At 69.5% G+C, this 56,883-nt stretch carries 51 protein-coding genes and 1 pseudogene (1 of these 52 only partly in view); 30 read left to right on the top strand and 22 right to left on the bottom strand.

The features are described from left to right. Positions 1-68: 68 nt before the first annotated feature. The 3 genes from ACLQ2Q_RS08530 to ACLQ2Q_RS08540 form a co-directional block, all read right to left on the bottom strand. Positions 69-890, bottom strand: coding sequence for an alpha/beta fold hydrolase (locus ACLQ2Q_RS08530; RefSeq protein WP_425819994.1), 822 nt, complete (start codon positions 888-890; stop codon positions 69-71). Between the two features lie 107 nt (positions 891-997). Next, positions 998-1,372, bottom strand: a complete 375-nt coding sequence (locus tag ACLQ2Q_RS08535; protein ID WP_425819996.1) for a GNAT family N-acetyltransferase — start codon at positions 1,370-1,372, stop codon at positions 998-1,000. 94 nt (positions 1,373-1,466) lie between these two features. Further along, positions 1,467-2,219: an EI24 domain-containing protein gene (locus ACLQ2Q_RS08540; RefSeq protein WP_425819998.1), complete on the bottom strand. Its 753-nt coding sequence runs from the start codon at positions 2,217-2,219 to the stop codon at positions 1,467-1,469. Between the two features lie 237 nt (positions 2,220-2,456). Between ACLQ2Q_RS08540 and ACLQ2Q_RS08545 the strand changes: the two genes are divergently transcribed. Continuing rightward, positions 2,457-5,051 carry an ATP-dependent Clp protease ATP-binding subunit gene (locus ACLQ2Q_RS08545; protein WP_425820000.1) on the top strand — a complete coding sequence of 865 codons (2,595 nt, stop codon included), beginning with the start codon at positions 2,457-2,459 and terminating at the stop codon, positions 5,049-5,051. A 63-nt stretch (positions 5,052-5,114) separates the two neighbouring features. Here the strand turns inward: ACLQ2Q_RS08545 and ACLQ2Q_RS08550 are convergent, their stop codons facing one another. The 3 genes from ACLQ2Q_RS08550 to ACLQ2Q_RS08560 are packed head-to-tail and all read right to left on the bottom strand — an operon-like array spanning position 5,115 to position 6,708. Next, positions 5,115-5,378 carry a DUF6510 family protein gene (locus ACLQ2Q_RS08550; RefSeq protein WP_425820002.1) on the bottom strand — a complete coding sequence of 88 codons (264 nt, stop codon included), beginning with the start codon at positions 5,376-5,378 and terminating at the stop codon, positions 5,115-5,117. After that, positions 5,378-6,121, bottom strand: coding sequence for an FAD-binding oxidoreductase (locus tag ACLQ2Q_RS08555; RefSeq protein ID WP_425820004.1), 744 nt, complete (start codon positions 6,119-6,121; stop codon positions 5,378-5,380). Before ACLQ2Q_RS08555 ends, ACLQ2Q_RS08550 begins: the two co-directional genes overlap by 1 nt. Beyond that, on the bottom strand, positions 6,118-6,708 hold the full coding sequence (locus ACLQ2Q_RS08560; RefSeq protein ID WP_425820006.1) for a molybdopterin-dependent oxidoreductase: 591 nt from the start codon (positions 6,706-6,708) through the stop codon (positions 6,118-6,120). The genes ACLQ2Q_RS08555 and ACLQ2Q_RS08560 overlap by 4 nt, the downstream gene beginning before the upstream one ends. Before the next feature lie 138 nt (positions 6,709-6,846). Here ACLQ2Q_RS08560 and ACLQ2Q_RS08565 point away from each other — a divergent pair, with 138 nt between their 5' ends. Beyond that, a complete protein-coding gene (locus ACLQ2Q_RS08565; RefSeq protein ID WP_425820008.1) occupies positions 6,847-7,707 on the top strand; it encodes a hypothetical protein in 861 nt (286 codons plus the stop codon). A 17-nt stretch (positions 7,708-7,724) separates the two neighbouring features. On the opposite strand, the gene ACLQ2Q_RS08570 is transcribed toward ACLQ2Q_RS08565, so the two are convergent. Next, positions 7,725-8,207, bottom strand: coding sequence for a heme-binding protein (locus ACLQ2Q_RS08570; protein WP_425820010.1), 483 nt, complete (start codon positions 8,205-8,207; stop codon positions 7,725-7,727). Between the two features lie 46 nt (positions 8,208-8,253). On the opposite strand from ACLQ2Q_RS08570, the gene ACLQ2Q_RS08575 reads away from it, so the two are divergent. From ACLQ2Q_RS08575 to ACLQ2Q_RS08590, 4 genes are all read left to right on the top strand, one after another. Beyond that, positions 8,254-8,691, top strand: a complete 438-nt coding sequence (locus ACLQ2Q_RS08575; RefSeq protein ID WP_425820012.1) for a DoxX family protein — start codon at positions 8,254-8,256, stop codon at positions 8,689-8,691. Next, entirely contained in the window at positions 8,681-9,286 is a 606-nt protein-coding gene (locus ACLQ2Q_RS08580; RefSeq protein WP_425820014.1) for an alpha/beta fold hydrolase, read from the top strand. Before ACLQ2Q_RS08575 ends, ACLQ2Q_RS08580 begins: the two co-directional genes overlap by 11 nt. A gap of 641 nt (positions 9,287-9,927) precedes the next feature. After that, entirely contained in the window at positions 9,928-10,473 is a 546-nt protein-coding gene (locus ACLQ2Q_RS08585) for a DUF2510 domain-containing protein (protein WP_425820016.1), read from the top strand. 156 nt (positions 10,474-10,629) lie between these two features. After that, positions 10,630-11,991, top strand: a complete 1,362-nt coding sequence (locus ACLQ2Q_RS08590; protein ID WP_425820018.1) for a threonine/serine exporter family protein — start codon at positions 10,630-10,632, stop codon at positions 11,989-11,991. Between the two features lie 177 nt (positions 11,992-12,168). On the opposite strand, the gene ACLQ2Q_RS08595 is transcribed toward ACLQ2Q_RS08590, so the two are convergent. Further along, positions 12,169-12,759, bottom strand: coding sequence for a fasciclin domain-containing protein (locus ACLQ2Q_RS08595; protein WP_425820020.1), 591 nt, complete (start codon positions 12,757-12,759; stop codon positions 12,169-12,171). Positions 12,760-12,905: 146 nt separating this feature from the next. On the opposite strand from ACLQ2Q_RS08595, the gene ACLQ2Q_RS08600 reads away from it, so the two are divergent. Continuing rightward, positions 12,906-13,598: an NAD-dependent deacylase gene (locus tag ACLQ2Q_RS08600; protein WP_425820022.1), complete on the top strand. Its 693-nt coding sequence runs from the start codon at positions 12,906-12,908 to the stop codon at positions 13,596-13,598. Positions 13,599-13,613: 15 nt separating this feature from the next. On the opposite strand, the gene ACLQ2Q_RS08605 is transcribed toward ACLQ2Q_RS08600, so the two are convergent. From ACLQ2Q_RS08605 to ACLQ2Q_RS08630, 6 genes and pseudogenes are all read right to left on the bottom strand, one after another. Beyond that, entirely contained in the window at positions 13,614-14,777 is a 1,164-nt protein-coding gene (locus ACLQ2Q_RS08605; protein ID WP_425820024.1) for a class I SAM-dependent methyltransferase, read from the bottom strand. A gap of 96 nt (positions 14,778-14,873) precedes the next feature. Next, positions 14,874-16,271, bottom strand: coding sequence for an MFS transporter (locus tag ACLQ2Q_RS08610; protein WP_425820026.1), 1,398 nt, complete (start codon positions 16,269-16,271; stop codon positions 14,874-14,876). 113 nt (positions 16,272-16,384) lie between these two features. After that, a complete protein-coding gene (locus tag ACLQ2Q_RS08615) occupies positions 16,385-17,146 on the bottom strand; it encodes an OST-HTH/LOTUS domain-containing protein (RefSeq protein ID WP_425820557.1) in 762 nt (253 codons plus the stop codon). Further along, positions 17,143-17,713 (bottom strand): annotated as a pseudogene (locus ACLQ2Q_RS08620) (NYN domain-containing protein); the annotation flags it as partial. The gene ACLQ2Q_RS08615 and the pseudogene ACLQ2Q_RS08620, both read right to left, overlap by 4 nt. 51 nt (positions 17,714-17,764) lie before the next feature. Further along, a complete protein-coding gene (locus tag ACLQ2Q_RS08625) occupies positions 17,765-18,748 on the bottom strand; it encodes a Gfo/Idh/MocA family protein (protein WP_425820028.1) in 984 nt (327 codons plus the stop codon). An 18-nt stretch (positions 18,749-18,766) separates the two neighbouring features. Then, a complete protein-coding gene (locus ACLQ2Q_RS08630; protein WP_425820030.1) occupies positions 18,767-19,279 on the bottom strand; it encodes a hypothetical protein in 513 nt (170 codons plus the stop codon). Positions 19,280-19,451: 172 nt separating this feature from the next. On the opposite strand from ACLQ2Q_RS08630, the gene ACLQ2Q_RS08635 reads away from it, so the two are divergent. From ACLQ2Q_RS08635 to mmsB, 7 genes are all read left to right on the top strand, one after another. Beyond that, positions 19,452-20,468 carry a LacI family DNA-binding transcriptional regulator gene (locus ACLQ2Q_RS08635; protein ID WP_425820558.1) on the top strand — a complete coding sequence of 339 codons (1,017 nt, stop codon included), beginning with the start codon at positions 19,452-19,454 and terminating at the stop codon, positions 20,466-20,468. A 236-nt stretch (positions 20,469-20,704) separates the two neighbouring features. Beyond that, positions 20,705-21,412, top strand: a complete 708-nt coding sequence (locus tag ACLQ2Q_RS08640; RefSeq protein WP_425820032.1) for an L-ribulose-5-phosphate 4-epimerase — start codon at positions 20,705-20,707, stop codon at positions 21,410-21,412. Next, positions 21,409-23,052, top strand: coding sequence for a xylulokinase (locus tag ACLQ2Q_RS08645; RefSeq protein WP_425820034.1), 1,644 nt, complete (start codon positions 21,409-21,411; stop codon positions 23,050-23,052). The genes ACLQ2Q_RS08640 and ACLQ2Q_RS08645 overlap by 4 nt, the downstream gene beginning before the upstream one ends. Before the next feature lie 34 nt (positions 23,053-23,086). After that, complete coding sequence (gene araA, locus ACLQ2Q_RS08650; RefSeq protein WP_425820036.1) at positions 23,087-24,598, top strand: L-arabinose isomerase; 1,512 nt, start codon at positions 23,087-23,089, stop codon at positions 24,596-24,598. Positions 24,599-24,664: 66 nt separating this feature from the next. Further along, complete coding sequence (chvE, locus tag ACLQ2Q_RS08655; protein WP_425820038.1) at positions 24,665-25,795, top strand: multiple monosaccharide ABC transporter substrate-binding protein; 1,131 nt, start codon at positions 24,665-24,667, stop codon at positions 25,793-25,795. 136 nt (positions 25,796-25,931) lie between these two features. Continuing rightward, complete coding sequence (gene mmsA / locus ACLQ2Q_RS08660) at positions 25,932-27,461, top strand: multiple monosaccharide ABC transporter ATP-binding protein (RefSeq protein ID WP_425820040.1); 1,530 nt, start codon at positions 25,932-25,934, stop codon at positions 27,459-27,461. 20 nt (positions 27,462-27,481) lie between these two features. Then, positions 27,482-28,711 carry a multiple monosaccharide ABC transporter permease gene (gene mmsB, locus ACLQ2Q_RS08665; protein WP_425820042.1) on the top strand — a complete coding sequence of 410 codons (1,230 nt, stop codon included), beginning with the start codon at positions 27,482-27,484 and terminating at the stop codon, positions 28,709-28,711. Between the two features lie 254 nt (positions 28,712-28,965). On the opposite strand, the gene ACLQ2Q_RS08670 is transcribed toward mmsB, so the two are convergent. From ACLQ2Q_RS08670 to hrpA, 3 genes are all read right to left on the bottom strand, one after another. After that, complete coding sequence (locus ACLQ2Q_RS08670; protein ID WP_425820044.1) at positions 28,966-30,285, bottom strand: O-acetylhomoserine aminocarboxypropyltransferase/cysteine synthase family protein; 1,320 nt, start codon at positions 30,283-30,285, stop codon at positions 28,966-28,968. 123 nt (positions 30,286-30,408) lie between these two features. After that, a complete protein-coding gene (locus ACLQ2Q_RS08675; protein ID WP_425820046.1) occupies positions 30,409-31,350 on the bottom strand; it encodes a quinone oxidoreductase family protein in 942 nt (313 codons plus the stop codon). Positions 31,351-31,454: 104 nt separating this feature from the next. Then, a complete protein-coding gene (hrpA, locus tag ACLQ2Q_RS08680) occupies positions 31,455-35,366 on the bottom strand; it encodes an ATP-dependent RNA helicase HrpA (RefSeq protein WP_425820048.1) in 3,912 nt (1,303 codons plus the stop codon). 54 nt (positions 35,367-35,420) lie between these two features. Here hrpA and ACLQ2Q_RS08685 point away from each other — a divergent pair, with 54 nt between their 5' ends. The 4 genes from ACLQ2Q_RS08685 to ACLQ2Q_RS08700 all read left to right on the top strand — a co-directional run bounded on the left by ACLQ2Q_RS08685 (position 35,421) and on the right by ACLQ2Q_RS08700 (position 39,339). After that, positions 35,421-36,257 (top strand): aldo/keto reductase, encoded by an 837-nt coding sequence (locus ACLQ2Q_RS08685; RefSeq protein ID WP_425820050.1) that lies wholly within the window; start codon positions 35,421-35,423, stop codon positions 36,255-36,257. A 314-nt stretch (positions 36,258-36,571) separates the two neighbouring features. After that, on the top strand, positions 36,572-36,796 hold the full coding sequence (locus tag ACLQ2Q_RS08690; RefSeq protein WP_425820052.1) for a hypothetical protein: 225 nt from the start codon (positions 36,572-36,574) through the stop codon (positions 36,794-36,796). 9 nt (positions 36,797-36,805) lie between these two features. Next, positions 36,806-38,674, top strand: coding sequence for a thioredoxin domain-containing protein (locus ACLQ2Q_RS08695; RefSeq protein ID WP_425820054.1), 1,869 nt, complete (start codon positions 36,806-36,808; stop codon positions 38,672-38,674). A gap of 50 nt (positions 38,675-38,724) precedes the next feature. Next, positions 38,725-39,339 carry a MarR family transcriptional regulator gene (locus ACLQ2Q_RS08700; RefSeq protein ID WP_425820056.1) on the top strand — a complete coding sequence of 205 codons (615 nt, stop codon included), beginning with the start codon at positions 38,725-38,727 and terminating at the stop codon, positions 39,337-39,339. On the opposite strand, the gene ACLQ2Q_RS08705 is transcribed toward ACLQ2Q_RS08700, so the two are convergent. Both ACLQ2Q_RS08705 and ACLQ2Q_RS08710 read right to left on the bottom strand, forming a co-directional pair. After that, positions 39,336-39,671, bottom strand: a complete 336-nt coding sequence (locus tag ACLQ2Q_RS08705) for a hypothetical protein (protein ID WP_425820058.1) — start codon at positions 39,669-39,671, stop codon at positions 39,336-39,338. The genes ACLQ2Q_RS08700 and ACLQ2Q_RS08705 overlap by 4 nt on opposite strands. Before the next feature lie 114 nt (positions 39,672-39,785). Continuing rightward, positions 39,786-41,360 carry a dolichyl-phosphate-mannose--protein mannosyltransferase gene (locus tag ACLQ2Q_RS08710; protein ID WP_425820060.1) on the bottom strand — a complete coding sequence of 525 codons (1,575 nt, stop codon included), beginning with the start codon at positions 41,358-41,360 and terminating at the stop codon, positions 39,786-39,788. 23 nt (positions 41,361-41,383) lie between these two features. On the opposite strand from ACLQ2Q_RS08710, the gene rsmI reads away from it, so the two are divergent. From rsmI to ACLQ2Q_RS08725, 3 genes are all read left to right on the top strand, one after another. Beyond that, on the top strand, positions 41,384-42,226 hold the full coding sequence (gene rsmI, locus ACLQ2Q_RS08715; protein ID WP_425820061.1) for a 16S rRNA (cytidine(1402)-2'-O)-methyltransferase: 843 nt from the start codon (positions 41,384-41,386) through the stop codon (positions 42,224-42,226). An 81-nt stretch (positions 42,227-42,307) separates the two neighbouring features. After that, on the top strand, positions 42,308-43,885 hold the full coding sequence (gene metG, locus ACLQ2Q_RS08720) for a methionine--tRNA ligase (protein WP_425820062.1): 1,578 nt from the start codon (positions 42,308-42,310) through the stop codon (positions 43,883-43,885). 90 nt (positions 43,886-43,975) lie between these two features. Then, positions 43,976-44,860 (top strand): TatD family hydrolase, encoded by an 885-nt coding sequence (locus ACLQ2Q_RS08725; protein ID WP_425820063.1) that lies wholly within the window; start codon positions 43,976-43,978, stop codon positions 44,858-44,860. Positions 44,861-44,864: 4 nt separating this feature from the next. On the opposite strand, the gene ACLQ2Q_RS08730 is transcribed toward ACLQ2Q_RS08725, so the two are convergent. Then, complete coding sequence (locus ACLQ2Q_RS08730) at positions 44,865-46,310, bottom strand: sugar porter family MFS transporter (RefSeq protein WP_425820064.1); 1,446 nt, start codon at positions 46,308-46,310, stop codon at positions 44,865-44,867. 208 nt (positions 46,311-46,518) lie between these two features. Between ACLQ2Q_RS08730 and rsmA the strand changes: the two genes are divergently transcribed. Both rsmA and ACLQ2Q_RS08740 read left to right on the top strand, forming a co-directional pair. Further along, positions 46,519-47,394: a 16S rRNA (adenine(1518)-N(6)/adenine(1519)-N(6))-dimethyltransferase RsmA gene (gene rsmA, locus ACLQ2Q_RS08735; RefSeq protein WP_425820065.1), complete on the top strand. Its 876-nt coding sequence runs from the start codon at positions 46,519-46,521 to the stop codon at positions 47,392-47,394. 68 nt (positions 47,395-47,462) lie between these two features. Then, positions 47,463-48,407: a phosphodiesterase gene (locus ACLQ2Q_RS08740; RefSeq protein ID WP_425820066.1), complete on the top strand. Its 945-nt coding sequence runs from the start codon at positions 47,463-47,465 to the stop codon at positions 48,405-48,407. On the opposite strand, the gene ACLQ2Q_RS08745 is transcribed toward ACLQ2Q_RS08740, so the two are convergent. Then, positions 48,352-49,983 (bottom strand): stealth conserved region 3 domain-containing protein, encoded by a 1,632-nt coding sequence (locus ACLQ2Q_RS08745; RefSeq protein ID WP_425820559.1) that lies wholly within the window; start codon positions 49,981-49,983, stop codon positions 48,352-48,354. The genes ACLQ2Q_RS08740 and ACLQ2Q_RS08745 overlap by 56 nt on opposite strands. A 159-nt stretch (positions 49,984-50,142) precedes the next feature. Here ACLQ2Q_RS08745 and mgrA point away from each other — a divergent pair, with 159 nt between their 5' ends. The 7 genes from mgrA (at position 50,143) to ACLQ2Q_RS08780 (ending at position 56,274) form a co-directional block, all read left to right on the top strand. Then, positions 50,143-51,210: an L-glyceraldehyde 3-phosphate reductase gene (gene mgrA, locus ACLQ2Q_RS08750; protein WP_425820067.1), complete on the top strand. Its 1,068-nt coding sequence runs from the start codon at positions 50,143-50,145 to the stop codon at positions 51,208-51,210. A 31-nt stretch (positions 51,211-51,241) separates the two neighbouring features. Then, the gene (locus tag ACLQ2Q_RS08755) at positions 51,242-52,156 is read left to right on the top strand and encodes a 4-(cytidine 5'-diphospho)-2-C-methyl-D-erythritol kinase (RefSeq protein WP_425820560.1); all 915 of its coding nucleotides are present in this window, start codon (positions 51,242-51,244) and stop codon (positions 52,154-52,156) included. Between the two features lie 569 nt (positions 52,157-52,725). After that, the gene (locus ACLQ2Q_RS08760) at positions 52,726-53,028 is read left to right on the top strand and encodes a DUF427 domain-containing protein (RefSeq protein WP_425820068.1); all 303 of its coding nucleotides are present in this window, start codon (positions 52,726-52,728) and stop codon (positions 53,026-53,028) included. Between the two features lie 31 nt (positions 53,029-53,059). After that, entirely contained in the window at positions 53,060-53,881 is an 822-nt protein-coding gene (locus ACLQ2Q_RS08765; protein ID WP_425820069.1) for an ABC transporter ATP-binding protein, read from the top strand. After that, the gene (locus ACLQ2Q_RS08770; protein ID WP_425820070.1) at positions 53,878-54,594 is read left to right on the top strand and encodes an ABC transporter permease; all 717 of its coding nucleotides are present in this window, start codon (positions 53,878-53,880) and stop codon (positions 54,592-54,594) included. The genes ACLQ2Q_RS08765 and ACLQ2Q_RS08770 overlap by 4 nt, the downstream gene beginning before the upstream one ends. Next, positions 54,591-55,328 carry an ABC transporter permease gene (locus ACLQ2Q_RS08775; protein WP_425820071.1) on the top strand — a complete coding sequence of 246 codons (738 nt, stop codon included), beginning with the start codon at positions 54,591-54,593 and terminating at the stop codon, positions 55,326-55,328. The genes ACLQ2Q_RS08770 and ACLQ2Q_RS08775 overlap by 4 nt, the downstream gene beginning before the upstream one ends. A gap of 31 nt (positions 55,329-55,359) precedes the next feature. After that, positions 55,360-56,274 carry an ABC transporter substrate-binding protein gene (locus ACLQ2Q_RS08780; protein ID WP_425820072.1) on the top strand — a complete coding sequence of 305 codons (915 nt, stop codon included), beginning with the start codon at positions 55,360-55,362 and terminating at the stop codon, positions 56,272-56,274. A gap of 102 nt (positions 56,275-56,376) precedes the next feature. Here ACLQ2Q_RS08780 and ACLQ2Q_RS08785 read toward each other — a convergent pair whose 3' ends face one another. Next, a protein-coding gene (locus tag ACLQ2Q_RS08785) for an ABC-F family ATP-binding cassette domain-containing protein (RefSeq protein ID WP_425820073.1) crosses the window boundary here: on the bottom strand, positions 56,377-56,883 show its 3' portion. The gene runs 1,374 nt beyond the window's last position; only the last 507 of its 1,881 coding nucleotides appear in the window; its start codon lies off the right edge, out of view; it ends in the stop codon at positions 56,377-56,379.

Here is a 56,883-nt window from a genome sequence, read left to right on the forward strand (position 1 = left end):
CCCGGGGCGCCCGGTGCACCCGCCGGGGGGGGGGGCCGGGGGGGGGCCCCCCGACCCGACATCGATCGCTACTCGGCGATGAACGCGAGGATGTCCTTGTCGAGCTCGGCCTGGTAGTCGCCGTAGATCCCGTGCGGAGCACCCGTGTACACCTTGAGCGTTCCGTGCTTCACGAGCTCCGCCGACTTCAACGAGGCGGCGGCGATCGGAACGATCTGGTCGTCGTCGCCGTGCGCGAGGAAGATCGGGACGTCGAGGGCTTTGAGGTCCTCGGTGAAGTCCGTCTCGGAGAACGCCTTCACGCAGTCGTACGCCGCGGCCAGGTTCACGAGCATCCCCTGGCGCCAGAAGTCGTCGCGCGCCCCCTCGGAGACGTTCGCACCATCGCGGTTCGCGCCGAAGAACGGCACCGAGAGGTCCTGGTAGAACTGCGACCGATCCTTCAGGACGCCGTCTCGGATGCCGTCGAACGCCTCGATCGGGGTGCCTTCGGGGTTGCCGTCCGACTTGACCATGATCGGCGGCACCGCGCCGGCCGTGATGACCTTCGCAACGCGGCCCGCCCCGTGCTGCGCGGCGTAGCGGACCACCTCGCCGCCCCCGGTGGAGTGGCCGATCAGCACGAGGTCGTGCAGGTCCAGCGCCTCGACCAGTTCTGCGAGGTCACGCGCGTAGGTGTCCATGTCGTTGCCGGTGTAGGTCTTCGACGAGCGACCATGGCCGCGCCGATCGTGGGCGATGGCGCGATATCCGGCGTCGGCGAGGAGCTTCAGCTCCACCTGCCACGCATCGGAGGAAAGGGGCCAGCCGTGGCTCAGCAGTACGGGCTGGCCGCTTCCCTGCTCGGTGTAGTAGATCTCGGTTCCGTCGGCGGTCGTGATGAAAGGCATTCGCTACTCTCTGTCAGCGGTCTGGATGAGTGGTTCCTCCACGCTACTGGCGGGCGCGCCGGTGTGGGCCGACCGCGGGCAGCCGGTCCACTCTCTTCACGGCTACGTCAGACGCCGTACTTCGGGAGTTCCTGCAGGGTCCACGTGTTGCCGTCCGGGTCGTCGAAGCTGACGAAGCGGCCCCATGCCTGCTCGTCGACCCCCTGGGCCTCTACACCCAGCGAGCGCAGGTGCTCCAGGGCCTCGTCGGCGTCGGGCACGACGACCTGGATGGTGTTCTGTCGCCCCGGTTCGAGGTCGTTTCCCATGCCGTAGCCGAACGCGATGGAGCACGCGGAGCCGGGGGGCGTCATCTGCACGAAGCGGAGGCCCTCGAAGGGCACCTGATCGTGGTCGGCGTGGAAGCCGATCTTCTCGTAGAAGTCCTTCGCGCGGTCGACATCGGTCACCGGCACGAAGATGAGCTCGATCTTCCAGTCCATGAGAGTTCCTTCCCGATTGAGCACCCGGGGTGGGCTGCCGTGCAGTCCACGTTACGGACGGGCGCCGACATCCGCAGCCCTCGCGAAGGGGCCCTCAGGCGGCAGGGGGAGTGATGGCGGGACGGCGTTCGATCAGCTCCCTGGCGAGCCCGGTCGACCCCGCGACCGCCGCAGGCATCGTCGCGACGGCGCCCAGCGGGACGAGGAAGCACAGCTGCGTCGCAACGCCGAACCCCAGCACACGGGCGCGGTTGCCGCGGCGCAGCGCGGCGCGTGCCCCGCGGTCGAGTCCGCGCGCCGCCAGCGCCCGCGACGACAGCTCGTCGGCCAGCAGCCAGCCGGTGAAGGCGACGCCGAAGACCGTGCCGAGCACGCCGCCGACGACAGGCACGAGCCCCAGCAGGCCCGCCACGACGGCGATTCCGGCGCCGCGCGCGACCAGTGAGAGCCCATCGCCGACGGAGCGCCAGAAGCCGTAGTCCGCGTCGGGGACCGTCTGGCCGAGATCCCGTTCCACTGCGCGCCAGATGCGCTCGTAGAAGGGCTCCCCGACGAGAAGGGTCAGAGCGGTGAACGTCACGGCCACCATCACGAGCGCGGCACCGAACATCGCGGTGCCGATCGCCGTCCGGATGACATCACGCCAGAGCCCGGGCCACCCGTTCGCGAACGGGGTGATCGACTCGGTCACTCCGGGGAGGGCGAAGCCCCACGAAACCAGCCCGGCCACCAGCACGATCGCCACGATCGCTGCCGGGATGAGCCCGAGCGCCATCAGCCCTGGTCGCCGTCGCCAGTAGGCGAACCCTCGCAGCAGCGCTGCCACACCGCCGATGAACTCCCGCACGGATCCAGACTAGATCGGAGGCGCAGAATCACCGGCGCTCTGCCGCGACGGCCGTGGGTGGTGCCCGTCCTCATCGCGGTGGCGGTGGCCGCGATCTTCGTCGTGCTGCTGACCGTCGGGCCGCCGGGCGGAGGCGAATATCGTCCGGCAACCCGATTCCCGTGTACCGGGAATACCGCTCCCTCTCTGGCGTTAAAACTTGAGCAAGCAGCACTCAAGTTTGATCCAGGAGGCTTTGTGCCCGACAACTTCACGCCCAACAACGGCGAAAACAACGACGGCTCGAGCGCGTTCGACGAGTTCCTCGCGCGCTATCTGCAGGGCGAGCAGGCGCGCGCGTCACGCTCGATCGACCTCAGCCGCTTCCTCAGCGCGCGCACGCAGGGCATCCTGCAGAATGCCGGGCGCTTCGCGCTGGAGCGCGGCCAGCGCGAGCTCGACGCGCTGCACGTTCTGCGCGTCATGGTCGAGGAAGAGCCGGCCAGGGATGCCGTGACCAGGGTCGGGGCGGACCCCGAGGCGATTGCTCGCGCCGCCGAGGACCGGCTGCCCGCTCGCACCGCGCCTGCATCCGTCGACGCCGCGATGATCGCTCCGTCCGTCCAGCGCGCGCTGTTCCACGCCTACCAGGTCGCTCGTGCCGCGGGCTCGACCTACGTCGACCCGGAGCACCTCTTCTTCGCGCTGGTGATAGGACAGGACGCCCCGGCGGGGCAGGTGCTCGCTCGGGCCGGAGTCACCGCAGAGTCGCTCACGCAGGGGATGCGCGAGTCCGTGATGCCGGATGCCGGCTCGGCCGGCGCGCCCGCCCCCGCGCAGCAGGGTGCCGCGGCATCCGACACTCCGATGCTCGACCAGTTCGGCACCGACCTCACCGCGCTCGCCCGTGAGGGCCGGCTCGACCCGGTGATCGGGCGCGCCGACGAGATCGAGCAGACGATCGAGATCCTCAGCCGTCGCACCAAGAACAACCCGGTGCTCGTCGGCGAGGCAGGCGTCGGCAAGACGGCGATCGTGGAGGGCCTCGCCCGCGCGATCGTCGACGGCTCGGTTCCCGAGCAGCTGCGCGACAAGCGCGTCGTCTCGCTCAACCTGCCGGGCATGCTGGCAGGCACGCGCTACCGCGGCGACTTCGAGGAGCGCCTGACGAAGACCATGGACGAGATCGCCGCCCACCGCGGTGAGCTGATCGTGTTCATCGACGAGGTGCACACGGTCGTGGGCGCCGGTGGCGCGGGTGATGGCGGCATGGACGCCGGCAACATCCTCAAGCCCCGCCTCGCTCGCGGCGAGCTGCACCTGGTCGGCGCGACGACGCTCAAGGAGTACCGCGTCGTGGAGAAGGACCCCGCCTTGGAGCGCCGCTTCCAGCCCGTCCGGGTGGGGGAGCCCTCGATCGAGGACGCCGTGCGCATCCTGCACGGCCTGCGCTCCGCGTACGAGGAGCACCACGGCGTCGGGTACACCGACGACGCTCTCCGCGCCGCGGTCGAGCTCTCCGATCGCTACCTCCCCGACCGCGTGCTGCCCGACAAGGCCATCGACCTGATCGACCAGGCCGGTGCGCGGCTGCGGCTGCGGCTCGGCGTGCGAGTGGATGTCGACGACCTCCTGCAGCAGCTCGCGAGCCTCGAGGCCGACAAGAACGCCGCCGTCTCCGCCGAGCACTACGAGGAGGCTTCGCGCATCCGCGATGACATCGCGGCGGTTCAGCGCAAGCTCGAGGAGGCCACGGCCACCAGGAGCGCCGTGGCCGACGCCCTGATCGACGAGGCGCAGATCGCCGCGGTCATCTCGCGTGCCACTGGCATCCCCGTGAACCGGCTCACCGAGGGTGAGCGGGAGCGTCTCGCGGTGCTCGAGCAGGAGCTGCACGACCGCGTCATCGGTCAGGACGACGCCGTGACGGCCGTTGCGAAGGCCGTGCGCCGCAACCGCACGGGCATGAGCGAAGCCAACCGCCCGGTCGGCAGCTTCCTCTTCCTGGGGCCTACCGGTGTCGGCAAGACGGAGCTCGCCAAGGCGCTCGCAAGCTCGCTGTTCGCCGATGACCCTTCGACAGGCTCAGGGACCGCCGTGCTGCGCTTCGACATGAGCGAGTACGGCGAGCGGCACACCGTGTCGCGGCTGGTCGGTGCGCCTCCGGGATACGTCGGCTACGACGAGGCCGGGCAGCTCACCGAGCGCGTGCGCCGCAACCCGTACTCGATCGTGCTGTTCGACGAGATCGAGAAGGCGCACCCCGATGTGTTCAACCTGCTGCTGCAGGTGCTGGATGACGGACGCCTGACCGACGGCCAGGGTCGCACCGTCGACTTCCGCAACACGGTCGTCATCATGACCTCGAACATCGGCAGCGAGTTCCTGGCGTCGCGCGCGGGCGCGATCGGCTTCCTCGCCGACGGCGGGGGGTCGACCGGCTTCGGCTCCGAGAAGGACCTGCGCGACCGGGTGATGGGCAAGCTGCGCGAGGCCATGCGGCCCGAGTTCCTGAACCGCATCGACGAGATCGTGCTGTTCCGCAAGCTCGACAAGCCGCAGCTGCGAGAGATCGTCCGGCTGCTGCTCGGCGCGACATCGGCCCGGCTTGCCGGCCGGGAGGTCGACCTCGAGGTCACCGAGGCGGCGGTGGACTGGCTCGCCGAGCACGGCTACGAGCCCGAGTACGGTGCCCGTCCGCTGCGTCGCCTCATCCAGCGCGAGGTCGATGACCGCATCGCCGAGGCGTTCGTCGACGGGTCGCTCGTCGACGGGGGAGCGGTGAGCGTGGATGCCGCCGGCGACGGGATCGTCGTGCGCGCCTCCCGGCCGCAGCTCGCGCAGGCGGCGTAGCCGGCATCACGCGAGGTTCCGGATCCGAGAATCGGACCGATTCTCGGTGCGCGGCGCGGGGGCTCAGCGCGGAGGCGGAAGCTCCAGCGCTGTGACCCCCGTCATCCCGAACCAGACGCGGCCGCCGTCGCCCTCGACGAAGACCGCGAGGACGCTGTCACAGGAGCTGCAGCGGGCCACCATGCCCATCCCGGTCGTGTAGACATCGCAGCGGCCGATCGCACCGTTCGCACCGCAGCCGTTGCAGCGCGCGTCGGCGGCCGTGGCATCCCACCCGAGCACATCGGCGAGGCGGCCGGCCAGTACGTTGCCGTCGAGCTTGGTCATCACGAACCTCCGAACCGCTCGGTGCGCACGTCGGCCGGCGCATGCCCGGCCTCGATCAACCACGATGCCACCGCTTCGACGAACGCGGTAGGGCCGCACACGTAGACACGCGGGCGGGATGCCGCGGGCACCGTCGCGGCATCCAGGGTGCTTCGCGTGACCCGGCCCGCGGGTGCCGCCCAGCCGTCCGGCGTGCGGCGCGTGTACACGAAGTCGAGTTGCAGCGTCCCCTGCGCGAGCCCTGCAAGCTCGTCCCGGAAGAACACGTCGTCCGGCGTTCGCACCGAGTACAGCAGGCGGAACTCCGTCGCATCCCCGGCGGCGGCATGCGCCGCGGCCATGGCGTACAGCGGCACGACGCCCGATCCGCCGGCGATGAGCTGCACCGGTCGGGGAGCGCCCCCGTCGAGGGGCGGTCGCCACACGAAGAATGCCCCCAGCGGTCCGTGCAGCTCGAGCTGGTCGCCCGCACGCAGGTCATGCACGAGGAACGGCGACACCTCGCCGTGGGGCAGTTCGTCGACCGCCAGCACGACGCGCGTGCCCTCGCCCGCCGAGGCGATCGAGTACGAGCGCGTCGCCTGGTAGCCGTCCGGCGCGGTGAGGCGGACGTCGAGGTGCGAGCCGGCATCGTTGCCTGGCCACGTCGGCACGTCGAGCACGATGCGGCGCGCGCTCGCGGTCTCCGGCCGCGATTCGACGACCACTGCGGTGTGCCAGGATGCGGGGCGCTTGCCTCTCACCAATACCGCTCCTCCTGCCACGGATCGCCGTGCAGGTGGTAGCCGTTCTGCTCCCAGAATCCGGGGTCGTCGCTCGGCATCGTCACGAGCCCGCGGATCCACTTGGCGCTCTTCCAGAAGTAGAGGTGCGGCACGAGCAGCCGCGCGGGGCCGCCGTGCTCGGGGTCGAGCGGCTCGCCGTCCGCCTCGAACGCGATCCAGCTCTTCCCGTCGAGCAGATCGTCGAGCGGAACGTTGGTCGTGTAGCCGCCGTAGGAATGCGCCATCACATAGTCGTGGCTTGTCTCCACGTCCTCGAAGATCTTGTCGAGCGGCACGCCCCGCCAGGGCATCTCCAGCTTCGACCAGTGCGTGACGCAGTGGATGTCGGTGGTGATGTCCTCGATGCCGAGGGCACGCAGTTCATCCCAGGTCCAGCGGTGCGCGCCGTTCTCGGTCTGCACCGTGAACTCCCAGTCCTCGGTCTCGACCTGCGGTGTCGGACCCGCCGAGAGCACCGGCCAGTCCGAGACGAGCGTCTGACCCGGTGGCAGTCGCGGATCGCGGTCGCCCCGCCGGCCGGAGAATCCTCGAGTGATGAATGACATGGCACCCCTTTCTCTGACGCTCACACTAGTGACCCGGCGCGCCGGGCGGCGCGCTCGCGGCAAGCCGGTCGCCGTCGGCATCCACTCATAAGGTGAAAGCAGGGCACAGAAGGCCCGACAGCGCCGGAAGGGCCGCGGATGCAGATAGCCAGCACGTCGACGCAGCGCACCTATCGCTATCTCAGACTGTCGATCGTGGGTGCGGTGGTGCTGCTGTTCGTCGCGCTCGCCATCACGATCGTCCACTTCGGCCCCATGCTCTCCGTCAGCGCTGCGATCTACACACCGGCACGCAACATCTTCGTCGGTTCCAACTTCGCCGTCGCACTCGCGCTCCTCGCACTGTCCGGACGCAGCCTCTCTCAGGCTCTGCTGGATTACGCCGCCATCGCAGGCGCGCTGATCGCGACCGTTCCGGCTCCTCTCGAGCCGGGTCAGCTTCCGCCGTCGGAGGCCGACCTCGCGGGGGTGCAGGTGGGCCTTCTCTCCTTGCTCATCGTGGGCGTCGCTGCGCTTGTCGCCATCGTCGCCGTGGCGGTGGTGCAGCACACCCTGACGCCGGCCATCGGATTGGGCATCGCCGTTGCCGCGGTGATCATCGTGGCGGTGGCCGTCTGGTGGCTGGTGTCGCCGATCTCGTTCCTCGCCTGGGCGCACATCGTGGCGGCGTTCACCTTCTTCGTGCTGATCGCGGCGGTGTCGGGGCTCGCCGCGTGGACGGTCGACGAGACGAGCAATGACGCCGCCGCGGCGACCCGGGCGATGTACCGCGTGCTGTACTCCGCGATCGCGATCGGCATCCTCGTCGCACTGGCGTTCCTGGTGGTCGTCATCGTGCTCGAGACGCAGGGGATCGATCTGGTCGAGGCGACCGGGCTGCCGCTGATCTTCATCGGCGAGGCGGCGGCTCTGCTTCTGTTCGCCGCGTTCTGGCTCATCCAGACCGTCGAGCTGTGGGACGAGCCGGATCCCCGGCTGCGGGTGGCGCCGGGGGAGTGAGGCCCGTCATCCGTCGGTCAGTGGCGATCGGCTGCTCGCTCGAGGAAGCGGCGCACCGTTTCGGCGGATGCCGCATGGTCCGCGACATCCGGTTCGCCGGACATCGTGATCGTTCCGACGAGCCGGCCGCCTTCGAAGATCGGGATGGCGCCACCGTGCGCCCGCAGCAGGTCGTGGTCGACATCCGTGCGGTCCTCGAACGGGGTGCCGTCGGCCTCGTGGCGTCGGCGGACGAGCAGCGAGGGCTCACCGAAGCGCTCCGCGACCGCGGCCTTTCCCCCGAGCCAGGGGTCGTTGCCGGAGTCCGTCGTCCCGAGCTTCGCGACGAACACCTCCGCGCCGTGCAGCACGACGCGGACCGCGAGGTTCGCGCCGAGCTCACGGATCACCTCGACACCGATGAGCCCGAGGTCGACGGCGTCTTCGCGACCGAACACGTCGACGTCGAATCGCGGCTCCGCCTCGAGATCGGCGATCGTGAACACGGGAAGCTGTGTCATGCGGGTTCTCCTCGAAGCTCGGGTCGAGCCTAGTAGCGTCGAACGCATGACACGGCGCCCACCGACGACCACAGTCACTGCGGCGCGGCCGTGGGCGGTGGCGCGCGGGATCGCGCTGTGGGCGCTCGGCGGGTTGCTCGGCGTCGCGGGCGCATCTCACCTGACGTGGGGGCGGCGCGGGTATCGCATCGTGGTTCCGGACTGGGCGACCGCGCTCACGAGGCTGGACAAGGACGCGATCGTGGTCGGCTCCGGAGTGGTCGAGCTGATGCTGGCCGGCGCGCTGGTGGCGCTGCCGCGGGAGCGGACGCGGATCGGGTGGCTCGTCGCCGCGTTCTTCGTCGCGGTGTTCCCGGGCAACTTCCACCAGTGGCAGACGGGCCGCTCGGCGCCGCTGCTGCGCACCGACAGGGCGCGCTTCGTTCGCCTGCTGCTGCAGCCGGTGCTCGTCGCGTGGGCGATCTGGGGCACCCGTGGCCGCTGAATCGAACCTGACATGTCGATCGTTCGGTGCGCCGGGTGCGCCCCGACTCGTCGTGCTCGTCGGGGTCGGCATCTCGATGGCCGTCGACCCTCTGCCGGCGGTGACGGCCGGCCGCGACATCCGCGTGCTCGCTGTTGGGGTCGACGGGGCGGCCATCGATGAGCCGGGCGCGCACGGCGGCGAGACACCGGCGGAGTCGACAGCGGCCACGCTCGCCGATCGGATCCGTGAAGAGCTGGACGACGCCGTCGCCACCGCGGGACTCGTGGCGTACCGAGCGGCCGGAGATGTGGCGCTGCGAGTCACCGCGCTGCTCGGCGACTCGATCGATCGGCTCGTGCTCGTCGCGGTGCCTGCCCCGGCTGCGCCGCTCGACCAGCAGGAGCTCGGGCGGACGATCGAGCCGATCATCGCAAAGACCCTCATCATGAACGGCCAGCGCGATCCGGATGCCGCCGCGGCGGACGCGCGTTGGTACAAGGAGCACATCCGGTCGGCGCGCGTCGAGATGATCCCGGGCCACGGGCAGCTCGCTCTTCCGGATGCCTGGGACCGCGCGCTCTCCCACGCGGCTCCCGGGACGAAGGGCCGGTAGCCGGTGCGGGAGCTCGATGTGCGTCTCGCGGACGGTTCGGTGCTGCACGCGTTTGACGTGCCGGTCGCTCACCCGCCGCGCTGGGCGCTCGCGTGGCACCACGGCTCGCGCAGACCGGTGCGCCGCTCGCCCCGTGATCGAGGCGGCCGCCGAACGACTGCGCGGGATCGAACTCCGCCGTCTCCTCGAAGGCGGCCCGCGCCGCTCTTCCATTGAAGGCCGAGCGGATGGCGCCGGGTGAAGCCATCCCGGCGAACCAGTCGAACTCGGTGGACTACGCGGTGCCCGACGTTCTGGACTGGCTGCTGCGGCGGGCCTGAGCGCGGTCGGAACCGCTCCGCTGTGCAGCGCGCCCGGCACTTTCCCAGGCTGACCTGGCTCTTCTCACAGCCTCACCAACATCTCCTCCCAGCGAACGAACGCTGCCGTCCGGTAACTTCGGAGTTGCATGCAGGCCCGCCTGGGCCGGCCGATGAGGGCAAGGCGATAGGACCGCCCCATTCCAGGAGGGCACTCAGACGAGGGGCTCGCGTCGGGCACGACTCCGACCTGGAGCACGCTTCACACCGCCGATCAGAGGCCCTATTCGTCGCGCTCATGCCACGGCGGGCACCGAGCCGACACATCCATCAAGGAGAGCCATGGGCAGTACTCAGGACCGCCACCCGATCGGCCACCACCCGCCCGCAGCAGGGTGGTATCCGGATGCGCAGGTCGCCGGCCAGATCCGCTACTTCGACGGCCGGTCGTGGACCCAGCACACGGCCCCGGCGATCCGCAGTCTGGATGTCGCGAACGCCGCAGCCGCGCCCAAGACGAAGCGCCAGACCGGCCTCTGGATCATGGTCGGCGTCACCGCCGCTCTCGTCGCGCTGGTCTTCGCGCTGAGGGTTGCGAACCTCGGATCCGACGATGGCGCGGCCGGCGACACGGCCGCCCAAGCGCCGGCCGCCGAGGCGCCGGCTGTCGTTGAGGAACAGGCTGCAGAGTCCGCCGACGAGTCCCCTGCCGAACCGGAAGCGCCTGCCGCATCCGGCCTCACCCTCGCGCAGCAGAACGCCGTCGAGCGCGCGCGGGGTTACCTCGACGTTTCCTCGTTCACCCGCGACACCCTGCTCGACGCGCTGCTGTACAAGGGGTTCAGCCAATCCGAGGCCGAGGCCGCACTCGCAGCCGTCGGCTACTAGGCACTGGCCCGGTATTCGCACCAGATTGATCGTGGGAGCGCGGGCATGGTTCAGCCGGGTGGCGGATCACGAGCGCCCACGAGCACGGAGGTCGGAATCCCCACTCCGCACGTGTGAGAATTCAGTCGGCCCTCGACAGACAGGCAAGTCCCCCCAATGATCTCGACCTTCATCGCGATCGCCGTGCTGCTCGCGAGCGCGGTGCTCCTGATCGCCCTCCGGCCCCGCGCGGAGCGCGACATCGCGATCAGCGCTCGCGCGGCCCGGATCACGGGTTCCATGCCGGTCGCCTCGACCGATGCGCCCGACGCGGCGGCCGCCCTTGCCGCAGCCGAGGCGGTGGGGGGCTCGATGATCCAGGCGGGGTATTCGGTCGAGACGGTGCAGGACGTGCTCCGCGACATCGCCCACGTCAACAACCTCCCCGAGAGCGAGGTGCTCGTGTTCCCGAACGCGCTCCTCGTCTCCGCGCGGGGGCAGGGACAGCACCGCACGGGCGCGGTCGCCGGCGCCGACGGGCAGTTGCTGCTCTCGCAGATCGACGAGGTGCAGCGAACCGTGGATGCCGCCCGGACGGGCGTGCTCGACCCTGCTTCGACGGTGAAGCGCATCGAGCGCATCCGTGACATGCCGCCCACCTATGGACGTGTCGTCCGCGTGATCGGCTACGCGTTCCTGAGCGGCGCGCTCTCCGTGCTGCTGGGTGCATCGTGGACCGGCGTGTCCCTCTCCGCCGCTCTCGGGCTGATCACCGGAGCCGCGCTCCTCCTCAGCGAGCGCGTTCCGCGGCGCTACGGCGCACTGATCACCGTCGGGATCGCCTTCGTCGTGGCCGTGGTCGTGTTCTCTCTTCTGCGGGCGGGATGGGGCTCCGGCATCCTCGCCGCACTGCTGGCTCCACTCGTGGTCCTGCTGCCCGGCGCGCTGCTCACCACCGCCGTGCTCGAATTGTCGATGGGGCACATGATCTCCGGAGCGGGCAGAGCGGCCGCCGGGGCCATGCAGCTGGTGCTGCTCAGCGCAGGCATCGTGACGGCGGGTGCGCTGGTCGGCGTGCCGGACTTCGACTTCGCCCGGCACCCGGATCTGCTGGGACCGGTGGCGCCGTGGATCGCCGTCGCCGTCTTCGGCATCTCGATCTCGGTGCACCGGTGCGCGCCGCGGCGAGCCATTCCCTGGATCCTGCTGGTGCTCTACATCGCGTACGCGGCCCAGGTGCTCGGAGACGTCTTCCTGGGCGGCGTTGTCTCAGCCTTCGTGGGCGCTCTGTGCGTGACGCCGGTGACCGCCCTCGTAGCGCGGCAGCCAACCGGGCCTGCGGCCCTCGTCAGCTTCACCCCCGCCTTCTCGCTGCTCGTGCCGGGTGCGATCGGGCTTGTGGGGGTGGCCGACGTGCTGGGAGGCGACCGGGCGGCGGCCGCATCCCTCGTCGCGACCCTCTCGACGATGGTCGCCATCGCCCTCGGCGTTCTGGCCGGCTCGAGCCTGTCGAATCGGATGCGCCGGCCGGCGCTCTGACCCGCCATCGCCGGATCGCACGCGCCGCGCCCGCCCAGCAGAACCGTCACCGCGCTTTGGTGTGGTGCCATGACCGCGACGCAGGATGGGAGGCGATGATTCGACGTGCGACGTCCAGACGTCCGGGCACGAAAAAGGGTGCGACGGCCGGTCGGCCGCCGCACCCTCGGCGAGGGGTTACGGAGCGACCGGAACGAGCACCCGGTCGATCGTGTGGATGACGCCGTTCGACGCCTGGATGTTGATCGCGCGCAGTACGAGCACAGGATTGCGCAGGTCGGCGTTCTGATCGCGCAGGACGGGGCCGAGCGGCCTGATCACGAGACCGTTCGCCATGACGATCGTCCGCGACGTCAGCACGTCGAGCGGCCCGAGCTTCTTGTCCGCCACCACGTGGTACAGCAGGATATTGCTGATCTGCGGGATGCTGAAAGTTCCGACGATGGCGGCGAGCGCATCCGCTTCGCTTGCCGGCACCGTGCCGGTCAGATCGCCTACAAGCCGCAGGAACGCCCGGTCGTTGGGGGCGAAGACGGTGAACTGGCGGCTGGCATCGGCGAGCACGGTCGCGAGATCGGTCGCGATCAGAGCCTGCACCAGGATGTCGTAGTCGCCCAGGTTGTTGTCAGGCGTTCCACCACCCGATGCCGCGACGGCGACCTCGACGATGTTCTGTGGAGGCGCTGCGGCGCCCGTCGCGTTCGCGGGAACGGCAGATCCCAGCACGAGCGCCGCAGCGGCGACCGCAGCGGCAATGGTCTTCTTCATGGTCGTAACTCCCTTGTTTCGTACGGATACGCGGGACGGGTCCGGGGATGAAGGTCTCCGGCAGGTCCCAGTGAGTTCTTCCGTGCCGGGGCGGCATTCGGATGCACCAAGACGGAAATGATTCGCGAGGAGGGCAGAATTGCTCCATGCGCATCGTGGTGCTCACCGGCGCCGGCATCTCCGCGGAGAGCGGGGTGCCCACCTTCCGCGGACCGGACGGGCTGTGGGAGGGCCACCGCGTCGAGGATGTGGCGACCCCGGAGGCGTTCGAGCGCGATCCCGAGACGGTGCACGCCTTCTACGACGCCCGGCGGGCTGCCCTGGCATCCGTCTCGCCGAACGCGGCCCATCGCGCGCTCGCCCGCCTCGAGGGTGGAATCGGCGACGAGCTGCTCGTCGTCACGCAGAACGTCGACGATCTGCACGAACGCGCCGGCACCCGCAGCCTCGTGCACATGCACGGCGAGCTGCGCAAGGCGCTGTGCGGCGCGTGCGGCGCGCGGGTGCCCTGGAACGGCACGCTGGCCGACGAGCCGCCGTGCCCGTCCTGCGGGGCGCGGATGCTGCGACCGGATGTCGTCTGGTTCGGCGAGATGCCGTACGAGCTCGAGCGCATCGAGCAGGCCGTCATCTCGTGCGACATGTTCGTCGCCATCGGGACATCCGGCGAGGTTTACCCCGCCGCCGGTTACGTCGCCCTCGCGGCGGCGTTCGGGGCCCATACGGTCGAGCTCAACCTCGCGCCGTCCGAGGGGGTCGTGCCGTTCGACGAGGTCCGGGCGGGACTTGCCACCGAGGTCGTCCCCGCCTGGGTGGACGAGGTGCTCGCGCACCGCTGAGCGCGGCTCCCACCGTCAGCGGCGAGTGGACACCGTCACGGTGAACTTCGCGTTGCGGGCCACCTGTCGCGTCGGCCCGACCAGGCGCTCGAGCGCCGGTCGATAGCGCTGCGGCGAGTTCCACACGGCCCACAGCTGGCCGCCCGGTGCCAGAGCGCGCCCGGCCTCCGCGAAGAGGGGCTCGGCCACGCCGCCCGGCACAGCGGCGCCCGCGTGGAACGGCGGGTTCAGCGCCACGAACGATGCGGTCGCGTCCGGACGCGCCTCCAGACCGAGGTCGCGCACGACATGCACCCGGTCCCCGACGCCGTTCGCCTTCGCGGTCGCTTCGGCGGACGCGACGGCGGAGGCCGACTGGTCGCTCGCCACGATGCGGCGTTCCGGATGTCGCAGCGCGAGCCACGTCGCGATCACTCCGGTGCCGCACGCGAAGTCGATGATGTCGCCGCTCGGCGGCGGCGCGACGTCGAGAAGCTGCTCGAGCAGGAACCGGGTGCCGATGTCCACCCCGGCGCCGGCGAACGCTCCACCGAACGCGCACACCAGGAGTTCGTCATCCAGTCCCGGCACGGCATGCGACAGCACTCGCGGCCTCAGCGCCGGCGCGGGTCGTCGGGTACCGGGCTCCCGCCCATCGAGCGGCTCTCGTGCGGTCAGCACGCGAGCCTTCTGCCGCGCGTGGGACACGTCGAGCCGGGCGAAGGAGCGCAGCAGAACCTCGTTCATCGCCGTGCTCATGTGCTTGAGCATCCCGCCGGCGTAGACGATCACGTCGCGGTCGGCGTGCACGGCGACGAGCGCCGAGACGTCGTCGAGCGCGTCGAGGGCGCGGGGGAGTCGGAGCAGTACCACCCGCGCTCCGGTCAGGACTTCCGGCCCGAGCGGCAGCGAGCGGAACACGTTCTCGACGCCGAACTGGGAGGCGTTGGCCGCGAGCGCGCGCTCGCCCGAGAGCGGATCCTGATGCACCCGGATGCCGGTGGCCCCGTCATCCGCCGCCCCCAGAGTCAGCGCGCCATAGCCGTCGCCGATGACCACGACCGTGCCTGCCGGTGCCGCACGCCTTGCCTCCGAGGATTCGTCGAGCACCAGTCGGTCGGCCGCATCCGAGGCCCGCAGTTCCCGTGCATCGACGTCCGGCCAGCGGCGGAGGGCGTCGAGCGAGAACGGGCGGGGCACCTGCTCATTCTCGCGCAGGGTGCCGGCGGGGTCCGCACGCACGAAAGCCCGCGCCGACCGAGGTCGACGCGGGCTCCCGTGTGCCGTGATGCGCGACTAAGAGCTGACGGACTGGCGGGCGGCCGCTGCCCGGTCGTCGCTGAGGCGCTCCTCGTCGATGCGATCGAGGTCGTGCAAGGACGAGCCCTTCGTCTCACGCAGCGACAGCACCGCAACGAGGCTGACCGCCGCCGCGAGCGCCAGGTAGATCGCCACCGGCACCCAGGTGCCGTACTCGCGCAGCAGCCAGGTGGCGATGATGGGCGCGAGCGAGCCCGCGATGATCGAGGTGACCTGGTAGCCCAGCGAGACGCCCGAGTACCGCATCCGCGTCGGGAACATCTCGCTCATGATCGCCGGCTGCGGCGCGTACATGAAGGCGTGGATGAAGAGGCCGAGGCAGATCGCGAGCAGGATGACGACGGGGCTCTTGGTGTCGAACATCGGGAACGCGAAGAACCCCCACGTGGCGGCCAGGAGCACGCCGATCAGGTAGACCGGCTTGCGGCCGACGCGGTCGGTGAGCCCGCCGATCAGCGGGATCACGATCATGTGCACGATGTGCGCGATGACCATGTAGCCCAGGATCTCAGAGGTGTTCACTTCGTTGAAGACGAGATACGTGATCGAGAAGGTCACCACGAGGTAGTACATGATGTTCTCCGCGAACCGGAGCCCCATCGCCGTGAACACACCACGCGGGTAGCGCCGGAGCACCTCCCAGACGCCGTATCGCACGTGCTTCTGCTCCTCGACCTGCTTCTGCACCTCGAGGAAGATCGGGGCGTCCGTCACACGCGTGCGGATGTAGTATCCGACGGCGACGATCACGGCGGACAGCCAGAAGCCGATGCGCCATCCCCACGAGAGGAACTGCTCCTCGGTGAGGGTGCGGCTGAGGACCAGCAGCACGACGGTCGCCAGGAGGTTGCCGATCGGCACCGCGGCTTGTGGGAACGACGACCAGAAGCCGCGCGACTTGTCGGGGGAGTGCTCCGCGACGAGCAGCACCGCCCCGCCCCACTCCCCGCCGACGGCGAAGCCCTGCGCGAAGCGGAGCGTCACCAGGAGGGCCGGTGCCAGGTATCCGACCTGGGCGTAGGTCGGCAGGCATCCCATCAGGAAGGTCGCCACGCCCACCAGGATGATCGCGATTTGGAGCAGCTTCTTGCGCCCGTACTTGTCGCCGAAGTGTCCGAAGACGATGCCGCCGAGCGGCCGCGCGACGAAGCCGACGGCATACGTCACGAAGGCGGCGATGATCGGCGTCAGTGGGTCTTCCGACGGCGGGAACATGATCTTGTTGAAGACCAGCGTCGCGGCGGTGGCGTAGAGGAAGAACTCGTACCACTCGACGACGGTGCCGGCCATCGACGCCGTGACGACGCGCCGAAGACTCGATTGCTTCACATCGGGCGTGGTGCTGCTGCCTCGGGGCGATGTGGCTGAAGCCATGCGCTTGTTACCTCCTTGTAGGGCGCGAGACGGCACAGAGGTGCCGGACTCCACGTTACCTGAGAGAGGATTCAGGTCTCAAGGCGGTTATCGAATCGAAATGCTCGGCGGCGCTACTCGCGGAGCCGGACGAGCAGCACGTGACCGGTCTCCTCGAGCTCGGCGATCGCCTCGCGTTCCTTGAGGAAGTCGGAGAACGACCGGAAGCCCAGCGCCTTCTCGCTGAAGGAGGGGTCCATGCGCCGCATGTGGGTCTTGACCGCCGAGCTGTGCAGCCACTCGGTGTCGTCCTTGTCATGGCCGAGCCGCAGGGCGCGCTCGAGCAGGCGGGTGGCGACCTCCTGCGGATCCTCGACAGGCTCCTCCGGCGCTGCCTCGACCTGCGGGGCGAGCGCCGCGACGGTCTGCGAGGAAGCGCGACGGTTGGTGCGCTTGGGCGGCGACGCCGGACCGAGCGCCTCGATGAGCGAGGCCTCGATGTCGGCGGGTGCCGGCGCGAGCGGCGGCGCTTCAGGGTCGAGCTTGGGGGCGGAGTCGACGGCCGCGGGCTCCGAAGCGCCGGCGGGCGCGGCGTCCGCCGTCGGCGTCTTCGTGGAGACCCGGCGACCGCCCGCGCGACGCTTCGCGGGCGCCGCCTCCACGGGCTCGGCCGCCGCGTTCTCCGCCGCGGCCGGGAGCGCGGCATCACCGTCGGCAACACCGGCATCGGATGCCGGGGCCTCCGCAGCCGCGGCCTCGGCGGCCGTCGCAGCCGCGGCACCCTTCGACCTCGATGATCTCGCCTTCGCGGCGGGCTCCTTCGCTCCGGATTCCTTGGGCGCCGACTCCTTCGGCGTTGCACGGGCGGCCGGCTCCTTGACGGGCGGACGCTGCACGCGAGGAACGCCGGGCAGTGAGTCGTAGGCCTCGAACTCGTCGCACGCCGCGGCGAGGGACTTGGCGGTGGATCCCGCCACCCCGATGCCGACGACGTACCGCCCGAGGCGCTTGCAGCGCTGGGCAAGGGGCACATAGTCCGAATCGCCGGCGACGATGACGACGTGCGTGAGGTCGGGTAGGCGGAACATGTCCTCGACGGCGTCCACGGCGAGACGGATGTCGGCGCCGTTCTTCGCGTACGCGGCAGCCGGAAAGAGCTGCACGAGGTCGACGGCGCGGGCGACGAGCTGGCTGCGGTAGACGGCGTTGACGGGGGAGGACCAGTCCGCGTAGGCGCGCGTCAGCACGAGCGTGCCGAAGGACGCCGCGTAGTCGATGATCGCGCCGACGTCGATGGTCGCACGAGAGAGGCGGTCGGCGATCTCCGGGTCGTTCGGCGTCTCGAGGATCCGCTGGCGGTCACGCCCATAGGAGTTGCGGCCGTGGACACGGTCGTACCAGGAAATGACGATGTTGTCGAAGTCGAGGTAGACGGCCACGCGGGCGTTCTGCGAGTCGGGCATTACTCCAGTGTGACAGGCGGTGCTGCCGGGGGAGGCGCTGACGGGCCGCGGTCAGCGACCGCCCGGGTACACCAGACCGATCTGCCGGCGGATCTCGTCGAGGGTGCCCATGATGGCGACGGTCTCATCGATCGGCAGGATGTCGCCCGCGAAGTTCCCCTCGGCCACCAGTCGCTCGGCGGCCAAGGCCTGGTACTGCATCCCTCGGCTCTCGACATCCGATTCATACGACTCGAGCACCGTGCCGTCGGGTGCCACGACGCGGAAGGACGTCGGGCTGTACCAGACGGAGTCGATGTCGATGCGTGCATCGGTGCCGAGCACCGTGGCCGTGTTCGGACCGCGTGTCACCGATGAGGAGAGCGTGGTCGCCAGAGCGCCGCGGTCGTACGTGAAGATCGTCGCGACCTCGTAGTCCACTCCCGTCGGCCTGAGCCGCGCCGACGCCTGCACGGTGGTCGGGGCGCCGAGCACGTCCCAGGTGAAGGAGATCGGGTAGATGCCGAGGTCGAGCAGAGCGCCGCCACCGAGCTCGATGGCGTTGAGGCGATGCGAGGGATCATCGGTGACCTTCTGGGTGTGATCGGCGATCACGGCGCGCACCTCGCCCAGCACGCCGGAGGCGAGGATCTCGCGGATGCGCACCATGTGCGGCAGGTACCGGGTCCACATCGCCTCCGTGGCGAGCAGCCCCTTGGCGGCGGCGAGGTCGCGGATCTGCGCGGCCTCGGCGGCATTGAGCGTGAACGGCTTCTCGACCAGCACGTGCGTGTCGTTCTCGAGCGCGAGCATCGCGTTCTCGGCGTGCATCGGGTGCGGCGTGGAGACGTACACGATGTCGACGTCGGGGTCGGCCACCAGAGCCTCGTACGAGGGGTAGGCGCGCGGGATGTCGAATTCGGCCGCGAACGCGTCGGCCCCCTCCTGCGAGCGGGAGCCGACGGCGATCAGGTCGATGCCGGCGGCTCGCAGGTCGCGCGCGAAAGCATGGGCGATGCCGCCCGTGGCCAGGATGCCCCAGCGAAGTCCACTCATCGTCGAAGCGTAGCGGGGTCAGGCGACCGGTCGTGGCGCCTCGTCCGAGACGCCGCAGATGAACGCGAGGATGCGCAGCGCCGTGTCCTGCAGCACGGGCCCGTGACCGAAGGACCAGTCCGCGTCGACCGCACGCAGAGTGTGCCCGGAGAGGACGGCTCGGATCTCCAGGGGCGCGGCGCCCGTCCGGTAGAGCACCACCGCGCCGATGGTCCTGGGGTCCACCTTCGCGGCGACGCCGATGTCCCTCGCCAGCTCGAGCTGTGCGGTGACGGCACGGGAGAGGGCGCGCACCGGGCGCCGCTTTCCCTCCCGCACGCGGTGCGCGAGTTCCCGGAGATCGCCGGTAGGGGCTTCGGCCGCAAGGCCGGCGCGCTCGGCGAAGTCGCGCCCCAGGTCCCGGTCGCCGAGGAGCATGGTCTCGGTCGCCTCGATCACGTCCGCCAGTGCCGCCCGCCGGTCCGATGTGACGCCTGATTCGTCGCCGATGGCGCGTTGCGACAGCGGGAAGAAGCGACCGAGGTCGGACATGTCCTGAGTTTATGCCGAGGCGGCCATGTGACGCGATGTGACAGCCGCATCCGCGCCCCACGCGAGCTTCGGAACGATGTGACGTCACATTGCCGGATGGCCGACATGCGGCGTTTGTGACCATAATGGGCTCGAACGGGATGTGACCGTGCACACGGACGTGGAGGCCGACATGAGCGACGCCGGGCGCGGGCGACCCCCCAGCATCCGGGACGTGGCGCGCCTCGCGGGCGTCTCGCACCAGACGGTGTCCCGCGTGCTGAACGACCACCCCAGCATCCGCGCCGCGACGCGGGAGCGCGTGCTCGAGGTCATGCAGGATCTGCAGTACACGCCGAATCGCGCCGCGCGGGCCCTCGTGACCAGCCGGTCCCAGACGATCGGGGTGCTGTCTGCCTCGTCGGCCCAGTACGGGCCCGCATCCAGCATCGCGGCCATCGAATCGGCCGCCCGGGACCAGGGCTACTGGGTCACCGCCGCCAACATCGACGCATCCGACCCTGGTTCGATCGGCGCGGCGCTCGCGCACCTGACCGCCCAGTCGATCGACGGGCTCGTGATCATCGCGCCGCAGGTGCGCGTGTTCCGCGCGATCGCCGCCATGCACATCGACGTTCCCTACGTGACCCTGCAATCGACGGAGCTCGACGAATCACGCGCGCTCTCGGTGGACCAGATCGCAGGCGCCCGCGCGGCCACGCGTCACCTGATCTCGCTCGGGCACCGCTCGATCTACCACCTCGCCGGACCTCAGGACTGGATCGAGGCCGAGGCGCGGATGCGCGGATTCCTCGAGGAGATGAGTGCCAACGACGTCCCCACGACGGCGCCGATCCTGGGCGACTGGACGGCGGAGTTCGGCTACTACGCCGGTCGCGAGCTGCTCAGCGTGCGCGACTTCACGGCGATCTTCTCATCGAACGATCAGATGGCCCTGGGGCTGATCCATGCCATCCGCGAGGAGGGGCTCGACGTGCCGCGCGACATCAGCATCGTCGGATTCGATGACATCCCGGAGGCGGCCCACTACTGGCCGCCGCTGACGACGGTCCGCCAGGACTGGACCGAGCTCGGGCGCCGGTGCGTCGCGCTGCTGCTCGGCGGCGCCGCGGGGGCGTCGGTGGGTGCGCGGCAGACGATCGTGCCGGAGCTGATCGTGCGCCGGTCGACCGCCCGCGTCGGCCTCTGAAACGGGGCCGTTACGAATCCGAGACACGCGCCGCTTGACACCCGGCCCTGCAGTCCGAGTACCATGACCCAATGTGAACGGTCACATGGGCGGCGTTCCGCCCGACCGATGCACAGCAGGAGCCACCGGCCCATGAAGGAGTGATCCGTGCCCGTTCGCAACGACGCGCAGCAAGCTTGTCCCGCACCCGGGTGCGGGCATCCGCTCGCCACGGCCCTGGTCATCGGGCGCGCCTCGTGAGCTCGTACGGACCGAAGATCGAGGTCGCCATCGCGCGCGTCCGCGCCGACGTCGCCGCGCTGCACTCCGAACTAGTGCGCTACGGGCTGATCGTCTGGACCGGCGGCAACGTCTCCGGCCGCATCCCGGGAGCCGACCTGTTCGTCATCAAGCCCTCAGGCGTGTCGTACGACGATCTGGCCCCCGAGAACATGATCCTGTGCGACCTCGACGGCAACGTCGTGCCCGGTACGCCCGGGAGCGAGCGATCGCCGTCGAGCGATACGGCTGCGCACGCCTACGTGTACCGGAACATGCCCGACGTCGGGGGAGTGGTGCACACCCACTCGACCTTCGCGGTGGCCTGGGCGGCTCGGGGCGAGGAGATCCCGTGCGTGATCACGGCGATGGCCGACGAGTTCGGCGGCCCGATCCCGGTGGGCCCCTTCGCGATCATCGGCGACGACTCGATCGGGCGCGGCATCGTCGAGACCCTCACGGGGCATCGCTCGCGGGCGGTGCTGATGCAGAATCACGGCCCCTTCACGATCGGCACATCGCCGAAGGATGCGGTCAAGGCGGCGGTCATGGTCGAAGACGTGGCACGAACCGTCCACTACGCCCGTGAGGCGGGGCCTCTGATCTCGATTCCGCAGGACGCGATCGACAGCCTGTACGACCGCTACCAGAACGTCTACGGACAGAGCGCGGACGAGCGCCGATGAGCGCCACGATCAGTCCGGACGCGACTCCTCCCGACGCGGCCGCCGAGCGCGAAGCGGTGCGCGATGCCATCCTCGCGGGGCGCACGTCGCTCGGCATCGAGTTCGGCTCGACCCGTATCAAGGCGTGCCTGATCCTCGAGGACCGACCCACCGGCGTGCTCGCCGTTGGAAGCCACGAGTGGGAGAACGAGTTCGTCGACCGGATCTGGACGTATTCGCTCGATGCCGTGTGGACCGGCCTGCAACGCGCGTACGCCGATCTCGTCGCCGACGTGGCGGAGCGCTACGGCGTGCGTCCCGACACGTTCGGCGCCATCGGGGTGTCGGCGATGATGCACGGCTACCTCGCCTTCGACGCCGACGGGGAGGCCCTTGTGCCGTTCCGCACGTGGCGCAACACGACCACCGCGACGGCGGCGACCGAGCTGACCGACCTGTTCGGCGCCAACATCCCGCTCCGCTGGTCGATCGCGCACCTGCACCAGGCGATCCTCGACGAGGAGCCGCACGTCCCGCGGGTGCGGTTCTTCACCACGCTCGCCGGCTACGTGCACTGGCGCCTCACGGGACGCAGGGTGATCGGCGTCGGCGACGCGTCGGGGATGTTCCCGATCGACGCCGCGACGAACGACTACGACGCCGGGCTGCTCGGCCGGTTCGACGACCTCGTCGGGGAACGACTGCCCGTGGACGGCGTGCGCGAGCTGCTGCCCGAGGTGCTCGTCGCGGGGCAGCGCGCCGGAGAGCTGACGCCGGAGGGGGCCGCCCTGCTCGACGCCTCCGCAACCATCCGCCCCGGCATCCCGCTCTGCCCACCGGAGGGCGACGCCGGCACGGGAATGGTGGCGACCAACTCGGTCGCACCGCGCACGGGCAACGTCAGCGCGGGCACCAGCATCTTCGCCATGGTGGTGCTCGAGCGACCCCTGCAGCGCGTGCATCACGAGCTCGACGTGGTCACGACTCCCGCCGGCGATCCTGTCGCGATGGTGCACTGCAACAACGGTGCCAGCGAGCTGGCGGCCTGGACCGGCCTGTTCGGACGGTTCGCCGCGGCCGCAGGAACCCCCGTCGAAGCGGACGACGTCTTCGAGGTGCTGTTCCGCGAGGCGCTCGACGGCGAGGCGGATGCCGGCGGCCTGCTCGCCTACAACCACCTCTCCGGTGAGCCGATCGCTGCGTTGGCCGAAGGACGGCCTCTGTTCGTCCGCACGCCGGAGAGCCGCCTGACCCTCGCCAATTTCATGCGCGCGCAGCTCTACGGCGTCTTCGGCACTCTGAGCCTCGGCATGAGAGTGCTCGACGAGGAGGGGGTGGCCATCGACCGGATGTTCGCCCACGGAGGCATGTTCCGCACCGCGGGCGTCGCCCAGCGATTCCTGGCCGGTGCACTCGACGCGCCCGTCGCCGTCGCCGAGACGGCGTCGGAAGGCGGCGCGTGGGGCATCGCCGTGCTGGCCTCGTACCTGTCGTCTTCTGCCGACCTCGACCTCGGCGCCTACCTCGATACGCGCGTCTTCGGCGAGGCGGAGTTCGAGACCGTCCGGCCGAGCGCCGAAGACGTCGCGGGGTTCGCCGCCTATCTCACCCGTTACCGCGCCGGACTCGCGGTGGAAGCCGCTGCCGTCCAGGCGCTGTGAAGCACCCGTCCGTGACACCACGAAGGAATCTCTGATGACCCGCACTCCGCTGAACACGACCCTCGACCCGTACGAGGTCTGGTTCGTAACCGGCAGCCAGAACCTCTATGGCGAAGAGACCCTGCGCCAGGTGGCGGAGCAGTCCAAGGCGGTCGCAGACGGACTGGCCGGCCTGCCGGTCAAGGTGATCTGGAAGCCCGTCCTCAAGGACTCCGACAGCATCCGCAGGCTCGCGCTCGAGGTGAACGCACGCGACGACGTTCTCGGCGTGATCGCATGGATGCACACCTTCAGCCCCGCGAAGATGTGGATCGCGGGACTGGATGCGCTGCAGAAGCCGCTCCTGCACCTGCACACGCAGGCGAATGTCGAGCTGCCGTGGGCCGAGATCGACTTCGACTTCATGAACCTCAACCAGGCGGCGCACGGCGACCGCGAGTTCGGCTACATCCAGACCCGGCTCGGCGTCGCGCGCAAGACGGTCGTCGGGCACGTGTCGAATCCGGATGTCGTGGCTCAGGTCGAGACCTGGCAGCGCGCCGCGGCCGGCTGGGCCGCGTCGCGGTCGCTCAAGCTCGCCCGCTTCGGCGACAACATGCGCTATGTCGCCGTCACGGAGGGCGACAAGACCGAGGCCGAGCTGCGGTTCGGGGTGCAGGTAAACACGTGGGGCGTCAATGAGCTCGCCGACGCGGTGGCCGCGGCATCCGATGCCGAGGTGGACGCGCTGATCGATGAGTATCTCGTGGCCTACGACGTGGTTGCGGACCTGCGACCGGGCGGAGCACGCCACCAGTCGCTGCGCGACGGCGCCGCCATCGAAGTCGGCCTGCGCTCGTTCCTCGAGGAGGGCGGCTTCGGTGCCTTCACCACGAGCTTCGAAGACCTCGGTGCGCTCAAGCAGCTCCCCGGTCTGGCCGTGCAGCGCCTCATGGCCGAGGGCTACGGCTTCGGTGCGGAGGGCGACTGGAAGACCGCGATCCTGGTGCGCGTCGCCAACGTCATGGGCGCCGGCCTACCCGGCGGCGCGAGCCTGATGGAGGACTACACCTACGACCTCGTGCCGGGCAACGAGCGCATCCTCGGCGCGCACATGCTGGAGGTCTCGCCATCGCTCACGACGGCCAAGCCGACGCTCGAGATCCACGCCCTCGGCATCGGCGGCAAGGAGGACCCCGTGCGACTGGTGTTCACCGCCGACCCCGGCCCGGCCGTCGTCGTGGCGATGAGCGACATGCGCGACCGCTTCCGGCTCGTCGCGAACGTCGTCGAGAACGTCGAGGCTCCCGACCTGCCCAAGCTTCCCGTCGGACGCGCCGTCTGGAAGCCGCAGCCGGACTTCGCCACCAGCGCCGCCGCATGGCTCACCGCGGGAGCCGCACACCACACGGTTATGACCACGTCCGTCGGCATCGACGTCTTCCGGGACTACGCCGAGATCGCCAAGACCGAGCTCGTCGTCATCGACGACAGCACCACCCTCAGAGACTTCCAGCGGGAACTCCGCTGGAACCAGGCCTACTACCGGCTCGCCCAAGGGCTCTAGCCGACCAGGCCGAAACCCGAACATCGCTACCAAGACGACGATGTCCGTTACACGAAAGGAAACACAGTGAAAGCCAAGAAGACACTGCTCGCGGTGGTTGCCGCGGGTGCGCTGTTCCTGTCCGCCTGCTCCGGCGGCGGAGCTTCCGGCGGCGACGCCGGTGGCGATGGTGGCGGAGACGGCGGCCTGATCGGCGTCGCGATGCCCACCAAGAGCTCCGAGCGCTGGATCCAGGACGGCAACGCCGTCAAGGAGCAGCTGGAGGAGCAGGGCTACACCGTCGACCTGCAGTACGCAGAGGACGACATCCCCACCCAGGTCTCGCAGGTCGAGAACATGATCACCAAGGGCGCCGAGGCGCTGATCATCGCGGCGATCGACGGAACCACGCTCTCCCAGGTGCTCGACGACGCGGCTGCCGCCGACATCCCCGTCATCGCCTACGACCGACTGATCCGCGACTCGGAGAACGTCAACTACTACGCCTCGTTCGACAACTTCCTGGTCGGCCAGCAGCAGGCGTGGTCGGTGCTGAACGGCCTCGGCCTCGCCGAACTCGACGGAACGGCCATCGAGGGCGCGCCTGCGGGCCCGTTCAACATCGAGCTCTTCGCGGGTTCGCTGGATGACAACAACGCGTTCTTCTTCTTCAACGGCGCGATGGACGTGCTCCAGCCGCTGATCGATGACGGAACGCTCGTCGTCAAGTCGGATCAGACCGACATCGAGCAGGTCGCCACACTCCGCTGGGACGGTGAGACCGCACAGAGCCGCATGGAGGACATCCTGACGGCGAACTACTCCGACGGCACCACCGTCAACGCGGTTCTCTCGCCCTACGACGGCATCTCGCGCGGCATCATCTCCGCGCTCACCGACGCCGGCTACAGCGTCGGCGAGGGGTGGCCGGTCATCTCCGGTCAGGACGCCGAGATCGACTCGGTCAAGGCCATCAACTCCGGCGAGCAGTTCGCCACCATCTTCAAGGACACGCGCGAGCTCGCCGCGGTGGCCGTGGACATGGCGGTTGCGCTGCTGAACGGCGAGGAGCCCGAGGTCAACAACACCGAGGACTACGACAACGGCGTGAAGGTCGTGCCGTCGTTCCTGCTCGACCCGGTGATCGTGGTCAAGGACAACATCACATCGGTCCTGGTCGACAGCGGCTACTGGACGCAGGAAGAGATCGACGGCTAAACACCGTTCGTCACCGACAGGGTCGGGCAGCGGGAAGGCCGCGTGTCGCGGCCGTGCAGGGAGTACGCTCCCCACACGACGCGACACGTGGCACCCGCCGCCCGACCCCGTCACCCGCACTGAAGCAGGAGGCACCATGACCGAGCACATCCTCGAGATGCGCGGCATCACCAAGACGTTCCCCGGCGTCAAGGCACTCTCCAACGTGAGTCTGGGAGTGGAGCGGGGCGAGGTCCACGCGATCTGCGGCGAGAACGGCGCAGGAAAGTCGACGCTCATGAAGGTCCTGTCGGGCGTGTACCCGCACGGCACGTACGAGGGTGACATCGTCTTCGAGGACGAGGTCGTCGAGTTCAAGAACCTCACCGACAGCGAGGCGAAGGGCATCGTCATCATCCATCAGGAGCTGGCGCTCAGCCCGCACCTGTCCATCGCCGAGAACATCTTCCTCAACAACGAGCAGAAGGGGCGAGGCGGCCTGATCGACTGGAACAAGACCAACTTCGAAGCCGGCAAGCTGCTTGCGCGCGTCGGTCTGCGGGAGAACCCCACGACGAAGATCCAGAACATCGGAGTGGGGAAGCAGCAGCTCGTCGAGATCGCCAAGGCACTCTCGAAGCGCGTCAAGCTTCTGATCCTCGATGAGCCCACCGCCGCGCTGAACGACGAGGACTCCGATCATCTGCTCGATCTGATCCTGCACCTCAAGGGCCAGGGGATCACGTCGATCATCATCAGCCACAAGCTCAACGAGATCAAGAAGGTCGCCGACTCCGTCACGGTCATCCGCGACGGCAAGACGATCGAGACGATCCCGAAGTCCGAGGTCACCGAGGACCGGATCATCCGCGACATGGTGGGGCGCGACCTCGAGCACCGGTACCCCGACCACACGCCCGACATCGGCGAGGAGCTGCTTCGTGTCGAGGACTGGACGGCGTACCACCCGCAGGATTCGACGCGGGTCATGGTCGACAACGTCTCGATCCATGTGCGGGCGGGTGAGATCGTCGGCATCGCCGGGCTGATGGGGGCCGGCCGCACGGAGTTCGCCATGAGCCTGTTCGGGCGCAGCTACGGATCCAAGATCTCGGGAAAGGTCTTCCTCCGCGGCAAGGAGATCAAGACGCGCACGGTCTCGGAGGCTATCGACAACGGCCTCGCCTACGCGACGGAGGATCGCAAGACCTTCGGACTGAACCTCATCGAGGACATCAAGCGCAACATCTCGATGGCTTCGCTGAAGAAGCTCGAATCCGGCGGGCTCGTCAACGACAACGAAGAGTTCAAGGTCGCCAACGAGTACCGCAAGGAGCTGAACATCAAGGCACCGAGCGTGCTCGTGAAGACTGGGAAACTCTCGGGCGGCAACCAGCAGAAGGTCGTGCTGTCGAAGTGGATCTACTCGGACCCCGAGGTGCTCATCCTGGATGAGCCCACGCGCGGCATCGACGTCGGTGCCAAGTACGAGATCTACGGGATCATCAACCGGCTGGCGGCCTCCGGCAAGGGGATCATCGTGATCTCCTCCGAGCTGCCCGAGCTGCTCGGCATATCGGACCGCGTCTACGCGATCTCCGAGGGGCGCATCACGGGCGAGCTTCCCGTGGAGGAGGCCACACCCGAGGCCGTTCTCAAGCTGATGACAATGGAGAAGCCCCGCTGAGCGGCGGCACGAGGAGCAACATGACCAATACAACCGAATCCACCGCCGTCGGATCCAACATCAATCCGACCGAGAACAAGTTCACGAACTGGCTCAGCCATGTGCTGGCCGACCTCGGCAAGAACGGCATCTTCATCGCCCTGATCGTGGTGGTGCTGCTGTTCTCCGTGCTGACCAACGGCATCCTGCTGCGCCCGCAGAACATCTCGAACCTGGTCGTGCAGAACGGCTACATCCTGGTGCTCGCGATCGGCATGGTGATGGTCATCATCGCCGGCCACATCGACCTCTCGGTCGGCTCCGTCGCCGCCTTCGTCGGAGCGTGCTCCGGCGTCTTCGCGGTCAACTGGGGACTGCCGTGGTGGCTCGCGGTGGTGCTCTCGCTCGCAATCGGTGCGCTGGTCGGCGCGTGGCAGGGCTTCTGGGTCGCCTATGTCGGCATCCCGGCCTTCATCGTGACCCTCGCGGGCATGCTCATCTTCCGAGGGCTCGCCCTCGTGGTGCTGGGCAATGCGAACATCGGCTCTTTCCCGACGGAGTACCGTGGACTGGGGAACGGGTTCATCACGGGCTGGTTCGGCGAGACGGATCCCGATCTGTTCACGCTGGCTGTCGGGGCCGCGGCGATCATCCTGCTGGTCGTGCAGCAGCTGAGGACTCGCGCCGGCCGAGCCAAGTACGGCCAGGAGGTCGAGCCGCTCACCTGGTTCGTCATCAAGCTCGTGCTCGTCGCGGTGGCCATCGGGTTCCTCACGTTCGCGCTCGCGAGCTACAAGGGCATTCCCGTCACGCTGATCATCCTGGCGGTGCTCGTGCTCGTCTACGGCATCGTGATGAACCGCACAGTCTTCGGGCGCCACATCTACGCCATCGGCGGCAACCGGCACGCGGCCGAGCTGTCCGGCGTGAAGACGCGTCGCGTGGACTTCTGGCTGTTCGTGAACATGGGCTTCCTGGCGGCCCTCGCCGGCCTCATGTTCACCGCGCGGCTGAACCTCGCCGGCCCCAAGGCCGGAACCGGCTTCGAGCTGGAGGCCATCTCGGCGGCCTTCATCGGTGGAGCGGCGGTGCAGGGCGGCGTCGGCACCATCGGCGGCGCGATCATCGGTGGTCTGATCATCGGTGTGCTGAACAACGGAATGTCGATCATGGGCATCGGCATCGAGTGGCAGCAGGCCGTCAAGGGTCTGGTGCTGCTGCTCGCGGTCGCGTTCGACGTCTACAACAAGCGCCGCTCGGGCGGTCGCTGACCGTTCAGGCCGGCGCGGCGACGTCGCAGGCGGAAAGAAGGGCCGAGGGGGTTTCCCTCGGCCCTTCTTGCTGTGCGGATCCCGCTGGCTAGGTTCGCGCTCCTCCGCCGGAGCGCAGTCGCGAGAGCGCGTCGACGGTCGCGGCGAGGATGAGGACGGCACCGGTGACGAGCAGGTTGACGCCGGCCGGCAGGTTGAGCAGCGTCATAACAATCCGGTAACCACTTACAGTGCTGTAAGTGTTCGGACGAGCCTCATGTCATCGCGGTAAGCGCTCGCCCCAGATCTGCCACGATGTCGTCCGCATCCTCCAGCCCGACGGAGAGCCGGACGGTGGTGGAGGTGATCCCCGCATCCGCCAGCTGCGACTCGGTCATATGGCTGTGCGTCATGGACGAGGGGTGCGCGACGAGGCTGCGGGCATCGCCGATGTTCGCCACCAGGCGCACGATCCGCAGCTGCGCGATGAAGGCCTCGACACGGGTGAAGTCTTCGTCGGCGTCGCCGGTCGCATGCAGATCGAAGGCGAAGACGGATGACGCGCCACGGGGCAGGTAGGCCTGGCCGAGGTTGTGCCAGGGGCTCGCCGGAAGTCCCGGGTGATGCACGCGCGCGACGCCCGGATGCTCGTCCAGGAAGCGGGCGACGGTGAGCGCCGTCGCGCTGTGGCGCGACATCCGCAGATCGAGGGTCTCTATCCCCTGCAGCAGCTGGAAGGCGTTGAAGGCGGATAGCGAAGGACCCAGGTCGTGGACGTACTTGGTCTTGACGAGGGCGATGTAGGGCGAGCCGGTGGCGCCGAAGCGATCGACGAGACTGCCGCCGGGTACCCGCGCGTACTCGGCGGTCAGTTGAGGCCACCGTTCGCGATCGGCGGAGAAGTCGAAGGTGCCCAGGTCGACGACGGCCCCGCCGAGCGAGGTTCCGTGGCCTCCGAGGAACTTGGTCGCCGAATGCACGGAGATGTCGGCGCCGAACTCCTTCGGCCTCTGCAGGTAGGGTGTCGCCACGGTGTTGTCGATGACGAGGGGGACCCCCGCGGCGTGCGCGATGTCGGCGACCGCGCGAACGTCGAGCACCTGGGCGAGCGGATTCGTCACGGATTCGGCGAAGAGGGCACGCGTCTCCGGGCGGATGGCGTCCCGCCACGCCCGCTCGTCATCCTGGTCGACGAAGGTGACGGCGATTCCCCAGTCGACGAAGGTGTCCTGCAGCAGGTCGATCGTGCCGCCGTAGAGCTGCTTGGCGGCGACGATGTGCTGACCCTGCTTGGCCAGTGCCAGCAGCGCGAGGGCGACGGCGGCCTGACCCGATGCGACGCCCGCCGCGGCGATGCCGTCCTCGAGCGCCGCGACGCGCTCCTCGAACACGAGCACCGTCGGATTCGCGGCGCGGCTGTAGATGTTCCCGTCCCGTCGGAGGGCGAAGAGGTCTCGAGCGTCGCGCAGCGACGCGAACTCGAAGGCGTTCGACTGGTAGATCGGCGGCACGGCGGTGTTCTGCGCGATCCCGGGGGTGAAACCCGCCTGGACCTGCGCCGTGGCGAACGCGCGGACGGCGGGGTTCTCGGGCATTCGTCCATTGTCCGGGCCGCGCGCCCCCGCGCCGTGTCCGTGTTTCGAACTGTTGCGGGCCGCCCCTTGGCGCCGGCGCGCCGGACGGGGGCACGATGGGCGGCGAGGGTGAGGGCGTGAGGGTCAGGGAGTGAGGGTGACCTTGCCGTCGGCACCCGCCTCCACGGCGCGGTGCGCCTCGGCGGCGTCGGTAAGGGCGAAGCTCGGCCCCAGTTCGACGGAGAAGGCGCCCGCGGCCATCAGCGCGAGGGACACCGGCATCGCCTCGGCTCGCCATGCGAGCTGCTGAGGGGTGAGGGGGGTCGGGTTGCCGCCGGAGAAGGCCCGGATGCCCCAGCCGGCGGCATCCCGCCCGCGCACCACCGTCGCGATGCGGGCGCGGTCATGCAGCAGCTCGAGCGAGGCCTCGATGGCCTCGTCGGTGCCGGCCGCGTCGAGGATCACCGTGACCCCTTGCGGCGCCGCTTCGCGGACGCGGTCGGCGAGGCCGTCGCCGTACGGCACCGGGGTGGCGCCGACGGAGCGGACCCGGTCGGCTCGGCGGTCGCTCGTCGTCGCGATCACCGTCGCACCCCACAGCACCGCGTACTGGATCGCCGCCTGGCCGACCGAACCCGATCCGGCGTGCAGAAGCAGCGTGTCACCTGCGCCGACTCCGAGCGATCGCAAGGTCTGGTAGGCGGTGCCGACGGGGATGCCGAGCGCGGCGCCCTCCGCGGCCGACACGGTCTCCGGCCGGGGGTAGGTCTTCGACGCGTCGACGACGACATCCGTGGCGTAGGCGCCGTTCGCGCCGAAGAACGCCACGGCATCGCCCGGACGGAAGCCGTCGACGCCATCGCCGACCGCCGTCACGATCCCCGCGCCGTCGGCCCCGACCCGCCGGGGTTCTTCGATCGGGCCCGATGCCCGCAGCCCCTGGCGGATCTTCCACTCGATCGGGTTGACGCCGGCGGCCTCGACCCGCACAGCCAGCTGCCCAGCCGCCGGTCGGGGATCGGGCACCTCGGTGAAGGACAGGACCTCCGGTCCGCCGAACTCGGTGTACGTGATCGCGTGTGCCATGTCTCAAGGCTAACCGCGGAGCGCCCCGGCGCTGACCCCGCGGAGCGCCCCGGCGCTACTCCCACAGAGCGCCCCGGCGCTACTCTCGACAGAGCGCCCCGGCGCTACTCCCCGCGGAGCGCCTTCGTGATGCGCTGCACAGACACGGCCTCGGCGGTGCCGAGTCGTTGCGCGAAGAGGCTCACGCGGTATTCCTCGAGCAGCCAGCGGGTACGGAGGAGAGCCGGCGCCGCGTCGACGGGCAGCGGGATCACACCGCCGGCTTCGGCAAAGGCGGCGGCAGCCCGCTCGAACTCCGTCATCCATGCACGGTCGCGACCCGGATTGTCCGAGAGACCCTGCAGGCGCACGAGGGCACCCTCCAGGTAGCGGGGCAGCTGCGCGAGCCGCGCGACGCCGGTCTCGGACACGAAGCCCGGGAAGATCAGCCCCGACAGCTGCCCTCGCACGTCGCCCAGGGCACTGAGCAGAGCCATCGAGGTGCCGGCCTTCAGCGCCCTCTCGACATCCCGGGCCTTCGTCAGCACCTTCGCGACGAGCGACACGCAGGCGAAGAGCTCGTCGACGATCCCGACCGAAACGGCGTCGCGCACCCGTGCGAAGTCGTCCGGGTTCCTCACGATGCCCGTGGGAGCCACCCGGGCGATGATGGCATCCGCGACGGCAACCCGGCAGTCCTCGATCAGGACGCGGCCGGAGGGGTACGGGGACGTCGCCAGTGCGAGCTTCTCGGCCGAGGTCAGGTGCTCCTGCACGTACGCGGTCGGCGAGGCGACGGCCAGCAGCACCAGCCGCCGCACACCGGCGCGGGTGACACGCGCCGCGGCATCCGGCGTGGACTCCACCCGAAGCGCGACGCTCGTGCCCTCGTCGACGAGCGCGGGATAGCCGCGCACGACGCCTCCGGCGACCCTCGTGTCGACGATCTCGGGCAGTTCGCCGATGTCCCATGTCGTGATGCCTGCGCGCTCGGCGGGAGGGCGCGCGGCGGCGACACGGTCGGCTCCGGATGCCGGGGCCGGCCGCTCGCCGGACGCGGCGCGTTCGATCGACGAGGCGACGGAATCGCGGGCGCGCGCGGAGAGACGGTCCTGCAGCACCGGAAGATCGCGGTCGTTGCCCGCGGCGCGTCCCCTCCCGTCCACGGCGCGGAACGAGGGAAGCAGGTGCCCGGGCACGCGCTCGAGTTCGAAGTCGGACGCCGAGACCTTCTGATTCGCCACACGCTGCACGAGCCGGGCGAGGGCCTCGGTGAGCGTCTGCGGGGGGAGTCCCTCATGGTCTTCGGGGCCCTGCCCGGCGAGCTCTTCGGAGAATCTCGCCGCCCAGTCCGCGGCCGGCACGACGTGGCGCCGGATGGGCTTCGGCAGCGCCCGGAGCAGTCCGGTGATCAGCTCGTCGCGCATCCCCGGCACCTGCCAGTCGAAGCCGTCGGGGCGAAGCCCCGCCAGCAGCGGCAGCGGCACGACGACGGTCACGCCGTCATCCGGGGCCCCCGGCTCGAATCGGTAGGCGAGCTGCAGGGTCTGATCGCCCTGGCGCCAGCGGGTCGGGAAGTCGCGTGCGTCGGCGCGTGCATCGTCAGCGACCAGGTCGGCCTCGCGCATCGTGAGCAGCTTGGGCGTCTTCGCCTCGGCATCCCGCCACCACCGCTCGAAGGAGCGCACGTCGAACACATCGGCGGGGATTCGTGCGTGGTAGAAGTCGAACACCGCCTCGTCGCCCACCAGGATGTCGCGGCGGCGCTCGCGCTCCTCGACCTTCTCGAGCCGTCGCCGCAGTTCATGATTCGCCCGCACGAAGGCCGTCAGGTTCGCCGGGAGGCGCGAGAGCTCCCAGTCACCCTCGACCAGGGCATGGCGCAGGAACAGCTCGCGGGCGCCCGCTCGGTCGATGCGCGCGAACTGGATGCGGCGGCGGGGGACGAGCTCGACCCCGAACAGCGTGACCTTCTCGAACGCGACGGCGGCGCCGGCGTCCTTGGACCAATGCGGCTCGCTCACCTGCGTCTTCGCGAGATCGCCCGCGAGCGCCTCGGCCCATGCCGGATCGATGGCCGCGACGGTGCGTGCATACAGCCGCGACGTCTCCACGAGTTCGCCGGCCATGACCGCGTGCGGCTTCTGCTTCTTGAGCCCCGACCCGGGGAAGATCGCGAACCGCACGCCGCGGGCGCCGATGTACTCCGCGCGGTCGCGGGTGCCGCGCGCGGCGGGTCCCCGATTGGCACCGGTCGCCGCGCTCGCCGCGGCACGCTCATCCAGCAGTCCGATGTGCGAGAGGAGGCCCGCGAGGATCGCCTTGTGCACGGCGTCGGGGTCGGTCGTGCTTCCAGAGGCCGTGGAGGGCCCCTTCTGCTTCGGGGCGAGGGAGCGCACCTGCCGGTGGACGTCGAACCACTCGCGCACGCGGACGTAGTTGAGGTGCTCGCTGCGGCAGAGCCGCCGGAAGGCGCTCGAGCCGAGTTCGGCCTGCTTCTCCTGCAGGTGGTTCCAGAGGTTGAGCAGCGTCAGGAAGTCACTCGTGGGATCGGCGAACCGCGCGTGCAGCCGGTCGGCCTCCTCCCGTCGCTCCTCTGGGCGCTCGCGCACGTCCTGAATCGACATCCCGGCGACGATCGGCAGCACGTCGTGCAGGGTGCCGTTGGCCCCGGACTCCAGGATCATCCGCGCGAAGCGCGGATCCATCGGGAGGCGGGCGAGCTCCCGACCGATGTTCGTGAGGCGGGGGCCGTTGCCGATCCCTGAGCCTGTCGAAGGGGTCGACACGGCGCCGAGTTCCGTCAGCAGGTCGAACGCGGCCTTGACGCCGCGGGAGTCAGGGGGCGTGAGGAAGGGGAACTCCGTGATGTCGCCGAAGCCCAAGGCGAGCATCTGCAGGATGACGGACGCGAGGCTCGTCCGCAGGATCTCGGGTTCGGTGAACTCGGGGCGGCGGTCGAAGTCCTCCTCGGAGTACAAGCGGATCGCGATGCCGTCGCTGGTGCGGCCGGCGCGCCCGGAGCGCTGCTGCGCCGACGCCTGCGAGATCGGCTCGATGGGCAGTTGCTGCACCTTCGAGCGGTTGCTGTAGCGCGAGATGCGTGCGGTGCCGGTGTCGATGACGTACCGGATGCCGGGCACGGTCAGGCTCGTCTCCGCGACGTTCGTCGCAAGCACGACGCGCCGCCTGACTCCCGCGACCTTGGAGGGTTCGAAGACCCGGTGCTGTTCGGCCGCACTGAGGCGCCCGTAGAGGGGGAGCACCTCGGTGGGTGCGGCATCCCTCGCATACGCACCGCGCACCGCGTCCGCGGCATCCCGGATCTCGGCCTCGCCGGGGAGGAAGACGAGCACGTCGCCCTTCGACTCGCGATCGAGCTCCTGCAGCGCCGCGACGATGGCGTCGACATCGTCGGCGTCGGCGTCCTCGGGGCCCCGGTAGCGGATCTCGACCGGGTAGGTGCGACCGGACACCTCGATGATCGGGGCGTCCTCGCCTTTCGGTGCCGCGAAGTGCCGGGCGAATGCCTCCGGGTCGATCGTGGCCGAGGTGATGACCACTTTCAGGTCCGGCCGCTGGGGGAGGATTCGGCGCAGATACCCGAGCAGGAAGTCGACGTTGAGCGATCGCTCGTGGGCCTCGTCGATGATGATCGTGTCGTAGCGACGCAGCAGGCGGTCCCGGTGGATCTCGTTGAGAAGGATGCCGTCGGTCATGAGGGTGACGCGCGTGTCGTCGGTGACCTTGTCGGTGAAGCGCACCTTGTATCCGACGAGGCCCCCCAAGGGCACGTCGAGTTCGTCGGAGATGCGCTCGGCGATCGTCCGGGCGGCGAGGCGACGGGGCTGGGTGTGCGCGATGCGCTCGCGGCCCAGCTCGAGGCAGATCTTCGGCAGCTGGGTCGTCTTGCCGGAACCCGTCGCGCCGGCGACGATCACAACCTGGTGATCGCGGATGGCGCGCGCGATGTCCTGCCGCCGGGCGCTGACGGGCAGCTCCGGCGGATAGGTGATCAGGGGTGCGAGCGCGGGCATAGCCTTCCATCGTATGGCTCGAGATGGCTCCGAGCGCCGTCATAGGGTTGTCGTATGACGATTCCCACGCTCGCGATGAACTCCGGCTACGACATCCCGCAAGTCGGCTACGGCGTCTTCAAGGTCCCCGCGCACGATACGGAGCGGGCCGTATCCGAGGCGCTCGCGCTCGGCTACCGCCACATCGACACCGCCGCCGTCTACGGCAACGAAGAAGGGGTCGGCGCGGCGGTCCGCGCCAGCGGCATCCCGCGCGACGAGCTCTTCATCACGACGAAGCTCTGGAACGATCGCCACGAAGGCGACCAGCCCCGCGCGGCGATCGGCGAGAGCCTGGACAAGCTCGGTCTCGACCACGTCGACCTCTACCTCGTGCACTGGCCGACACCCGCCCGGAACAACTACGTGGAGGCCTGGCAGGGGCTCGTCGCGCTCCGCGACGAGGGGCTGACCCGTACGATCGGCGTCTCCAACTTCCTCGTGCCGCACCTGGAGCGCATCGTGGCGGAGACGGGGGAGACGCCCGCGGTCGACCAGATCGAACTGCACCCGACGTATCAGCAGCGCGAGGTCGTCGCGTGGGCCGCGGATCACGGCGTGCTGATCGAGGCGTGGGGTCCGCTCGGGCAGGGCAAGTACGACCTCGGCGCCATCCCGGCGGTGCGGGGCGCAGCGGACGCCCACCGCAAGTCGCCCGCCCAGGTCGTGCTGCGCTGGCACATCCAGAAGGGCAACATCGTGTTCCCGAAGTCGGTGCGGGTGGAGCGCCTGCGCGAGAACATGGACGTCTTCGACTTCGAACTCTCGGACGACGAGGTCACGGCGATCGACGCGCTCGATCCGGGCGACGGCTCGGGTCGAGTGAGCGCGCACCCGGACGAGGTGAACTGAACCCGCTTCTTCCGCGCTGAGCGCGGCTCTTCGGGGGTTTCGGCTCGGGCGAACCTGGGAGCCGGGGTTTCGATGTTCTCTCTGCGGCTACTCAAGTCTGCGCAAACCTCGGCGCAGACTTGAGCAGCCGAATCGTCGACAACGGCGCTGCCGTTCACAGGTTCAGGTCCGCCTCCTCTGTGTGAGGAACCTGCATTCATCCATCGGCCGATACAGAGATCGCCCCTTCCTGCACAGGGGCGCCATCGGATCGCGATTCCAAACCCGACGCCGGGGCAGACCCAGCGAGGCACCGGCCGCCGTACCTTCGTGCGATGCATCCCTTCGAGGTCATGGCCGAGCCCATCCGCCGCCGCATCGTCGAGATCCTCGCCGTCGGCGAGCATCCGTCCTCGATCATCGTCGACGTCATCCGGTTCGAGTTCAGCGTGACCTCGGCGGCCGTGTCCCACCACCTGCGGGTCCTGCGCGGAAAGCTGCCCGACGGTTTCACCCGCGCAACCCACAGGCGCCGCGACGCGCTGCGCGACGGCGCGTAGCCTTAGATCATGGCTTCGCGACTGGCGGACACCGTGAGCCCCTACCTGCGCGCCCACGCGGACAATCCCGTCGCGTGGTTTCCATGGGGCGCGGAGGCCTTCGCCGAAGCCGCACGCCGGGACGTGCCGGTGCTCGTCTCGATCGGGTACTCGACGTGCCACTGGTGCCACGTGATGGCGCGGGAGTCCTTCGCCGATGCCGACACCGCGGCGGAGATCAATCGCGACTTCGTCGCGATCAAGGTCGATAGGGAGGAGCACCCGGAGGTCGACTCCGCCTACATGGCCGCAGCGAGCGCGTTCACCCAGAACCTGGGCTGGCCGCTCACCGTGTTCACGACCCCGGATGGTCGCCCCTTCTACGCCGGCACCTACTGGCCGCCCCAGCCGCACCCGCCGATGCCGTCGTTCCGGCAGGTGCTCGCCGCCGTCCACGAGGCATGGAGCGAGCGCCGCGCCGATGTGGAAGGAACCTCCGCGCAGCTGGCCGAGGCCCTGGCCTCCCTGGGCGTGTCCCGGCGGGGAGCCGATGCGCTGCCCTCATCGGATGACCTGGCGATCGCCGCGGGGCGTCTCGCGACCCTCGAAGACGTCGAGTTCGGGGGATTCGGCACCGCAGGGTCGCGGCTGGACATCCCGAAGTTCCCCACGGTGCCCGCCCTGCGCTTCCTCCAGGCGCCCCTGATCGCTGAGACCGCGCCCGAGGCATCCGCCGTCGCGCTGCGCGCGCTCGATGCGATGATCGCCTCTCCGCTCCGCGACCCCGTCGACGGCGGGTTCTTCCGATATGCGACCCGCCGGGACTGGACCGTCCCGCACTTCGAGCGCATGCTGACCGACAACGCCGGGCTCATCGACGTCGCGCTCGACGCGGGCAAGGATGCCGTCGCGGCCGACATCGCACAGTTCCTGCTCGACACGCTGCAGCAGCCGTCCGGGGGTTTCGGGGCGGCGCAGGACTCGGAGTCCTGGATCGACGGAGAGCGCAGCGAGGGCGGCTACTACGCCCGGGATGCCGTGGACCGCGAGCCCCTCGAGCCACCGGCCGTCGACGGCAAGGTGATCACGGGCTGGAACGGACTGGCGATCGGCGCGCTGGCGCGAGCAGGGCTGCGCCTGGACGCCCCCGCCCTGCTCGACGGCGCCCGGCGCGCCGCGGATGCCGTGCTGGAGAGCAACGTCGCGCCCGACGGCCGGCTCATCCGCGCATCCCTCGACGAGATCCCCTCCCGCGCCCCGGCGACGATCGAGGACTACGGGCTGCTGGCCGACGGGCTGGCCGCCCTCGCCGCCGCCACGGGCGAGGTCGCTTACGCCGTGCGGGCGCGACAGCTCGTCGACGACATCGCGCCTCTCGTGCGGGCCGACGCGGGCGGTGAGGCCGTCGATGCCTCACGCGATCCTGTACTCGCCGCGCAAGGACTGCGCGCGCCCGCCGACGAGAGCGACGGAACCCACCCGTCCGGCCGCTCGGCGCTGGCCTCGGCGGCGGTCAGCCTCTGGCTCCTTGGCGCAGGGGAGTCGTACCGGGCGCTCGCCGAGACGCTCGTGCAGCAGGGGGCCGCGGCATCCATCGCCCAGCCCATGGCGCACGGGTCGCTGCTGCGGGTCGCGTGCTCTCTCGCGACGCCGCCGCGGCAGCTCGTCGTCGTCGGTGGGCCGTCGGACCCCCTCGTCGCCGCTGCGCGGCGCATGAGGACCGACGTCACGGCGATCGTTTCGGCTGCTGCGGCGTCGGCCTTCGCCCGGGCCGGGTTCGAGCTCTTCGAGGGCAAGGGGGCGGTCGGGGGAGTCGCTACGGCGTACGACTGCCGCTCGTTCGCCTGCCGCCTGCCGGTGACGGATGCCGCGCTGCTGGACGCGGCTGTGGAGAGCTGACGTGGGCGCGGTGACCGACACATAGGATGCTCGACGGGGAGCGGGGGAACATGGAACAGAACGCGGAGAGCAGCGGGTACTGGTACGGCGAGGATCACGACTCCCGCCGCCGGAGGGCCGTCATGCTGCTGCAGTCCTTCCGGCTCTACCGCGCCGCCGAGGCGGCGATGCGCCGGCGCACCCGCACCACGATGCACATGGGCGAGAACGATCTGCTCGCTCTGCGCTACCTGCTGAAGGCACAGCGCGAGGACCGGCTCGTCTCGCCGCACGAGCTGGCGCGCTATCTCGGGGTCTCCACCGCGTCGATGACGGCGATGGTCCACCGGCTCGAGGAGAGCGGCCACGTGCGACGAGAGCCGCACCGCAGCGACCGCCGCAGCGTGATCGTCGTGGCGACCCGGGAGACCGACGAAGAGGTGCGCCGCACGCTCGGCGAGATGCACACGCGCATGCTCGATGCCGTGATCGACATGTCGCCCGAGGAGTCGAGCACTGTGATCGAGTGCCTGACGCGCCTGCAGGCGGCACTGGATGCCGTACAGCCGGCCGATGCCCCGGACCCGGCCGATGCCCCGGACCCGGCGGATGCCGTACGTCAAGCGGATGCCTCGAACCCGGCCGAGGCCGCACCGGCGGCACGGCGCGCACCGCGCTCGACTTAGAAGCCGGCCACCACTCCGAAGGTGACGGCGAAGAGGATGCTCGCGGCGCCGGTGGCTGTGGCGGCGGCGAAGGCCACCCGGTCGAAGTGATCCCGCGAACCGCGGCGCACGACCATCCGTCGCTCGGACGCGAGCGCGGCCTTGGCCAGTGCGAGTTCATCGAAGCGGCCGAGGGGTTCGCCGTGCGCATTGACCGGCACGAATCCGTCGCGGACGCGGTCGATGCATCCGACGTACGAGCCATCGAGGTAGCCGACGGTCAGGTCGGAGCCGGACCGCACCCAGTGGATCCTGCGGGCGCGAGGGAGTCGATCGATCGACGGTGCGGTCATGTGAGCCTCCGGGTTCGGCTGACTGGTGCGCACTCTCAGCATGCGTCGCGCAGGAAATGCGCCCTGACCCCTTGACTATCGGGTTCGGGTGTGCAAGGCCGGCTCGACTTCTCGCTAGATCCAGCCGTTCCCCCAGGCGTGGAGGCGCCAGAAGTCGTAGGGCACCTCCATCCCCGTCCACAGCGGATAGAAGAACGCGGAGACCAGCACGGCCACGGCGAGGAAGACGACCACGACGCCCTGTCCGGACGCCCGGCGGTACACCGACGCGCCTGGTGGTCCCGCCACCTCTCGCAGCGCGAACATCAGCGCGAGCAGCATGAACGGCAGGATGGCGATCGTATAGAACTGGAAGATCGTGCGGTCCGGGTAGAGCAGCCATGGCACGTAGGTGATCGCGACGCCGGTGAGCACTGCGGCGTATCGCCAGTCGCGCGTGCGGACGAACCGGTACACGACGAAGAGCACCGCCGCCACGGCGGCGTACCAGATCAGGGGGTTCGGAACGCTCCATACGACCTGCACGCAGCCGCTGGAGGCGGCGCAGGCTCCCTCGCCGGCCGGTTCGCTGTGCCAGTACATCGCGGTCGGCCGCAGGAGCAGTGGCCACTGCCACGCCGGGCTCGCATACGCGTGCTCGGTCCTCAGGCCGACATGGAAGTTGTAGATCGCCTCGTGATACTTCCACAGGGATACCAAGGGGTTCGCGTCCACGGTGCGGTCGTAGCCGCCCGCCGTCACCAGCCACCCGGTCCACGAGGCAACGTACACGAGCGCCGCGACCGGAACGAGCAGCAGGAAGGTGACGGGCCCCTGGCGCAGAACGGCGTCCCACGGCCAATACGCCACGCCGGCCCGCCGGCGGGCCAGCGCGTCGGTCACGACGAGATAGATGCCGAGTCCCGCGAGTGCGTACAGCCCGGACCACTTGACGGCCGTGGCCGCTCCCAGCGCGACGCCGGCCGCCACGATCCAGGGGCGGTTCCAGAGCACCGGCCCCCAGCGGAGCTCTCGCAGGGAATCGTCATCCGACAAGCGGGTCAGCTCCTGGACGGACGCCTGAGACCGCTCGTGGTCGATCAGCACGAACCAGAACGCCACGAGCACGAACACCATGAGCGACGTGTCGAGCAGGGTCACCCGGCTGAGCACGATGGCGAGCCCGTCGATCGCCATCAGGAAGGCGGCGATCCCGGCGAAGAGGATGGATCCGCTCAGGCGCTTAGCCACCAGGTACAGCACCAGCACAGCCGCCGTGCCCACGAGCGCGGTAGCGATGCGCCACCCCCACCCGGAGCCGGGGCCGAATGCCATCAACCCGAGGGCGATGATCCATTTGCCGAGCGGCGGGTGGACCACGAAGCTGCCGTCGGTCGTGAACGCATCCGTGTCGCCGGCGAGGAAGCTCTCGTCGGCCTTGTCGGGCCAGGATGCCTCGTGACCCAGGTTGAGGAGCGTCCACGCGTCTTTGACGTAGTACGTCTCGTCGAAGACGAGGGCGTGCGGATGCCCGAGGTTCCAGATCCGCAGCACCCCGGCCAGGAGGGTGATCAGCGCGGGCACGAGCCAGCGCAGCAGCCGCCGCCTTCTCGGGTCGCCCAGCAGGGAGTCGCGCCACCGCTCCCACGCCGTCTCGCGCTCCTCCGGCAGGAGCGGCTCCGGCAGCTCCATCTCAGCGGTGGACGTCACGGGGTCAAGCCTAAGCTGGGGCCGTGATCATCCTCGCGGCGACGCCCATCGGCAACCTCGGTGACGCCTCGCCCCGCCTGGTGGCGGCACTCGAGGCCGCCGAGGTCATCGCGGCCGAGGACACGCGCACCACGCAGCGGCTGCTCTCGGGCCTGGGTGTGGTCAACCGTCCCCGCATGATCGCGCTGCACGATCACAACGAGAAGGAGAAGGCGGGGGAGCTCGTCGAGCTCGCCGAGACCACGGATGTCGTGGTGCTCAGCGACGCCGGCATGCCGACCGTCAGCGACCCTGGTTTCGGGGTCGTCGCGGCCGCCGCCGAGCGAGGCGTCGCCGTCACCGTCATCCCCGGTCCTAGCGCGGTGATCACGGCGCTCGCCGTGTCCGGCCTGCCCACCGATCGATTCACGTTCGAAGGATTCCTGCCTCGCAAGCCCGCGGAGCGCCGGTCGACGCTCCGCGCGCTCGCGCGCGAGCCCCGCACGATGGTCTTCTTCGAATCGTCGGCTCGGCTCGCGGCATCGCTCGCCGACATGGCGGCGGCTCTCGGCGCCGACCGCCGCGTCGCCGTCTGCCGGGAACTCACGAAGTTCTACGAGGAGGTGCGGCGGGGCAGCGCGGCCGAGCTCGTGGCCTGGGCGGAGGGTGGCGTGAGGGGTGAGATATGCATCGTGGTGGAGGGTGCCGTGGCCGTGCAGGTCGACTTCCCCGACGCCGTCACGCACGTGCGAGAGCTCGTCGCCGGCGGCACGCGACTGAAGGATGCCTCCACCGAGGTCGCGAAGCAGACGGGCCACCCGAGCCGCGAGCTCTACCAGGCGGCCCTCGCCCCGACCCCACCGATCCGCGACCGCACCGGTCCCTGAGCCTGTCGAAGGGTCGCCGCAGGAAGTGTGACGCTGTCACACGTCGGAGGCCCCGCATCCGCCCGCCGTAGACTCGAAGGTATGCCCAACGGCGAATCCTTCTACATCACGACGCCGATCTACTACCCGAGCGACGTCCCCCACATCGGCCACGGCTACACCACCGTGGCCGTCGACACGCTTGCCCGCTGGCACCGCCAGGCGGGCGATGACACCTGGATGCTGACGGGGACCGACGAGCACGGCCAGAAGATGATCCGGGCCGCGGCCGCCAACGGCGCCACGCCGCAGGAGTGGGTGGACCGGCTGGTGGCCGACTCGTGGCATCCGGTGCTGAAGACCCTCAACATCGCGAACGACGACTTCATCCGCACGACGCAGCCGCGCCACGAGGAGCGCGTGCGCGCATTCGTCCAGGCGATCTATGACCGCGGCTACATCTACGCCGGGGAATATGAGGCGCTGTACTGCGTCGGCTGCGAGGAGTTCAAGCCCGAAAGCGAGATCGTCGACGGCACTGGACCCTTCGAGGGCCTCAAGGTGTGCGCCATCCACTCGAAGCCGCTCGAGCTGCTGCAGGAGAAGAACTACTTCTTCAAGCTCAGCGAGTTCCAGGATCGCCTGCTCGAGCTCTACCGCGACCGGCCCGACTTCGTCCAGCCGGAGTCGGCCCGCAACGAGGTCGTCTCGTTCGTATCCCAGGGGCTCAAAGACCTCTCGATCTCGCGGTCGACGTTCGACTGGGGCATCACCGTCCCGTGGGACGAGTCGCACGTCATCTACGTCTGGATCGACGCCCTGCTCAATTACGCGACGGCGGTCGGCTACGGTTCCGATCCCGAGCAGTTCGAGCGGCGGTGGCCCGCCGTCCACGTCGTCGGCAAGGACATCCTGCGCTTTCACGCGGTGATCTGGCCCGCCATGCTGATGGCCGCCGGGCTCGAGGTGCCACGCAGGGTGTTCGCCCACGGCTGGCTTCTCGTCGGCGGGGAGAAGATGTCGAAGTCGAAGCTGACGGGCATCGCCCCGTCCGAGATCACCGACGTCTTCGGCTCCGATGCCTACCGCTTCTACTTCCTCTCGGCCATCGCATTCGGGCAGGACGGCTCGTTCTCGTGGGAAGACCTCTCCGCGCGGTATCAGGCGGAGCTCGCGAACGGCTTCGGCAATCTCGCGTCGCGCACGGTGGCGATGATCGAGCGCTACTTCGAGGGGATTGTTCCTCCGGCGGGGCAGTTCACCGAGCGGGACCTGGAGATCCAGAAGATCGTCGCGGATGCCGCTGCCGGGGCCGACGCCGCGATCGAGCGTTTCGCGATCCAGGACGCGATCGCGCAGATCTGGACGGTCGTCGATGCCCTGAACGGCTACATCACCGAGAACGAGCCGTGGGCGCTGGCGAAGGACGACAGCCAGCGGGAACGACTCGGCACCGTGCTGTACACCTGCGCCGACGGCCTGCGTGCGCTCGCCGTGCTGCTGTCGCCGGTGATGCCGGTCGCCACCGAGAAGCTCTGGATCGCCCTCGGTGCCGCTGAGTCGCTCGGCCGGCTCCAGCAGCAGCCGATTCGAGAGGCCGGCGGTTGGGGGCTGCTCCGCCCCGGCACGAGCGTGAACGGCCTCGCGCCGCTGTTCCCGCGTGTCGAAGCCACGAACTGACCTTGGTTGCCGAAGGGACGCAACACGCCGGATGGAGCGCGGAATGGCCGCAGTTTGCGTCCCTTCGCGCAAGGTGGATGGGGAGAACACGTGAGTGATCCGAGCCAGTACGTTCGCGAGCGCTCCAAGGAGGGGCGCAAGGAACTGCGCTACCCCGCCGCACCGGTGCCTCTCGCGGTGCCCGTGTACGACAATCACGCGCACCTCGAGATCGCCGACGGCGACGAGCCGCTGAGCCTGGGGGAGCAGCTGGACCGCGCCCTCGCGGTGGGTGTGCACGGCGTGGTGCAGGCGGGCGGCGACATCGAGTCCTCCCGCTGGTCCGCGGATGCCGCTGCATCCCACCCCCGCGTGCTCGCCGCCGTCGCCATCCATCCCAACGAGGCGCCCGCGTACGCCGAGGCGGGCGAGCTCGGGGACGCGATCGCCGTGATCGACGAGCTCGCCGCGCAGCCGCGCGTGCGCGCGATCGGCGAGACGGGCCTGGACTTCTTCCGCACCGGCGAAGAGGGTCTTCCGGCTCAGTTCGAGAGCTTCGAGGCGCACATCGCGCTGGCCAAGAAGCACGCTCTGGCGATGCAGATCCACGACCGCGACGCGCATGACGCCGTACTCGAGACCCTCACCCGCGTCGGCGCTCCCGAGCGCACCGTGTTCCACTGCTTCAGCGGCGATGCGGCGATGGCGCTCACCTGCGCGGAGGAGGGGTACTACCTCTCCTTCGCCGGCAACGTGACGTTCAAGAACGCGCAGAATCTTCGCGATGCGCTCAAAGTCACCTCGCGGGAGCGCATCCTGGTGGAGACGGACGCGCCGTTCCTCACGCCAGAGCCGACACGGGGGCGCCCGAACGCCCCGTATCTGATCCCGCACACGGTGCGCTTCCTGGCGCGCGAACTCGATGTCGAGCTCGACGAGCTCTGCGCCCAGCTGGCGGCGAACACGCTCGCCGTTTACGGCGCCTTCGAGGATTGAGCCGCTACGTGACGACCGGGTCCTGTTCGGACATGGACTCCAGGGTGCGCCCCTTCGTCTCCTTCACGAACCTGATCACGAAGAAGATCGCGACGAAGGCGAAGAAGGTGTACACGCCGTAGGCGACGCCGAGCCCGAGTGCCGCCAGCGACGGGAACGTCGTCGAGATGATGAAGTTCGCGACCCACTGGGCCGCGGCGGCGACCGAGAGGGCGACCGCGCGGATGCGGTTGCTGAACATCTCGCCGAGCAGCACCCACACGACCGGACCCCACGAGGCACCGAAGAAGACGACGTAGAGGTTCGCCGCGATGAGCGCTATCGGCCCCGCGGCGCCCTGAAGGTCGGGTTGCATCACGCCACCCCCGACGTCGACGAGCGGAGCGGTGGCGAAGATGAAGCACAGCGTTCCGAGGCAGATGAACTGCCCGATCGCTCCGATGAAGAGGAGGGGCCGGCGGCCCACCTTGTCGATCAGCAGGATCGCGATGACGGTCGTGACGATGTTCGTCACCGACGTGATGACCGTGATCGTCAGTGAGTCGGACTCGGTGAAGCCGACGGCCTGCCACAGCACGCTCGAGTAGTAGAAGATCACGTTGATGCCGGTGAACTGCTGCAGCACCGACAGCCCGATGCCGACCCAGACGATCGGCAGCAGGCCGAATTTCGGGCCCCGAAGGATTTTCACGCTGACGCGATCCGGCTTACCCTCCACGGTCTTCAGGATGTCGGTCGTGGTCTTCTCGACGTTGCCGCCGACGTAGCGCGTCAGCACTTCCTTCGCCTTGAGCATGTTGCCCTTGGCGATCAGGAAGCGCGGCGACTCCGGGATCGTCAGGGCGAGCCCGCCGTAGATCACCGCCGGCACAAGGGCCGACAGGAACATCCAGCGCCACGCCTCCAGATTGAGCAGCCACGGTGCCGTCGCCGTGCCGGCCGCCGCGACGATGCCGGCATCCGTCAGCAGCGCGACGAAGATGCCGGTGACGATGGCGAGCTGCTGCAGGGAGCCGAGCCGCCCGCGGAACGCCGGCGGCGACACCTCGGCGATGTACGCGGGCGCGATCACCGATGCGGCGCCGATGCCCAGACCGCCGACGATGCGCCAGATCGTCAGATCCCAGATGCTGAAGGCGAGACCCGAGCCGATCGAGCTGATGATGAACAGCGCCGAGGCGATCAGCATGACGCGGATGCGTCCATAGCGATCGGCGATGCGTCCCGCGTACCACGCGCCGACGGCGCAGCCGAGCAGGGCGGAGGCCACCGCGAAGCCGAGCAGCACGGGCCCCGCGTCGAACTGTTCGCCGATGGCGGAGACCGCGCCGTTGATGACGGCGGTGTCGTAGCCGAAGAGGAACCCTCCGAGTGCGGCGGTGGCAGAGACCAGGATCACACGCCCGATGGGGACCGTGACCTCCGAAGACGGTGCCGGTGACGATGTCATGCGGTCCTCCTTATCGCGAAACGCAGGAGTTGCGTGTGCGGCACATACTTCCCACGGGGCACGAGCATGTCAACCCACTCGAGCATCGCCGCGGCGCCGCGGGCAGGGCAGGCGGGGTCACGGGGGACCGCCTCCGATACGATGAACCGGGCCGTCCGGAGGCGGCCGATCGCGCGCCTGGCCGCGCAGCAACAGGGATCGAGGGCTGATGGCGGTGACCCTGCTCGGCGCGTCGGAGATCCGACGCCTCGCGGCGCTCCTCGATGTCACCCCGACCAAGAAGCTCGGGCAGAACTTCGTCGTCGACGCGAACACCGTGCGGCGCATCGTCCAGGTCGCGGGCGTTCGCCCCGGCGAGAGCGTCGTCGAGGTGGGACCGGGACTGGGCTCGCTGACCCTCGCGATCCTCGAGACCGGGGCATCCGTCACCGCCGTCGAGATCGACCACCGCCTCGCCGAGCGCCTGCCCCGCACCGCTGCGGCGCACGGCGTAGCACCGGACGCGCTGCGGGTGCTGGATGCCGACGCCCTGCGCGTGACCGAGCTGCCGGGCGAGCCGACGGTGCTGGTGGCGAACCTTCCCTACAACGTCTCGGTGCCGGTGCTCCTGCACTTCCTCGAGCACTTCCCGTCGCTGCAGCGCGGAGTCGTCATGGTGCAGGCGGAGGTGGGGGAGCGGCTGGCCGCTTCGCCCGGGTCCAAGACGTACGGGGCGCCCAGCATAAAGGCAGCCTGGTACGGCCAGTGGCGGTTGGCCGGCAACGTCTCGCGCCAGGTCTTCTGGCCCGTGCCGAACGTCGACAGCGTGCTCGTCGCGTTCGAGCGGGCCGCCGCTCCGCTCGGATCCGAGAAGGAGCGGAGGCGCACCTTCGCGATCGTGGATGCCGCGTTCCAGCAGCGTCGCAAGATGCTGAGGCAGGCGCTGGCGGGTGTGCTGGGCGGCAGCGCCGCCGAGGCATCCGCGGTTCTCGAGGCGGCGGGGATCGCACCGACGGCGCGCGGGGAGGAGCTCGGCGCGCGGGAGTTCCTCGCCATCGCGCAGGAATTGCCGGATGCCGCCGGGCCCGCCGTTCCCGGCCTCTGACGGCGTCGATCAGCGAATTCGCGGCCTGTTCACCCCGTGTTCCCGAAACACGCCGGTAACATTTCGGCGTGACCTTGCGCCAGGCAGAGCACCCGCGACCCGACCGCGTGCTGCTGCACATCAGCGACACGCACCTGCGAGACGCCGGTGGACGACTGTACGACCGCGTCGATTCGGAGGCCTATCTTCGTCGCACGATCGCGGGCATCGACGCGTCCGGGGTGCGGCCGCACGCCCTCGTCTTCACCGGTGACCTTGCCGATCTCGGAGAGGCGGCCGCTTACGACGCCCTGCGCGCACTCGTCGAGCCCCTCGCCGAACGCCTGGGGGCTCGTCTGTTCTGGGTGATGGGAAACCACGACGACCGCGCCGCTTTCCGCCGTGCGCTGCTGAACGAGCCGGCGATCGACGAGGCCTACGCCCCCATCGACCGCATCGAGGAGATGGATGGTCTCCGCATCATCACCCTCGACACGAGCGTGCCCGGGTCCCACCACGGCGAACTGAGCGATGCACAGCTCGCCTGGCTCGGGGAACAGCTCGCGGTGCCGGCCCCCTACGGCACCATCCTGGCGATGCACCACCCGCCGGTGCCGTGCGTGCTCGACCTGGCCGCCACCGTCGAGCTGCGCGACCAGTCACGCCTCGCCGCCGTGCTTCGGGGCACCGATGTGCGCACGATCCTCGCGGGGCACCTGCACTACTCGACGTTCGCCACCTTCGCGGGGATCCCGGTGTCGGTCGCGTCGGCCACCTGCTACACCCAGGACCTCACCGTGCCGCAGGGCGGCACCCGCGGACGCGACGGCGCGCAGGCCTACAACCTGGTGCACGTCTACGACGACACCATCGTCCACTCCGTCGTGCCGGTGGACGTGGCGGGCGAGCTCGACTTCGTGGATGCCGCGGAGACGCGGCGCCGCCTCGACCACGCCGGCATCCGCATCCTGCCCTCGCTCAGCTCCGCGCTGCGGAGCGACCCGCCGACGGCGCCCATCCCGGTGCTGCGCTGAGGCGACCGGGCGCCGTATCGGCCACGACGCCGGTGAGCTCGGCTGCTTCGAGCTCCCACGGAGCGCGGATCGGGTAGTACCGCTCGAGCGTCGCCCGGAGCACGGGCACCCGCACCTCTTCGGGGATCTCCGGCGTGCTGCCGTCGTTGAGGCAGAACATGTCGACGTTCCGGCGCTCGAGCAGCTTCTCCATCTGTCCGAGCGACTCGCGCAGCGTGGTCTGGATGTACTGCACCCGGGGCTGTGTCGTGGGCAGCGCGCGGCCGGTCAGGAGGGCGTAGTAGTGGTAGAGGCTGTTGGTCACCGAGATGTCGGTCGCAGAGCGGAAGCGCGACGCGGCGGTGCGGGCGTAGTCATCCGCGAACTCCCGTTCGAGCTCGGCGGCGACGCTCCGGCGCATCGGCGCCGCGCAGTGCTGCAGGTCGCGCGTGATGATGCGACCGAACCGTTGCCGTAGCAGGTTCCTGTTCACGCGGAGACCGTTGTCGTGGCCGCTGCGGTGCAGCCGCGCCGGGCCGACGCCGATGCGGACGGGCGCCTCGACGAAGGTGCTGAGCCCGCCGGAGGTGAAGAAGAGCTCGGGAGTCACCGGCCGGCCGAAGAACATGTCGTCGTTGGAGTAGAGGAAGTGCTCCGCGAGCCCGTCGATGCGGTGCAGCTGGCTCTCCACGGCGTGCGAGTTGTGCGTGGGAAGCACGGTGGGGTCGGCGAAGAACTCCTCGCTGCGCACGACCGTCACCTTCGGGTGATCCGCCAGCCAGGCCGGTCGCTCCGAGTCCGTGGCGATGAAGATGCGCCGCACCCACGGGGCGTACATGTGCACGCTGCGCAGGGCGTAGCGGAGCTCATCGACATGGCGATAACGCGTGTCCCCGTCATCCCCCTCGCCGACGACGTACTCCTGCATCTGAAGCGCGCGCTGGCGCTGGAACTCACTGGAGGAGCCGTCGACCCACGAGAACACCATGTCGATGTCGTCGGTCACCTCGCGCGGGTGGCGGTCGAACATGCCCTCCAGGGCGCGCCAGGTGCGCCCGTACCGCTCGACCGTCGTGAATGCGAGATCCTGGGTCGCGATGATCCGCCGGGTCAGGGCATTGGCGCGCGGTGCCTCGACCGTCTTGCCGCCGAACCGCCAGAATTCGAGCCGAACGCCGAACTCGGCGCCGTAGCGCAGGGATCCGTTGCGGCTCACCCGGGGCCGGAAGAGCGTCACCGCCGAGACCACGGGGTCGGGGGCGGCCATCTCGAAGAGCGGCTCGGGGCCGGTCTGGCGCACCTTCGCGTAGAACGGCTCGGTCGCCGCGGATGCCGCGAGCGCGTCGATCGCGAGCGCCCGGAGCGCCCCGTCCACCACGATCACGGGACGCAGCCGCTCATCGCGGACGAGCGTCAGGGCGACCCCGGCGCGCTCGAGCACATCCGCCACGAATTCCAGATCCGCCTGCATCGCGTTCTCGGGGGTGACATCGTCGTGCACGAGGCGCAGGAAGCCGTCCTCGAGGATGACGTCGTCCCGTGACATCAGGGCGGCCCAGGGGTGCGTCGTGGCCGGCAGTGCCGAGAGCTCTGTCAATGCGACCTCTTTCCGTGCGCGCGTGTTCGTCACCGTCATCGCGTCTTCGATGAGGTCGAGCCCCGGGCGGGCGAGTGCCCGAGGAGAAGCGAGCAATACTCGACTCTACGCCGCGACCGTTTCCGGCACGTTTCCGCGCACGGGCAATAGGCTCGAAGAGTGACCGACGCCCCGCGCTTCCGCCCCGATGTCTCCGAACTCCACCGCCCTTACACCGCCGCTGCCGATCGCTACGCGTCGACCGCATACCGACAGGTAGGCTCCTCGGGGCTCTACCTTCCGCCCATCTCCCTCGGGCTGTGGTGGAACTTCGGCGACAACATCCCGTTCGACCGCCAGCGCTCCGTGCTGAGGCACGCGTTCGATGTGGGCATCACCCACTTCGACCTCGCGAACAACTACGGACCCCCGTACGGGTCTGCCGAGACGAACTTCGGCCGCATGATGCGCGAGGACTTCGCCCCGTACCGCGACGAGCTGATCCTCTCGTCGAAGGCCGGATACGACATGTGGCCGGGACCGTACGGCGACCTCGGATCGCGCAAGTACATCCTCGCGAGCGCGGAGCAGTCGCTGAAGCGCATGAGCGTCGACTACGTCGACATCTTCTACTCGCATCGCGTCGACCCGGTCACGCCCATCGAGGAGACCGTCGGCGCCCTCGACACCCTGGTGCGGCAAGGCAAGGCCCTGTACGTGGGCATCTCCTCGTACAGCGCGGAGCGGACGGCGGTCGCTGCGGCGGTGGCCCGATCGCTCGGCACGCTCCTCGTCATCCATCAGCCGTCGTACTCGATCCTGAACCGCTGGGTGGAGGACGGGCTGACGGGGGTGCTGAAGCAGGAGGGCATGGGCGCGATCGCGTTCACCCCGCTCGCACAGGGCCTCTTGACCGGGAAGTACCTCGATGACGGCACCGCGGAGCGGGCGCAGAAGCGCGGGTCGATCGGAGGCGAGCGGCTCTCCGCGGGCGCGCTGTCGGCGCTGCGCGGACTCAACGTGATCGCACAGGAGCGTGGGCAGACCCTCGCGCAGATGGCGATCCAGTGGGTGCTGCGCGACCCGGTGGTCACGTCCGCCCTGATCGGCGCCTCTCGACCGGAGCAGCTCGACGAGAACGTCGCCGCCCTCAACGGACCGGCCTTCGACATGGCCGAGATCGAGCAGATCGACGCCCTCTCGGAGTCCATCGACGTCGACCTGTGGGCCGAGTCGGCGAACGCCTGAACCGGGGTCCGACGTGACGCTCAGAGCGGCCATGGAGGGTGTGCACGTGCGCGCGCCGGGGAAGATCAACGTCTTCCTCGAGGTGGGCGACGTGCAGGACGACGGCTACCACGAGGTCGCCACGGCCTATCAGGCGGTGTCGGTCTTCGAGGACGTCTTCGCGACCGAGGCCGAGGACTTCACGATCTCGGTGACGGGATCGGTGGATGTCTCGGGCGTTCCGCTGGATGACCGCAACCTGGCGCTCCGCGCCGCCCGGCTGCTGGCGAAGGAGTCCGGCCACACGGGCGGTGTGCACCTCGACGTGCGCAAGGGCGTACCCGTGGCGGGCGGCATGGGGGGCGGGTCGGCGGATGCCGCGGCCGCGCTGGTCGCGTGCGACGCCCTGTGGGGGATCGAGGCATCGACGAGCCAGCTGCTGCAGCTCGCGGCGCAGCTGGGGGCCGACGTGCCCTTCTCGCTGATGGGCGGCACCGCCGTGGGGACGGGCCGGGGCGACCAGTTGAGCGCGGCGCTCGCGCGGGGTCGCTTCGACTGGGTGCTCGTCACGAGCGACGAGGGGATGTCGACGCCCGAGGTGTACGCCGGCCTCGACGCGCACCGCGCGAGAGTGGCCACCGACATCATGCCCGCTTCCCGCGCCCCGGTCGTCGCCTCGACGGTGCTGCAGGCGCTGCGCGCCGGCGACCCCGTGCTGCTCGCGGAGAGCCTGCGCAACGACCTTCAGGTGGCGACGCTGCAGCTGCGGCCGGCCCTCACCGACGTGCTCCTTCTCGGCGAGACCTCCGGCGCCCTGGCCGGACTCGTCTCTGGGTCGGGGCCCACCCTCGCGTTCCTCGCCGCGGACGAGGACGACGCGCTCGATCTTCGCATCACGCTGAGCGCCGCAGGATTCCATGCCCTCAATGTGCACGGTCCGGTGCCCGGCGCGCGCGTCGTGAACTGAGGACCCGGCCCGGCCCGCGGGCGGAGTGCTCGGGCGCAGGTCCGGGCGGCCTGATCGGTCCTGGTCCCGGTCGCCGAGCCTGTCGAGGCGTCGACCCTTCGACAGGCTCAGGGACCGGACGCGCACAGAACCCTCCGAGTCGCCGAGCCTGTCGAGGCGTCGACCCGAGCCCCGCGGTCCGCCGGACGCCCCGCGGGCGGGCACTCGGGCGCAGTTCCGGTTGGGCAAGGCCCGCCGGACCCCCCGCGGGCGGGCACTCGGGCGCAGTTTCGGGCCGCGGCGGTCTGCCGGACGCCCACCGGGCGGGCACTCGGGCGCAGTTTCGGGCCGCGGCGGTCTGCCGGACGCCCACACACCCGTGGGCGGTGCCGGTTCTGCGCCCGGGTGCTCGGGAGTCGGCCGGGCACCGCGCGCGCGGTCGGCGCGCCCCGACGGCGGCTCGGCCCGATGGCCGTTTGTTACGCCGCGCGGTGCGGACGGGCGCCGTCTTCGCCCATCCCGGCCCGGTGTCCCCGGGGTCTTATACGCTCGAAGGCCAGGGCGCAGCCGCGGCTGCACGAGGAGGACTCATGAAGGCAGTACTCGGTGACACCGTGATCGCGGAGGCGGATGATGCGGATCTCATCCTCATCGAAGGCAACAAGTACTTCCCGCCCTCGAGCGTGAAGGAGGGCGTGCTGGTCGAGAGCCCCACCCCCTACACCTGCCCATGGAAGGGCGAGTGCCAGTACTACACGGTTCAGGTCGGCGGTCAGCAGCTGGCAGACCGGGCGTGGGCCTACCCGACGCCTTATCCGACCGCCATCGAGCGGGTCGGCAAGGATTTCTCGGGGTACGTGGCGTTCTGGAAAGAAGTCGAGGTCGTCGCATAGTCGGCGACGGAGGCCAGGAGGGGACAGGTCGATGATCGAGTTCCGATCCGTCACGAAGGAGTTCCCCGACGGCACGCGCGCCGTCGAGGACTTCAGCCTCGTGCTGCCCTCGCGAAAGACGACGGTCTTCGTCGGCTCTTCCGGATGCGGCAAGACCACGCTGCTGCGCATGGTCAACCGGATGGTCGATCCGACCGGCGGAACCATCGAGATCGACGGAGAGGACGTGCTGGGACGCGACCCCGTCGCGCTGCGGCGCAGCATCGGCTACGTGATGCAGAACTCCGGTCTCATGCCGCACTTCACCGTGATCGACAACATTGCGACGGTCCCCGTGCTGAGCGGCGTTCCGAAGAAGAAGGCCCGCGAGCGGGCGATGGTGCTGCTCGACACCGTCGGCCTCGACCGGGCTTTCGCGACGCGGTATCCGAGCCAGCTCTCGGGCGGGCAGCAGCAGCGTGTGGGTGTGGCCCGCGGTCTCGCCGCCGACCCGAACATCCTGTTGATGGATGAGCCCTTCGGCGCCGTCGACCCCATCGTGCGCGCCGATCTGCAGCAGGAGCTCATCCGCCTGCAGCGTGAACTGGACAAGACGGTCGTCTTCGTGACCCACGACATCGACGAGGCGTTCCTCCTCGGCGACCAGGTCGTCATCCTGCAGAAGGGGGCGCGCATCGCGCAGGTCGGGTCCCCGAGCGAGATCATCGAGAACCCCGCCGACGACTTCGTGGCCAGCTTCATCGGCACCGACCGCGGCACGCGCGCGCTGACACTTAAGACGACGCAGCGCGGCACGGTGGTGGTCGACAGCGAGGGGCGCACGCAGGGAGCCATCGTGGGGGGCAGCCCGTGAACTGGATCCTCGACAATCTCCCTCTCATCGGCGCGCTGAGCGTCGAACACCTCCGGCAGAGCATCCCGCCGATCGTGCTCGGCTTCGTGCTGTCCGTGCCGCTCGGATGGCTGGCCTTCCGCTACCGGCGGGTGCGGGGATTCGTGCTCACGTCGACCGGTCTGCTCTACACCATCCCCTCCATCGCGCTGCTGGGGCTCCTTCCCGGAATCCTCGGCATCAGCGCGCTCAGTGAGTTGAACCTCACGATCGCGCTCACGATCTATGCCATCGCGATCATGGTCCGCTCCGTCACCGACGGTCTGGCGTCGGTCGACCCCGACATCCGGCAGGCCGCCACGGCGATGGGGATGGGGCCGGTCCGCCGGTTCTTCACCGTCGACTTCCCGCTCTCGGGTCCCGTGCTGCTCGCGGGACTGCGGGTCACGGCTGTCAGCACGATCGCACTCGCGACGGTCGGCATCTTCATCGGCGTGACCAACCTCGGCTATCTGTTCACGAACGGGTACCAGCGCCGGATCATCCCAGAGATCCTCGCCGGGGTCATCACGGTGATGCTGCTCGCGCTGATCGTCGATCTGATTCTGATGCTGGCCGGTCGTGCCCTCATGCCGTGGACCCGAAAGACGCGCACGCCGACACCGACGGCATCCACGGACGGCATCCCGACGGGTCGGCCTGTCGAGCCCGTCGCCGCGGGAGCCCGGACATGAACGTCTTCCTGCAGGCATTCGCCTGGATCTTCGCGCCCGAGCAGTGGACTGGCCCGTCCTCCATACCGATCGCCGTGCTCGTGCACCTCACGTACACGTTCGCGGCCATGCTCATCGCCGCGGTGATCGCCATCCCCGCCGGGTGGCTGATCGGCCACACGGGCCGCGGCCGGGAGATCGCCGTCGGCATCTCGGGCGCCGCGCGCGCCATTCCATCGTTCGGCCTGATCCTGCTGCTCGTGCTGCTCTTCGGGGTGCTGAACAAGCCCGAAGCCGCCATGACCGCGTTCGTGCTGCTGGCGATCCCGTCCATTCTGGCGGGGGCGTACACCGGGTTCGAGGCGATCGACCGCCGCGTCCTCGACGCTGCGAAGGCGATGGGCATGACGCCGTGGCAGGTGCTGTGGCGCGTCGAGGTGCCGCTCGGCCTGCCGCTGCTGGTGGGCGGACTGCGCTCGGCGACGCTCCAGGTCGTGGCGACCGTCACGCTGGCCGCGTACGTGAATCTGGGCGGCCTCGGACAGTACATCTTCCAGGGTCTCAACCTCCGTCGGTATGACGAGATCCTCGGGGGCGCCATCCTCGTGGCCGCGCTCGCCCTCGTGCTCGACGGCATCTTCGCCGTGCTCCAGCGCACGTCGGTCCCGACCGGCATCCGCATCGGGACATCCGATGCCCGATCCGCTCCGAAGAGGAGTTCGGCCGTTCGCACTCCCGCCACCGCTTCCCCCTGACCCGAATCAATCCCCACAGGAAGAGATAGTCATGTTCACAGCAAAGAAGTCCAAGCTCGCGCTGGGTGCGGCGGCCCTCGCGGGCTTCGCCCTCGTGGCCTCCGGCTGCGCATCCGCTGACCCGCTCGCGACCGACACCAGCGCCCCGGAGGGTGGCGGCGACACGATCGTCGTCGGCTCGCAGGCGTACTACTCCAACGAGATCATCGCCGAGATCTACGCCCAGGCGCTCGAGAACGCCGACTTCGACGTCGAGCGCCGGTTCAACATCGGTCAGCGCGACGCCTACATCCCCTCGCTCGAGAGCGGTGAGGTCACCCTCTTCCCGGAGTACACGGGCAACCTGCTGCAGTGGTACGACGAAGACACCGAGGCTCGCACGTCCGAGGACGTCTACGCGGCTCTCGCAGATGCGCTGCCCGAGGGCCTGACCGTTCTCGACCAGGCGACGGCGAGCGACCAGGACTCGTACACGGTCACCGCAGCCTTCGCCGAGGCCAATGGCTTGACGACCATCGCCGACCTCGCCGATGTCGGTGAGCCGCTCACCCTCGGCGGACCGCCGGAGCTCGAGGAGCGTCCGTACGGACCCACCGGCCTCAAGGAGACCTACGGTGTGGATGTCGCGTTCTCGGCGACGGGTGACACGACGGTCGAGGACCTGCTCGCGGGGACGATCCAGGTGGCGAACGTCTACACCGCCGACCCGCGGATCCAGACCGATGACCTCGTGGTGCTCGAGGATCCCGAGGGCCTCATCCTGGCATCGAACGTCGTGCCGCTGGTCAACGCCGACGTCGCCGATGAGATCGCGGACATCATCAACGCGGTGAGTGCGGCCCTGACGCCCGAGGCGCTGGTGTCCCTGAACGTGCAGAGCACGGTCGACCAGTTGTCGCCCGAGGAGATCGCCACGAAGTGGCTGAGCGAGAACGACCTCGGCTGATTTCACGAGAGCGTGAGAAGGGCGGTGGATGCGTCGGCATCCGCCGCCCTTTCCGCGTCGGCGTGCGTCGGCGGTCCGCGGGAGCTGCCAGACCGCGCCGAATCAGTCGAGCAGGGCGCCGACCTCGAGCCATCGCTCCTCGAGCGCCGCGACATCCGACTCGAGCGACTGCAGCTCGGCGTTCAGCCGTCCGACGCCCGGATAGTCCGACTGGTCGTGGGTGGCGAGATCGTCGTGCGCCGCGGTAATGCGCTTCGCCAGCTTGCTCAGCTGCCGCTCGATCGAGGACAGCTCCTTCTCCGCGTTGCGGCGGTCGGCGCCGGTGAGCCCGGATGCCGAGGCGGGCGCGGTCGAGGGCGCTGCGGGCGCCGACTCCTGAGCGGTGCGCGCGGCGGCACGGCGGCGCAGGTACTCGTCGACGCCGCCCGGCAGGTGCCGCAAGCGGCCGTTCTCGATGGCGTACTGCTGATCGGTGACGCGCTCGATGAGATAGCGGTCGTGCGACACGACGAGCAGGGTGCCGGGCCACGAGTCGAGCAGGTCTTCGAGCGCGGCGAGCATGTCGGTGTCGAGGTCGTTGGAGGGCTCGTCGAGGATCAGCACGTTCGG

Source organism: Microbacterium sp. DT81.1, from assembly GCF_049844955.1.
Lineage (GTDB): Bacteria > Actinomycetota > Actinomycetes > Actinomycetales > Microbacteriaceae > Microbacterium.

Coding starts and splice junctions, on each gene's coding strand:
- ACLQ2Q_RS08530 (WP_425819994.1), bottom strand. CDS start 890: ATGCCTTTCATCACGACCGCCGACGGAACCGAGATCTACTACACCGAG.
- ACLQ2Q_RS08535 (WP_425819996.1), bottom strand. CDS start 1,372: ATGGACTGGAAGATCGAGCTCATCTTCGTGCCGGTGACCGATGTCGAC.
- ACLQ2Q_RS08550 (WP_425820002.1), bottom strand. CDS start 5,378: ATGACCAAGCTCGACGGCAACGTACTGGCCGGCCGCCTCGCCGATGTG.
- ACLQ2Q_RS08560 (WP_425820006.1), bottom strand. CDS start 6,708: ATGTCATTCATCACTCGAGGATTCTCCGGCCGGCGGGGCGACCGCGAT.
- ACLQ2Q_RS08565 (WP_425820008.1), top strand. CDS start 6,847: ATGCAGATAGCCAGCACGTCGACGCAGCGCACCTATCGCTATCTCAGA.
- ACLQ2Q_RS08570 (WP_425820010.1), bottom strand. CDS start 8,207: ATGACACAGCTTCCCGTGTTCACGATCGCCGATCTCGAGGCGGAGCCG.
- ACLQ2Q_RS08575 (WP_425820012.1), top strand. CDS start 8,254: ATGACACGGCGCCCACCGACGACCACAGTCACTGCGGCGCGGCCGTGG.
- ACLQ2Q_RS08585 (WP_425820016.1), top strand. CDS start 9,928: ATGGGCAGTACTCAGGACCGCCACCCGATCGGCCACCACCCGCCCGCA.
- ACLQ2Q_RS08590 (WP_425820018.1), top strand. CDS start 10,630: ATGATCTCGACCTTCATCGCGATCGCCGTGCTGCTCGCGAGCGCGGTG.
- ACLQ2Q_RS08595 (WP_425820020.1), bottom strand. CDS start 12,759: ATGAAGAAGACCATTGCCGCTGCGGTCGCCGCTGCGGCGCTCGTGCTG.
- ACLQ2Q_RS08600 (WP_425820022.1), top strand. CDS start 12,906: ATGCGCATCGTGGTGCTCACCGGCGCCGGCATCTCCGCGGAGAGCGGG.
- ACLQ2Q_RS08610 (WP_425820026.1), bottom strand. CDS start 16,271: ATGGCTTCAGCCACATCGCCCCGAGGCAGCAGCACCACGCCCGATGTG.
- ACLQ2Q_RS08625 (WP_425820028.1), bottom strand. CDS start 18,748: ATGAGTGGACTTCGCTGGGGCATCCTGGCCACGGGCGGCATCGCCCAT.
- ACLQ2Q_RS08630 (WP_425820030.1), bottom strand. CDS start 19,279: ATGTCCGACCTCGGTCGCTTCTTCCCGCTGTCGCAACGCGCCATCGGC.
- ACLQ2Q_RS08635 (WP_425820558.1), top strand. CDS start 19,452: ATGAGCGACGCCGGGCGCGGGCGACCCCCCAGCATCCGGGACGTGGCG.
- ACLQ2Q_RS08645 (WP_425820034.1), top strand. CDS start 21,409: ATGAGCGCCACGATCAGTCCGGACGCGACTCCTCCCGACGCGGCCGCC.
- araA (WP_425820036.1), top strand. CDS start 23,087: ATGACCCGCACTCCGCTGAACACGACCCTCGACCCGTACGAGGTCTGG.
- mmsA (WP_425820040.1), top strand. CDS start 25,932: ATGACCGAGCACATCCTCGAGATGCGCGGCATCACCAAGACGTTCCCC.
- mmsB (WP_425820042.1), top strand. CDS start 27,482: ATGACCAATACAACCGAATCCACCGCCGTCGGATCCAACATCAATCCG.
- ACLQ2Q_RS08670 (WP_425820044.1), bottom strand. CDS start 30,285: ATGCCCGAGAACCCCGCCGTCCGCGCGTTCGCCACGGCGCAGGTCCAG.
- ACLQ2Q_RS08675 (WP_425820046.1), bottom strand. CDS start 31,350: ATGGCACACGCGATCACGTACACCGAGTTCGGCGGACCGGAGGTCCTG.
- hrpA (WP_425820048.1), bottom strand. CDS start 35,366: ATGCCCGCGCTCGCACCCCTGATCACCTATCCGCCGGAGCTGCCCGTC.
- ACLQ2Q_RS08685 (WP_425820050.1), top strand. CDS start 35,421: ATGACGATTCCCACGCTCGCGATGAACTCCGGCTACGACATCCCGCAA.
- ACLQ2Q_RS08690 (WP_425820052.1), top strand. CDS start 36,572: ATGCATCCCTTCGAGGTCATGGCCGAGCCCATCCGCCGCCGCATCGTC.
- ACLQ2Q_RS08695 (WP_425820054.1), top strand. CDS start 36,806: ATGGCTTCGCGACTGGCGGACACCGTGAGCCCCTACCTGCGCGCCCAC.
- ACLQ2Q_RS08700 (WP_425820056.1), top strand. CDS start 38,725: ATGGAACAGAACGCGGAGAGCAGCGGGTACTGGTACGGCGAGGATCAC.
- ACLQ2Q_RS08705 (WP_425820058.1), bottom strand. CDS start 39,671: ATGACCGCACCGTCGATCGATCGACTCCCTCGCGCCCGCAGGATCCAC.
- metG (WP_425820062.1), top strand. CDS start 42,308: ATGCCCAACGGCGAATCCTTCTACATCACGACGCCGATCTACTACCCG.
- ACLQ2Q_RS08730 (WP_425820064.1), bottom strand. CDS start 46,310: ATGACATCGTCACCGGCACCGTCTTCGGAGGTCACGGTCCCCATCGGG.
- rsmA (WP_425820065.1), top strand. CDS start 46,519: ATGGCGGTGACCCTGCTCGGCGCGTCGGAGATCCGACGCCTCGCGGCG.
- ACLQ2Q_RS08755 (WP_425820560.1), top strand. CDS start 51,242: ATGGAGGGTGTGCACGTGCGCGCGCCGGGGAAGATCAACGTCTTCCTC.
- ACLQ2Q_RS08760 (WP_425820068.1), top strand. CDS start 52,726: ATGAAGGCAGTACTCGGTGACACCGTGATCGCGGAGGCGGATGATGCG.
- ACLQ2Q_RS08765 (WP_425820069.1), top strand. CDS start 53,060: ATGATCGAGTTCCGATCCGTCACGAAGGAGTTCCCCGACGGCACGCGC.
- ACLQ2Q_RS08775 (WP_425820071.1), top strand. CDS start 54,591: ATGAACGTCTTCCTGCAGGCATTCGCCTGGATCTTCGCGCCCGAGCAG.
- ACLQ2Q_RS08780 (WP_425820072.1), top strand. CDS start 55,360: ATGTTCACAGCAAAGAAGTCCAAGCTCGCGCTGGGTGCGGCGGCCCTC.